This window comes from Micromonospora sp. NPDC005979 (assembly GCF_040614415.1).
GTDB lineage: Bacteria > Actinomycetota > Actinomycetes > Mycobacteriales > Micromonosporaceae > Micromonospora.
Window position 1 is genome coordinate 1 of sequence record NZ_JBEXUR010000012.1, and the last position, 56,072, is coordinate 56,072.

Sequence of the window (56,072 nt, forward strand, 5' to 3'; positions counted from 1 at the left end):
CGTTCGCCGAGATCGTGGTGATGTGGCTGGCGATCGGCCTCACCGTTGTGCTCTTCGCCCGGGTGTCCCGGGTCGGGGGCGCGCCTTGCCGGATCGCCGCCCGGGCTCCGCCTCGGCTCGACCGCCCTTATGAAACAGGCCCTGGGGCCCTCAGCGCCGGTGGGCGAAGAGCGCCCGATACTCGGAGCCACCCCGGAACCAGGCCAGGCCGGTGGGGCCAGCGGCGTAGAGCGCGGTGGCGTACGCGTCGGCGACCGTCAGGTCCGGGCCGACGACGGTCGCGGCGACGAGGTGGTTGGCCGGCTCGCCGGTGTGCGGGTCGACGACGTGTCCCCGCCGTCCGGACACCCCGGAGGTGCCGACCGCGCCAGAGGTCATCTCCAGCATCAGTGGCGCGCGGTCCGGCGCCGTCGGGTGGTGTACCGCGACGCGCCACGGTCCGCCGTGCGGCGCGCGGCCCCGGACCACGAGGTCGGCGCCGGTGAGTACGGCGTAGTCGTGCACGCCCGCCGCGCGCAGCCGGGCGGCGACGCGTTCCACGGCCCAGCCGCCCAGCAGGCCGCCCGGGTCGAAGCCGCCGGGCACCGCCCAGGCGTCGAACCAGCCGTCGGTGGCGGCGCGCATGGCCGTGCAGCGGTCCACCAGGTCGGCCAGCGGGGCGTACGACCCGGGGCTGATCTCGCCCCGACGCAGCCTGGAGACCAGGCTCTCCGGGCGGTTCGGGCTGTAGGTCAGGTCGATTGCGCGCAGTTCGGCGACGCTGTCCCGCAGCGCCTCGCCGACGCCCCGGCGGCCGAGCCACTCGGGGGCGTTGAGCAGCAGGGTGTACTCCGCCGTGGCGGTGCGGACGGTGTGCTGCACGGCGATGCGGCCCTGGGTGGCGGCGGCCGGGTCGAACCGGCGACGGCGGCTGCCGAGGCGGAGGTCGGGCCGCCGGTGCCGGAACGCCGACAGGTCCGGCCAACGGGTTCGCGGCTGCTCGTCGATGCGCATGGCGTCTGCCCCCTCGCAGTTGACGTCGCGTCGTCACGACCACCGTTCGCGGGCCCCGTGACCCGCTGCCCCTCACCGTAGGCAGCGCACATGATCGCTACATGAATCCCAGCTGAGAGCCTGCTGTGCATCCTCCCGTCTCAGATGCTGGAAGCTTCGTACCGGGAGGCGGGACAGCGACGTACCGTTGCCGGACAGGGCAGTCGAGCGTGGGGAGAGCGGGCGTGGCGCGGATCGCGGTGGTGGCCGGGGACGGCATCGGGCCCGAGGTGGTCGCGCAGGCCCGCAAGGTCCTCGACGCGGTGCTTCCCGGCGTGCAGGCCACCGAGTACGACCTCGGCGCCGCCCGCTGGCACCGTACTGGAGAGGTCCTGCCCGACTCGGTGCTGACCGAGCTGGCCGGGCACGACGCGATCCTGCTCGGCGCGGTGGGTGACCCCACGGTGCCGCCGGGTGTCCTGGAGCGCGGACTGCTGCTCAAGCTCCGGTTCGCCTTCGACCAGTACGTCAACCTGCGCCCCTCGCGGCTCTGGCCCGGCGTCGCCGGTCCGCTGGGCAACGTGAAGCCGGGCGAGGTCGACCTGGTGGTGGTCCGCGAAGGCACCGAGGGGCTGTACGCCGGCGCGGGCGGGACGTTGCACCGCGACACGCCCGCCGAGGTCGCCACGGAGGAGAGCCTCAACACCCGGCACGGCGTGGAGCGGGTGATCCGTGACGCGTTCGCCCGGGCCGGTCGTCGGGAGCGGCGCAAGGTCACGCTGGTGCACAAGACCAACGTGCTGACCCACGCCGGGTCGCTGTGGTCGCGCGCCTTCGCGGCGGTCGCCGCCGAGCACCCGGACGTCGACACGGAGTACCAGCACGTCGACGCGGCCGCGATGTTCCTGGTGACCCAGCCGCAGCGCTACGACGTGGTGGTCACCGACAACCTCTTCGGCGACATCCTCACCGACATCGCCGCCGCCGTCACCGGCGGAATCGGGCTGGCCGCCAGTGGCTGCATCAACCCCGAGGGCGCGTACCCCTCGATGTTCGAGCCGGTGCACGGCTCGGCGCCGGACATCGCCGGGCAGGGCGTCGCGGACCCGGTGGCCGCGGTGCTCTCCGTGGCGCTGCTGCTGGAGCAGCTCGGGCACGCCGAGGCGGCGGCCCGGGTCGACGCGGCGGTCGCCGCCGAGTTGGCCGGCCGTACCCCGGGCGTGACGCTGCGCACCGCCGAGGTCGGCGACCGGCTCGCCGCCCACGCCGTAGCCTGACCGCCCGGGGCCGCATCGCGGCCGGGGCGGTCTTCGCCTGTCCGGGCAGTCCACCCGGTCCCGAGCGGCGCTACCTTCTGAACGGTCGTTCGGGGTAAGTTTCTGGCACAGCCATGTCGGTGTGCGATCCCGCATGCCGTTGTCCCGCAGGGAGGTCAGCGCGATGAGCGGTGGTGACAAGCTCGACTTCGAGATCCGTCCGAATCCCGCGCCGGTATCCGCCGCCGACCGGGCTGCCCTGCTGGCCAACCCGGGGTTCGGCCGAGTCTTCACCGACCACATGGTCACCGTCCGGTATGCCGACGGTAAGGGCTGGTACGACGCCCGGGTGGAGGCGCGGGCACCGATCCCGATGGACCCGGCCAGCGCGGTGCTGCACTACGCGCAGGAGATCTTCGAAGGACTGAAGGCGTACCGGACGGCCGACGGTGGCGTGACGATGTTCCGCCCGGACGCCAACGCCGCCCGCTTCGTCGACTCGGCCAAGCGCATGGCGATGCCGGCGTTGCCGCCCGAGGTGTTCGTCGACTCGCTGCACAAGATCATCGAGATCGACCGGGAGTGGATCCCGACCGGCGAGGACGGCAGTCTCTACCTGCGGCCGTTCATGTTCGCCAGCGAGGTCTTCCTCGGCGTCCGCCCGGCCAACGAATACCTGTACATGGTGATCGCCTCGCCGGTCGGCGCGTACTTCACCGGTGGCGTCAAGCCGGTCACGGTCTGGGTCTCGCCGGACTACACCCGGGCGGCGCCCGGCGGCACCGGCGCGGCCAAGTGCGGCGGCAACTACGCCACCTCGCTGGCGGCTCAGGCGGAGGCCATCGACGCCGGCTGCGACCAGGTCGTCTTCCTCGACGCGGTGGAGCGCCGTTTCGTTGACGAGCTGGGCGGCATGAACGTCTTCTTCGTCTACGACGACGACACGGTGGTCACCCCGCCGCTGACCGGCACGATCCTGCCGGGCATCACCCGCGACGCGATCATCACGCTGGCCGGCAAGGCGGGGCACCAGGTGCAGGAGCGGCCGGTCTCGTTCGCCGACTGGCAGGCCGACGCGGCCAGCGGCCGGCTGCGCGAGGTCTTCGCCTGCGGCACCGCCGCGGTGATCACCCCGATCGGCGGGGTGCGCTTCCCCGACGGCGAGTTCCTGGTCGGTGGCGGCGAGCCCGGCCGGGTCACCATGTCGCTGCGTCAGCAGTTGGTCGACATCCAGCGTGGCAAGGCCGCCGACCCGCACGGCTGGGTGCGCCGGGTCCTCTGACGTCCGTCGGCCGACCGGCCCGTCGAACGGGCCGGTCGGCCGCGTCCTACCTCTCGTCGAGCAGGTGGTCGCGCAGGGCGGCGAGCTGCTTGTCGGTCACCCCGGCATGGCACAGGTACGCCTCGATCGAGCCGTGCCCCTCGCGCAGCTCGTCCAGGAACATCTGCATGGCCTCGGCGGGCGACGCCAGGAACGGCGCCGGCACCTCCGCGCCGTCCGGCATGGTGGCGGCCAGCCAGGCGCTGAACCGGGCCGACGCCTCGCTGCTCAGCGCGTAGTCGGCGGTGATGTCCGCGTCGTCGACGCCCAGCACGGCAAGGGTCAGGGCGCACACGATGCCGGTACGGTCCTTGCCGGCCACACAGTGCACGACGACCGGGGCGTTCGCCGAGTCGGCGATCAGCCCGATCGCCTCGCCCAGGCCCGCGGTGCCGGTCTGGGCCAGGTCGGCGTAGCGGTCGGCGAGGTAGCGCGCCAGGTCGGTGCCCTCTTCGTGCGGCGTCAGCGACCAGTCCTCGTGCTCCGGGTGGATGTGCCGGTACGTCAGCCCCTGGTAGGCCGGCACCCGACCGTCGCGCTCCACCTCGGTGGGGCGGCGCAGGTCGACGACGGTGCGGATGCCGATCGCGGCGAACGCGTCGCGGTCCTGCTCGTCGAGCCGGTGCAGCGAGTCGGAGCGGTAGAGGCGACCACGGCGTACGGTGTGGCCGTCGTGGCCGAGGTAGCCGCCGACGTCGCGGAAGTTGAAGGTCGCGGGCAGCGTGATGTGACGTTCGTCGTCGATGGCGTCCACGTGCACACGGTAACGGCCGGTGGGCTCATGTCCCACCGGCCGTCGGGTCGGATCGGTCAGCGCGCGGTGCCCGGGGGGAGCGCGCCGTACGTCTCGTCGTAGTAACCGCCGAGCTGGTCCCGGTACGCCGGGTCGCTGTGGCTGGCCTCGTCGTACTCCGGGGCGGCCTTGATCTGGTCGCGGGTGCGGTCGACGGAGACGGTGCGCTGGTCGTGGTCGACCAGGTTGACCGTGCCGGCGGGCAGCATCACCTTCTTGCCGAAGACCCACGGCCCGGTGTCCACGACCAGGTAGCTGCCGCCGACCTCGTGGCTGGCGCTGTCGATCTTGCCGACACCGCCGTCGCTGGCCTCGACCTTGTAGCCGACCAGGTCGGCGTCGGCCACGCCGGCGGTGTCGCGGTAGCGCCACGGGTCGAACGTGCCGGCCGGCGCCCCGCCGGCCACGGCGCCCTGGTCGCCGCCGCGCAGCGGATCCGGTCCGGCGTGGGCGGTGTGCGGGTCGATCCTGTCCATGCCGTTCGCTCCTGACTGTCGCCGACGTGGGCTGTCGTGCTGCCCCCTGGGGAGCTACCCGGCGGCGGGGGCCCGGAAACGGCGACCGGACCGGAGTGCCGGCCGGTCCGGGCCGCACGAGGGGCCTCAGGCCAGGGCGGCCTCGGCGTCCAGCGTGACCGCCGCCGCGTGGACGACGGCGGAGATCCGCAACGCCTCGTGCACCTGCTCCCGGGGTACGCCACGACGGCGCAGCGCCGTCTCCTGCGTCTGGAGGCAGATCTCGCAGCCGATGATCGCGGACACGCCGAGGCACCACAGCTTGAAGTCGCTCTTGTCCACGCCGGGTCGGGCGACGAGCCGCATGCGGAGGCGGGCCGGTATCGAGGCGTACTCCTCGTCGCCCAGGAGATGCGTGCCGCGGTAGTAGATGTTGGTCATCGCCATGACGGCCGCCGCGCCCTTGGCCGCCTCGACGCCGTCCGGCCCGAGGTGGTCGAGCGCCTCGGCGGCGATCTCGCGAAGTACCAGCGGGTTGCGCGCGGCTACCGCGCAGGCCAGCGCCGTACCCCACGTCCGCGCCGGGGTCAGCGTCGACGCGCCGATCGTCGAGTCGAGGTTGTGGGCGATGTCCGTGGCGTACCCGGGCAGGGCGGCCCGGATCGTGTCCAGTCCCACGGGTCAGCCCTCGGCGGGCGGGGCGTCGGTGTCGAGCGACACGGTGAGCACGGGGCCTCCTTGTGGACGGAATGTCCCACCATATGGATTGTCTCTCCCAAAAGCGGGGGAGGGTGGCAGAGTAGCGATCGTGACCTGCACCGCCCTGATTATTGCGACCTAGCGCGCCGGCTCTCCCCTCCGCCGAGCGCGCAGACCTCCCGCATCCCGCGGGGGGTCTTTTTGTTGCTCCGAGAAAGGATCCTGATGACGTTCCAGGTCTTCGACACGACGTTGCGAGACGGCGCCCAGCGCGAGGGGCTCACCTACTCGGTGGTCGACAAGCTGGCGGTGGCCCGGCTGCTCGACGAGTTCGGCGTCGGGTTCATCGAGGGCGGCTGGCCGGGCGCGGTGCCCAAGGACACCGAGTTCTTCCGCCGCGCCCGCACCGAGCTGACCCTGCGTCACGCCGTGCTGGTGGCGTTCGGGGCCACCCGCAAGGCCGGTGTCGCGGTGGCCGACGACCCTCAGGTGCGCGGCCTGCTGGACGCGCAGACCCCGGCGGTCGCCCTCGTCGCCAAGGCCGACATCCGCCATGTCGAGCGCGCGTTGCGCACCACCGGCGCGGAGAACCTGGCGATGATCCACGACACCGTCACCCACCTGGTCGCCGAGGGACGCCGGGTGTTCGTCGACGGTGAGCACTTCTTCGACGGCTACCGCCACGACCCCGCGTACGGCGCCGCCGTGGTGCAGACCGCGCTCGCCGCGGGCGCCGAGCGGATGGTCCTCTGCGACACCAACGGCGGGATGCTGCCGTCCCAGGTGACCGCCGTGATCAACGACCTGACCGGCCGGCTCGGGGTCGACGCCGCGCTGTTCGGCATGCACGCCCAGAACGACACGGCCTGCGCGGTCGCCAACACGATCGCCGCCGTGGAGGCGGGCGTCCGCCACGTGCAGGGCACCGCCAACGGGTACGGCGAACGCCCCGGCAACGCCGACATCTTCGCGGTCGTCGCCAACCTCCAGCTCAAGCTCGGCATGCCCGTCCTACCGGAGGGCTGCCTGGCGCAGATGGTGCGGGTCTCGCACGCCATCGCCGAGATCGCCAACATCGCCCCCGACACCCACCAGGCGTACGCCGGGGCCGCCGCCTTCGCCCACAAGGCCGGGCTGCACGCGAGCGCGATCAAGGTCGACCCGTTGCTCTACAACCACGTGGACCCGTCGGTGGTGGGCAACGACATGCGGATCCTGGTGACCGAGATGGCCGGCCGGGCCAGCGTCGAGCTCAAGAGCCGTGAGCTCGGCCTGGACCTGGCCGACCGTCCGGAGGCGCTGACCCGGGTCACCAAGCGGGTCAAGGAGTTGGAGGCCGGAGGTTGGTCCTTCGAGGCCGCCGACGCCTCGTTCGAGCTGCTCGTCCGCTCCGAACTCCCGGAGGGCGGCCCGGCGCGGCCGTTCACCCTCGAGTCGTACCGGGTGCTGGTCGAGCACCGTGAGGACGGCGCGGTCGTCTCCGAGGCGACCGTGAAGATCCGGGTACGCGGCGAGCGGGTGATCGCCACGGCGGAGGGCAACGGCCCCGTCAACGCGCTGGACGAGGCGCTGCGGGTCGGGTTGGCCCGGCACTATCCGCAGTTGCGCGACTTCGAGCTGGCCGACTACAAGGTGCGCATCCTGGAGGGCAGCCACGGCACGGGCGCGGTCACGCGGGTGTTGCTGGAGACCGCCAACGGCACCGGTCGGGACTTCACGACGGTGGGCGTACACCCCAACGTCGTCGAGGCAAGCTGGCACGCCCTGGTTGACGCCCTCACCTACGGCCTGGCCCCCACCCCGGTCTGAACCCGCCCGCCCTCGCCCCCCGCCCCCCGCCCCGCCCTCGCGATCTTGCACTTTGTGTCGCCGAGGTGTGGCTTTTGTCGCTGATGCGGCGACAGAAAGTGCAAGATCGGCGGGGTTGCGGGGCGGGGTTGGGGTTAGGGGGCGGGGAGACGGAGGGTGGCCAGGACGGGGCGGTGGTCGCTCTTGGGGAGGGGGAGCACCGTCACCTCGTCGACGGCGATGCGACGGTCGACGAGCACGTGGTCGATCGTGACCGGGGGGATGAGGTCGCCGTCGTACGGGCCCCACGTGCCGGTCAGCCCCTTGCCGGTGGCGTCGGCGGCGTCGACGTAGCCGGTGCGCAGCAGCGCCCGCAGCGGCCCGTGATCGAGGGTGGCGTTGAAGTCCCCGGCGAGGATTTGCAGCTCACCGTCGGGCGTGGCGGGGGGCTGGGCGGTCAGGTCGGTACGCCACGCGTCGACCTGGTCCAGCGCGGACGGCGCCGACGGGTGGGCCGACTCGACCCGGACCGGTGACGCGCCGGGGACGGCGACCGTGCCGTACGCCTGGGTGAATCCCCAGCCGCCCTGGCCCCGGTTGTTCCGGATGCCGACGTCGCTGAGCGGCCAGCGCGAGTAGAGCCCGGAACCGGGCGTGCCGTCCTGCGCGTTGAGCTGCCGGTGGGGGAGCAGTTGGTCGAGGCCGAGCCGGTCCAGCGCGGCCTGCGCGTCGGGGGTGAACTCCTGCACGGTGAGCACGTCGACCCGGTGCCGCCGGACCAGTTCCACGAGCGCCGACGCGTCGGCGGACCCGGCGAGCAGGTTCGCGGTGAGCAGCCGGATCGTCGGGCCGGTAGCCGTCGGCTGCGGCGCGGCCAGGGCCCGGGGCGCGACCACGCCGAGTAGCGCCACCACGGCCAGGGCCGCGACCGCCGCCGGCCACCAGCGCCGCAGGGCGACGCTGAGCCCGAGTGCCAGCACGCTCACTCCGGCGGCGTACGGGGTGAAGGCGAGCGCCTGCACCAGCGGCCCCCGGTCCAGCCCGGCCAGACGTACGGCGGCCCAGGCGGCCGTGGGCCCGACGACCACCCAGCAGAGTGCGGTGCGGATCAGACCTCGGCGGCGGGTCGGCGCGGGCGGGTCGTCGGTGACGATCATGGCGTCAGCCTAGCGGCGCCGTCCCCACAATTTTGTGAATGGTTCTCCGTTCACCTTTCACAATTATCTGACAGTTGGATGACAGGGCCGATAATGCGAGATCAACTATTGACCTGCGGCTTTTCCCGGTGCTACGTTCCACCTGGTTGAAACGACGCAACTCTGAGTAGTAATCGCAGCTCAGAGGCGGTGAATCTCACCGAGTAATCAACCGTCTGATTCATTTGTCGGCAGTTATCCGTCCCGCCCCGCGGGTCGGCCGAATTCGCACGGTCACACAAGGGGGACCTGTCATGAGTACATCCTTCCGACGTAAGGCGGCAGCGATCGGGTTCGCGGTCGCGGCACTCACCCTGGCGGGTGGGGGCATCGCCGTCGCCCAGCCGTCGGCGAAGGCGCCGCAGGCGGCCGTCCAGCCGGCGGCGAAGCGGGTAGCCGACCAGCCGCCGGTCACGGCCGAGTCGGCACGGTCGGCCAAGGCCGCGCTGAAGGCCAACGGCGCCAGCACCCTGGCCACGGCCACCTACTACACCGTCGTCAACGCCAACGGCACCAAGGTCCGCGGCACCGGCACGCTCATCAAGTACGGTGCCGGCCAGTACGAGGTGCAGTTCGGCGTGAACGTCTCGACCGGCGCCTACCTGGCGACCATCTCGAGCGCCAACTCCTGCTGCGTCCCACCCCCCGGCGAGGTCTCGGTCGCCCCGCGGCTGGGCACACCGAACGCGGTCTTCGTCCAGACCTTCAACTCGTCCGGCGTGCCGGCCGACCTGGGCTTCACGCTGCTCACGCACACTCCCTGATCGAGAAGACCCGGCCCCCGCGCGGACATGCGCGGGGGCCGGATCGTGCTCGGGACGAGGTTGCCCGGATGCGCTTCCGGTCGGCTCGGGTTGATTGGGTGCCGAGCAGGCGACTCGCGTGGCTCGTCACTCTTTCGCGCGGCTCGTGCCCGTTGCGGGCGCTCCCGGCCGGTCCGGCCCGCACAATCCCACGTTTGGCGGGGGTCCCGGCCGGGAAGCAAGCACCGTGACGGACATCTCGGACACCCTGGCCAGCATGCCCACCTCGGTCGATCCCGAGCCGACCGGCGCCGAGCTGGAACAGACCCTCTTCGAGGTCAAACGCGTGATCGTCGGGCAGGATCGGCTCGTCGAGCGTCTGCTCACCGCACTGCTCGCCAACGGGCACTGCCTCCTGGAGGGCGTGCCCGGCGTCGCCAAGACCCTCGCCGCGCAAACCCTCGCGACCGTCGTCGGCGGCACCTTCTCCCGGATCCAGTTCACCCCGGACCTGGTCCCCTCCGACATCGTCGGCACGCGGATCTACCGGGCCTCGAAGGAGACCTTCGACATCGAGCTGGGCCCGATCATGGCCAACCTGGTGCTGGCCGACGAGATCAACCGGGCGCCGGCCAAGGTCCAGTCGGCGTTGCTGGAGGCGATGGCCGAACGGCAGGTCTCCATCGGCGGGCGCAGTTGGCCCGTACCGGCGCCGTTCCTGGTGCTGGCCACCCAGAACCCGATCGAGTCCGAAGGGGTCTACCAGCTCCCCGAGGCGCAGCGCGACCGGTTCCTCATGAAGGTGGTCGTCGACTACCCGAGCGACGCCGACGAGCTGGCGATCCTCTACCGGATGAGCAGCGACCGGCCCAGCGCGCGCCAGGTGCTCGACCCGCAACGACTGCGACACCTCCAGGGGCTCGCCGAGCGGATCTTCGTCCACCACGCACTGGCCGAGTACGTGGTCCGGCTGATCCTCGCCACCCGCGACCCGGGCCGGTTCGGCCTGGCGGAGATCGCGCCGCTACTCGCGTACGGTGCCAGCCCCCGGGCCACGCTGGGCCTGGTCGCCGCAGCCCGGGCGCAGGCGCTGTTGCGCGGGCGGGAGTACGTGCTGCCCGAGGACGTCCGGGAGTTGGCGGTGGACGTCCTGTCCCACCGACTGGTGCTCTCCTTCGACGCCGTGGCGGACGGGGTCTCGGCGGAGAGCATCGTCCGGCGGCTCGTGGAGGCGGTGCCCCCGCCCCGGGTGGGCACCGGGCACCACCAGCAGACCCCCGACCTGGCGGCGGCATGAGACGCGCGACCCGTGCGTCGGTGAGCACGGCACCCGATCCCGGCCTGGCCGAGCTGACCCCCGATGCGCGTCTGCGCCGACTCGAACTGACCGTTACCCGGCGACTCGACGGGCTGCTGCACGGTCAGTACCGGGGCCTGCTGCCCGGGCCGGGTAGCGAACCCGCCGGCAGCCGGGAGTACCGGCCGGGGGAGGACGAGGTCCGCCGGATGGACTGGGCGGTGACGGCCAGGACCGCGGTGCCGCACGTCCGCCAGGTCGACGCCGACCGGGAACTGACCACCTGGCTGCTCGTCGACTCCAGCGCCAGCATGGAGTTCGGCACCGCCGAGCTGGACAAACGGGAGCTGGCGGTGACCGCGGTGGCGGCCGTCGGCTTCCTGACCGCCGGCGTCGGCAACCGGTTGGGCGCCCAGGTGTTGGGCGCCGACGGGATGCGACGCTTCCCGGCCCGCTGCGGGCGTACCCATCTGCTCGGTCTGCTGCGGGCGTTGCTCGCGGCCCCGCGTGCCAGCGCGCCCACCGGTGGGCCGGGGCAACGGTCGACCGCGCCGGTACCGGAGCTGGCCGACGGGCTCGACGCGTTGCAACGGGTGGCCAACCAGCGTGGACTCGTGGTGGTGGTCTCCGACTTCCTCGACGGCCTCCCGGACGACCCCGCCGACCCGCCGCCCTGGGAGCGGACCCTGCGCCGGCTGTCCGCGCGCCACCAGGTGCTGGCGATCGAGGTGACCGACCCCCGCGAGCTGGAACTGCCCGACGTCGGCCTGATCACGCTCGTCGACCCGGAGACCGGCCGTCGCCGCGAGGTGTGCACATCGGACCGCCGCCTACGGGAACGCTACGCCGCGGCAGCCGCCGCCCAGCGGGATCAGGTCCGAGCGGCGTTGCGCCGCAGTGGTGCGACACACCTGGCGCTGCGTACCGACCGCGACGTCAGCGCGGACATCGTCCGCCACGTGCACGCCCAGCGACGGATGGCCGCCGCGCCGGCCGGGGCCGCGCGGGGAGGTGCCGCGTGAGCTGGGAGTCCCCGCTGCGGCTCTGGCTGCTGGTGGGCGTGCTCGCGCTTGTCGTCGCGTACCTGGTGGTGCAGCGTGGACGCGCCCGCTACGCCGTCCGCTTCACGAACCTGCGGCTGCTGGACCGGGTGGCGCCCGAACGGCCGGCCTGGCGTCGGCACGTACCCGCCGGGCTGTTCCTGGCCATGCTGGCATTGCTGGTGGTCGGCTTCGCCCGGCCCACCGCCGAGGTCCGGGTGCCCCGCGAGCGGGCCACCGTGATGGTGGCCGTAGACGTGTCCACCTCGATGCTCGCCACCGACGTCGAGCCGGACCGGCTGGCGGCGGCCAAGCAGGCGGCCCGACGGTTCGTCGAGGGCCTCCCCGACGAGTTCAACGTGGGGCTCGTCGCGTTCGCCGGCAGCGCCGCCGTCCTGGTGCCACCGGGCACCGACCGGGACGCCCTCGACGAGGGCATCGGCCGGCTGGCCGAGGGGGTGACCGGGGTCCAGGGCACCGCGATCGGTGAGGCCATCAACACCTCGCTCGGAGCGGTCAAGAGCCTGGACAGCGAGGCCGCGAAGGAACCACCGCCGGCCCGGATCATCCTGCTGTCCGACGGGGCCAACACCTCGGGGATGGACCCGATGGAGGCGGCGGCGGAGGCGGTCGCGGCGAAGGTCCCGGTGCACGCGATCTCCTTCGGCACCCCGTCGGGGTTCGTGGACCGGGGCGGACGGCCGATCCAGGTGCCGGTCGACGGGCAGACGCTCCGGGCCGTCGCCGACGAGACCGGCGGGATGTTCCACGAGGCCAGCACCGTCGACGAACTGCGCGCCGTCTACGACGACATCGGCAGCTCGGTCGGCTTCCGCACCGAACGCCAGGACGTCTCGGCACGGTTCATCGGCCTCGGACTGGTGTTCGCGATGGGGGCCGCCGCCGGATCGATGCGCTGGTTCTCCCGGCTGCCCTGACCCGCAGCGCCGACGTCGACCGTGAGGAGTACGCATGGCAGTGCAGACCGGACTGGGCGAACCGCGCGGTCCCTGGTTCATCTCGCCGGACCTCGATCCGGACGGGCGAGGATGGTGGGACGCTCCCGGCTCGGGCCGTGACCCGGGCGGGGGACGGGGCAGTCGATTGCTCGCCGCACTGGCGATCGTGGCGGTCTCGGCCGTGTCGGGCGCGCTCGCCGGGGGCGTGGTGGCCAGCCGGGACGGTGCCGGCGGGCCGGCCGCCGCGTCCGCCGCGCCGGTGCCGGCGGAGCTGGTCACCGCCGCCGAGCGAACCGTGCCCGGTGTGGTGTCGGTGCTCGCCGGAGGCGCGAACGGCGCTTCCGCGACGGGCTCGGGATTCGCTATCGACGACCAGCAGCACCTGGTCACCAACGACCACATCCTGGCCAAGGGCGGTGGCGGGCCGGTGACGGTGGAGCTGCCCGACGGTCGCCGGTACGAAGCCGAGGTGGTCGGCCGGGAGGCCGGCAGCGATCTGGCGGTGCTGAAGGTGCCACCGTCGGCCGGACTCGCCCCGTTGCCGCTGGCGAAGCCGGGCGCGACCCGGGTCGGTGAGCCCGTGCTGGCGGTGGGCTCACCGCTGGGCCTGTCCGGGACGGTCACCGCCGGCATCGTCAGCGCGTTGGACCGTCAGGTGCGGTTGGGCAAGAACCGGCACCGCGCGGTGCAGACCGACGCGTCCATCAACCCCGGCAACTCGGGCGGACCGTTGGTCAACGCCCGGGGCGAGGTGGTCGGGGTGAACACCGCCATCGCCACCATCGACGGCAACGGCTCGATCGGAATCGGCTTCGCCATCCCCATCGAGCAGGTCCAGCAGACCGCCGACACGATCATCGGCAAGGGCGGCTGACCTGCCTGAACGGCCCTGCCGGCCGCCTCCAGTGTCGGATATCCGGCCCCACGTCAGCGCAGGATGGAAATATGACGCTCGATATGGATACTGGCTGAGGTGGAGCGTCCTCTTCTCACGGTCCTCCTGCTGGTGGGCCTGATCATCGGATGGGCGGTGGGGTCGGCGTACACCCGGGCACGGCGCGGGTGGACCGACTACCAGACCGCGAAGAAATCGGTGCCCGGCGCTCGCCGCGGCGCGTGGTTGCTGGTCCGCGGGGTCGCCGTGAAGGCCGCGGTCGTGGGGTTGCTGCTGTTCGGCGCGGTGGCGTACGCCGCGGTGGGTTCGGACGACGAGACCGCGGGCCCGGCGCCCACCTCGTCTACGACGCGGGATGAGCCTTCGCACCGGTGACCCGGTGCGACTCCCGGCGGGCTAGCCTCGGGGCGTGGACGACGGACTGCGGGTGACCGACCGGTGGGTCGTCCCCGCCGGGGAGCTGCGGGAGCGTTTCTCCCGTTCGTCGGGCCCCGGTGGGCAGGGCGTGAACACCGCCGACTCCCGGGTCGAGCTGAGCTACGACCTGGCGAACTCGCCGTCGGTGCCCGACTGGATCCGGTCGCGGGCGCTGGAACGGCTCGCCAACCGCCTGGTGGACGGCGTGTTGACGATCGCGGCCAGCGAGCACCGGGCGCAGCTTGCCAACCGGGAGGCGGCCCGCGATCGAATGGTCGCGTTGTTGCGCGAGGCCGCCGCGCCGCCTCCGCCACCGCGTCGGGCGACCAGGCCGTCCCGGGGTGCCAAGGAGCGCCGGTTAACCGAGAAGAAGCGCCAGTCGCAGCGCAAGCGCGACCGCCGCGTCGACGGCGAGTAGCGGAACCGAGATCACTTCCACGGGCCCTGCTGCCTTCGAATAACAGAATCTGGAATCTGTCAGCCGATCGGTGTACTGTCATTCGGGTATCCCACGTGAGAGGAAGACCGATGGACACCCGCACCCTCGGCAGCAACGGCCCCACCGTCTCCGCCCTCGGGCTCGGCCTGATGGGCATGTCCGACCTCTACGGCCCCGCCGACGAGGCCGAGAGCATCGCCACCATCCACGCCGCCCTGGACGCCGGCGTCACCCTGCTCGACACCGGCGACTTCTACGGCATGGGCCACAACGAGATGCTGCTTCGCGACGCCCTGCGCGGCCGCAACCGCGACAACGCGGTGATCAGCGTCAAGTTCGGCTCCCTGCGCGACGTCGACGGCAACTGGATCGGCCACGACCTCCGACCCGTCGCGATCAAGAACTTCCTGGCGTACACGCTGCGTCGACTCGGCACCGACCACGTCGACATCTACCGCCCCGCCCGGCTCCCGTCGGACGTGCCGGTCGAGGACGTGATGGGCACCCTGGCCGACCTGGTCAAGGCCGGCCACATCCGGCACATAGGCCTGTCCGAGGTGAACGCGGAGACGCTGCGACGGGCGCACGCCGTACACCCCGTCGCCGATCTCCAGATCGAGTACTCGTTGATCTCCCGCGACCCCGAGGCCACGATCCTGCCCACGGCCCGCGAGTTGGGTGTCGGCATCACCGCGTACGGGGTGCTGTCCCGCGGCCTGATCAGCGGTCACTGGACGCCGCAGCGCCAGACGACCGCCCGCGACTTCCGCGCCGACCTGCCCCGGTTCACGGGCGCGAACCTGGACCGCAACCTCGCCCTGGTGGACGCCCTGCGCGCCGTCGCCGAGGCGCGGGGCGTCACCGTGGCGCAGATCGCCATCGCCTGGGTGATGTCCCGGGGCGAGACCATCGTGCCCCTGATCGGCGCCCGCCGCCGGGAGCGGCTGACCGAGGCGCTCGGCGCGGCCGTGGTCACCCTGACCGAGGCGGACCTGGCCGCGATCGAAGCCGCCGTACCGTCCGACGCGGTGGCCGGCAGCCGCTACGGCGAGGCGCAGATGGCCATGCTGGACAGCGAGCGGGCATGACCGTCCCGTCGTGGCGCGACGCCTCGGCGGGGGTCGCGCCACGACCGGCGACGTCGTCAGGGAGGCTGGGACGATGAGCGACGCCACCGCCCTGACGGCCGACCGCATCCTCGACACCGCCGAGGAGGTGCTGCGCCGGTACGGGCCGGCGAAGGCCACCGTGCTCGACGTGGCCCGCGCGCTGGGCGTCAGCCACGGCAGCGTCTACCGGCACTTCGCCAGCAAGGCCGCACTGCGCGAGGCGGTCGCCGAACGCTGGCTGGCCCGGGTGTCGACCCCGCTGATCGACGTCGCCACCGCAACCGATCCGGCCGCCGAGCGGCTGCGCCGGTGGCTGGCCGAACTGAGCGGCACCAAGCGGCGGATGGCCCGCGAGGACCCGGAGCTGTTCGACAACTTCCATCAGCTCGCCACGCTCTCCGAGGGAGCGGTCGCCAACCACCTGGAAGTCCTCGCCGGTCAGCTCAGTCTGATCGTCGCCGACGGGGTAGCCGCCGCCGAGTTCACCGTGCCCGACCCGGCGGTGGCCGGCCGTGCGCTGCTCCAGGCCACCGCACGCTTCCACCACCCGTCGCACCGCACGGAGTGGGACGAGCCGGGCCTCGACGACGATTTCGACGCTGTCGTCGCGCTGCTCCTCGACGGCCTGCGGGCCCGCCCACGCTGACCTCGCCCGTGGCTGCACGCCCTAGGGGACGGCGGCGAGCAGCCGGTCGCGGAGCACTGCCGCACGGTCGGCGAACCCGCGCTGCGCCGTCGCGTACTCGGCCCGACCCTCCGGCGTCTCCACCCGGACCGGCGGATGACCGAGCGCCGCCAGGTCGTACGGGCTGGCCCGCATGTCCAGCGTGCGGATCTCGCGGGCCAGCTCGAAACAGTCCGCCACCAGCTCGGACGGGACCAGGGGCGACAGCTTGTACGCCCACTTGTAGAGGTCCATGTTGGCGTGCAGGCAGCCCGGCTGCTCGTTCGTGTGCTGCGTCTCGCGCGTCGGGTTGAGCACGTTCAACGGCCGGGCGGGCGGGGTGAAGAACCGGTACGCGTCGAAGTGGCTGCACCGCACACCGCGCTCCTCGACGACCTCGGCGGTGCGCTCCGGGGCCAGCCGCAGCGGCCAGGCGTTGTGCCGCAGCTCCTCGCGGGTCTGCCGGTACACCATCGCCCACTCGTGCATCCCGAAGCAGCCGAAGTGCGGCGTCCGGCCCGCCGTGGCCGCCAGCAGCGAGCGGATCCACGCGATCGAATCGCCCCGTCTGAGGCGTACCCCCTCGGTGTCGAGGGTGACCCCGGCGGACGTGGCACGGTAGTCCCGGCCGAACTCGGCCGGGTCGGCGTCGCGCAGCTCGACGCCGGCGCCGGGATGCCAGCGGCGGAGCTGCGCCGGCCGGTGCGAGTAGTAGGTGAAGAGAAAGTCCTCCACCGGATGCCGCTCGCCACGATGACGCCGCGCCAGGTGCGGCGTCAGCCAGGCGTCCGCCCGCTCCTCGTGGGCCCGGCGACGGGCCTGCCAGGTCGCCACGTCGAGCACGGCGGGGGCGAGGGCGGCGGTCACGGAACCCAGGGTACGACCGCCGCCCGCACGCCGGTCAGGGCATCTGCACCCGGACGCCGGCCGAGAACACCCCGCTGCGCAGCTCCAGCTGCCGGGGCGGGTCCCGCCCGTCGACGGTGAAGACCAGCGGAAGCACCACCCGACTGCCCGCGGCCACCGGGTTGGCGAAGACGTCCCGCCCCAGGTTGGCCGCCCGGGTGGCCGACTCGTCCGTGCTCACCCAGCGGTTGCCGGGCAGATACGCGCGTTGCAACTGGCCGTGCCAGGGCTGCTGGGACCCGGTGAGGTTGCGCACACCCACGGTGGCCTGACAGCTCCGCGCGCCCGGCGGTGGCGCGCTGGCCCCCGGGGCGGTGGCCGCGCTGCCCGCCGCGCCGCACGTCATCCGGTAGACGGTGAACTCGAACGCGGACTCCCGCAGCGGCACGCCCATCGGGCCGGCGACCCCGGTACCCCGCCATGCGCCACTGGTCGGTTGCTTCTGAGTGTCGATCGACGAGACCTGCCGGGTCGCCGTCCAGCCGGCGGTGCCGATCACCCCGGCCAGGACCACCACCGCGGCGCCGACCAGCAGCCAGACCGGCGGGGTGCGCCGGCGTCGGCTCGGGCTCGGCGTCGCCGGGCGGGGGTAGATCGTTCCGTGCCCACCGTCCGCCAGGGCAGCCGCGGTTATCCGTCGTCCGCGGCGGCCCCGCCGTCGACGCCACACCCACGCCACGGCGGCGCTGATCAGCAACAGGATCCCCAACCCGGCCAGCAGCACCGGATACCGCCGCCACGGCGGCGCCTCGGTGGCCTCCGCCGCCGGGGCTGCGGCGGCCGCCTGCCAGGTGGCGGTGGCGCAGTCGTACGGCCGGCTGCCGTCACTGGTGAACGCGCACGCCGGTGCCGTCAGCGGCTGGCCCGGCGCGGTCGCGGTCAGGGCCGTGCCCAGCGTCGTGCTGCTGTGGGCCGGCAACCGCAACCGCCACGTCACCTCGGCCGTCGACCCGCCGGACCGGCTGGACCGGCCGCCCGCACTGATCGCGGTCGCCGACGATCCGGACGGCAGCTCCTGACGCACCGTGGTGTCCACCGGCGAGTTGCCCACGTTGCGGACGTGGATCCGGTAACGCGGCGCCGGACTGCTCTCGGGCGCTACCGCCACCGTGACCGGAGGCGGGGGCGCCGGAACGACGGCCCGGGTGGGCGTCGCCACCGCCGGGGGCGCCGAGGGCGGCGTGGGCTCCGCGCTGGTCGCCCGCGCGGCCACCGGCACCGCCGGTCCGACCGTCGGCCCGGTCATGGGCGGCGGCGCGGCCGGTCGTGGCGTGCCGGCTGGTCGTGGCGCGGCTGACGGTGGCGTGCCGGCCGCCGGTGGTGGCACGGCTGACGGTGGCGTGACGGCCGCCGGTCGTGGCGCGGCCGCCGCCTCCGGGGCCGCCGCGGGCAGGGCCGGCACGGCGGCGAGGATGCCAAGGCAGTGTACGAACACTGCGAGGGCTCTGTGGTGTCGTGTCGATGCAGGCATACGAACGAACCTCCGGAGCCGACGCTAGGGCTGCCCGGCCTCCGTGCGGGTACGAAGTGCGGAATCCCGCCTCGGCCGCCCCGACCTGCGCTAAGGTGCCGCGACAGTGACGGGTTGCGCACACCCGCCGGGCGTTCTGGCCGGTGGACGCGTCGGCGGGGCTAGATTGGCCGGGTGCGTATCGCTCGTTTCGCTCATGCCAAGGGAATGTCGTTCGGAGCCGTCGAGGGCGAGCCGGAGGCCGGGCCGCAGGGCCTGACCATCGCCGAGATCGAGGGCCACCCGTTCGGCCAGCTCTCCTTCAGTGGGGCCCGCTGGGCCCTCTCCGACGTCCGGCTGCTCTCGCCGATCCTGCCCAGCAAGGTGGTCTGCGTGGGCCGCAACTACGCCGACCACGCCGCCGAACTCGGCAACGACGTGCCCAAGGAACCGTTGCTCTTCCTCAAGCCGTCCACCTCGGTGATCGGGCCGCGCGACGCGATCCGGCTGCCGATCTTCTCCAAGCAGGTCGAGCACGAGGCCGAGCTGGCCGTCGTGATCGGTGCTCCGGGCGCCCGCCGGGCCGACCGCGCCGCCGCCGAACGCGCCATCTTCGGCTACACCTGCGCCAACGACGTGACTGCCCGGGACCTTCAGCGCTCCGACGGGCAGTGGACCCGGGCCAAGGGCTTCGACTCGTTCTGCCCCATCGGCCCGTGGATCACCACCGGTCTGGACGTCACCGACCTGGAGATCCGGTGTGAGGTCGGTCGCAACCCCGACGAGATGGAGGTACGCCAGCTCGGCCGGACGAAGGACATGGTCTTCGATGTGCCCGGCCTGGTGTCGTACATCTCGCACGTGATGACGCTGCTGCCCGGCGACGTGGTGCTCACCGGCACTCCGGCGGGGGTTAGTCCGCTCGTCGAGGGGGATACGGTCTCCGTGCGGATCGAGGGCATCGGCGAGCTCAGCAACCCGGTGGTCCCCGTCGCCTGATCGGTCTGATGCCCCCGTTTCCGCAGCTCAAGGGCGTTTCGGGGGGATCGGATTTGGCCTGCCGGCACCGGGAGGGTAATGTTCACTCCCGGCGCCGCAAGGGGCCGATGGGGTATGGGGTAATTGGCAGCCCGACTGATTCTGGTTCAGTTAGTCTAGGTTCGAGTCCTGGTACCCCAGCGCAGCTGGGATTCGCGAGAATCCCGGACGCTGGATTCTGACGGAGTTCGACTCCGTCCCTGCGGGGGCGGAGGGTGGTCTCCGGTGGAGTACAGCTCCTCCGTCCGACAAGGGTGGGGGAGCGAAAAGTTGTTCTGGCCCCGTCGTCTAGCGGCCCAGGACGCCGCCCTCTCAAGGCGGTAGCGCCGGTTCGAATCCGGTCGGGGCTACATCGTGCACAGCCCGTCTCACTACGGTGAGGCGGGCTGTTTCGTGTCCGCCGCCAGCCGGCCTGCCGGTCGTGGCCTGGTTTGTCGCGGCCTGGCTTGATCGACTCGGTTTGCATGAAACCGTGGTGTCCTGAGCCGGCAGACAGCCCGGGTTCACGAAACCCGAGTCGATCTGGGCCGCCCGACGTGCGGCCGTTGCCCGTACCCGGTTCTCGCCCTAGCGGGCGGTGCCGCTAGACTACAAGCCGCGCCGCCCGCGAGGGCGGTGAACAGGAAAGTTCTGGCCCCGTCGTCTAGCGGCCCAGGACGCCGCCCTCTCAAGGCGGTAGCGCCGGTTCGAATCCGGTCGGGGCTACAACCAAAGGCTCACCTCGCCCAGCGAGGTGAGCCTTCCCCATATCCCCACCCGGCCCAACCCCACCCGGCCCCCACTCGGCCCCGGGTCGGCCCGCCGGCCCACCCCGGTGATCAAGAGGTTCGCGTCATCGGTTTCGGCGTGTCGTGACGCAAACCTCTTGATCACCGGGAGCGAGCGGGCGGGGGCAAGCGGGCGGGGGCAAGCGGGCGGGGGCAAGCGGGCGGGGGGCGGGGCGGCACGGGGACGGGGACGGGGTGCGGGGTTAGAGGCCGGAGAGGCGTTGGCCGGCTCGCACTACGGCCATGGCGTGGCGTTCGCCGGGGCGGCGGCCGAGGCGTTCGATCGGGCCGGAGATGCTGATCGAGGCGATCACGCGGCCGGTGCGGTCGCGGATCGGTGCGGAGACGCTCGCCACACCGGCCTCCCGCTCGGCGACGCTCTGCGCCCAGCCGCGGCGGCGTACCTCGGCCAGGGTGCGGCCGGTGAACTTGCTGCGTGGCAGCAGCGGCATCACCGCCTCCGGCGGCTCCCAGGCGAGCAGGATCTGCGCCGCCGAACCGGCCGTCATGGGCAGCACCGAACCTACCGGGACCGTGTCCCGCAGGCCGCTGGCGCGCTCCGCGGCGGCCACGCAGATGCGCTCGTCGGCGCGGCGCAGGTAGAGCTGAGCGCTCTCACCGGTGGCGTCGCGCAGCGCGGCGAGCAGGGGCTCGGCGGCGGTCAGCAGGACGTCCGGTGCGGCGTTGGCCAGCTCGCCAAGGCGAGGCCCGGGGCGCCAACGGCCCTGTGTGTCCCGGACCAGCATCCGGTGGATCTCCAGGGCCTGTGCCAGCCGGTGTGCGGTGGCTCGGGGCAGCTTGGTGCGTTCAACGAGTTCGGCAAGGCTGGCGCCGTCGACACAGGCGGCCAGGATGACCACCGCCTTGTCGAGAACGCCGACACCGCTCATACTGTGTCCCACAAGCCGAAACTTACCTCCCAGAATTTAGGATGTCCAGATGGTGGGAGTCACTCCTGAGCCGAGGACCCTGGCCGAGAAGGTCTGGGACGCGCACGTCGTACGGTCCGCCGCTGGTGAGCCGGACCTGCTCTTCATCGACCTGCACCTGCTGCACGAGGTGACCAGCCCGCAGGCGTTCGACGGGCTCCGGCTCGCCGGGCGCCGGGTGCGTCGTACCGACCTGACCCTCGCGACCGAGGACCACAACACCCCGACCGGGTACGCCGATCCGGCGTTCCGGTCCCGCCGCGGTGACCTGCTCACCATCGCGGACCCGACGTCGCGTACGCAGATCGAGACGCTGCGCCGCAACTGCGCCGAGTTCGGGGTGCGCCTGCACCCGCTCGGCGACGACAACCAGGGCATCGTGCACGTCATCGGCCCGCAGCTCGGGCTCACCCAGCCGGGTCTGACGATCGTCTGCGGCGACTCGCACACCGCCACCCACGGCGCGTTCGGGGCGCTCGCCTTCGGCATCGGCACCAGCGAGGTGGAGCACGTGCTGGCCACCCAGACGCTGCCGCAGAGCCGGCCGAAGACGATGGCCGTGAACGTCACCGGCCAGCTCGCGCCGGGCGTCACCGCCAAGGACCTGGTGCTCGCGCTGATCACCCAGGTCGGCACCGGCGGTGGCCGTGGGCACATCGTGGAGTACCGCGGCGAGGCGATCCGCAACCTCTCCATGGAGGGGCGGATGACCATCGCCAACATGTCCATCGAATGGGGCGCCAAGGCCGGCATGATCGCGCCGGACGAGACGACCTTCGCGTACCTCAAGGGTCGGCCAAACGCGCCCCAGGGCGCCGACTGGGACGCGGCGCTCGCCTGGTGGCGGACGCTGCCCACCGACGAGGGCGCGCGCTTCGACGCCGAGGTGACGCTGGACGCCAGCCGGATCACGCCGTTCGTCACCTGGGGCACCAACCCCGGCCAGGGCGCGCCGCTGAGCGCGCCGGTGCCCGACCCGGAGGAGTTCACCACCGACGCGGAGCGTGCCGCCGCACGCCGGGCCCTGGAGTACATGGATCTGCGCCCCGGCACCCCGCTGCGGGAACTGCCCATCGACGTGGTCTTCGTGGGCTCCTGCACCAACGGCCGTCTGGAGGACCTGCGGGCCGCCGCCGACGTGCTGCGCGGGCACCGGGTCGCCGACGGGGTGCGGATGCTCGTGGTGCCCGGCTCCGCCGCCGTACGCGAGGCCGCCGAGGCCGAGGGGCTGGACAAGGTCTTCGCCGACGCGGGTGCCGAATGGCGGTTCGCCGGCTGCTCGATGTGCCTGGGCATGAACCCGGACACGCTCAAGCCGGGCGAGCGCTCCGCCTCCACCTCCAACCGCAACTTCGAGGGCCGGCAGGGCCGGGGCGGACGTACCCATCTGGTGTCCCCGCCGGTCGCCGCCGCCACCGCCGTGGTCGGCCGGCTGGCCGCCCCCGCCGACCTGTAGAAGGGACCGACGAGATGGACAAGTTCACCACCCACACCGGTACGGCCGTGCCGCTGCGGCGGTCCAACGTGGACACGGATCAGATCATCCCGGCCGTGTACCTCAAGAGGGTGACCCGGACCGGCTTCGCCGACGGGCTGTTCAACGCCTGGCGGGAAGACCCGGCATTCGTGCTCAACGATGAAACCTATTCCGGGGCGTCGATCCTCGTCGCCGGGCCGGAGTTCGGCACCGGATCCTCCCGTGAGCACGCTGTCTGGGCCCTGCGGGACTGGGGCTTCCGGGCGGTCGTGTCCCCGCGCTTCGGTGACATCTTCCGCGGCAACGCACTCAAGGAGGGCCTGCTGCCGGTCGAGTTGGAATTGAAAGCCGTCGAGGAGTTGTGGGATCTCGTCGAGGCCGATCCGACCATGCCGGTGACCGTCGACCTGACCGCCCGACAGCTCCGGGCCGGGGATGCGACCTGGTCGTTCCCGCTGGACGACTTCAGCCGCTGGCGGCTCATCGAGGGCCTGGACGACATTGGACTCACCCTCCGACACGCCGCCGACATCGACTCCTACGAGGCCGGCCGAGCGCCGTTCCTGCCCTCCGTGGCATAGCCGTACGCGCACCCCACATCGGATTTCGCCCTCACCGGTCCAACCGGTGGGGGCGAATCCGTTACGACACAAGGGCTTTTTTCCGCCGAATGTTTGTGTCCAGGCACTACAGGGCATACGGTGCGCGCAGAATGGCTCGCGTCGAGTCAGTTGCACAATCGGGAGGAAGTCGTGAACAAGGCCGAGCTCATCGAGGCGCTCGCCGTTCGCCTGGGGGACCGGAAAACGGCGACGGCCGCGCTCGACGCGGTCCTCACTGAGGTCCAGGCGGCGGTCACCAAGGGCGAGAAGGTGGCGATCACCGGATTCGGAGCATTCGAAAAGCGTGTCCGTGGCGCACGAACAGCGCGCAACCCGCGTACCGGCGAGGCGGTGAAGGTCAAGAAGACGTCCGTCCCGACCTTCCGTCCCGGCGCCGGGTTCAAGGAGATGGTGGCCAGCGGCAAGGTGCCGAAGGCCACGGTGGCGGCGAAGAAGACGGCGACCACCACCGCGAAGGCGGCCGGCACCAAGGCCACCGCCACCAAGGCCAGCGCCACCAAGGCCACCGCCACGAAGGCGGCCAGCAAGAAGACGGCCCCGGCCAAGGCGAGCAAGACCACCACGGCCACCAAGGCGGCCAGCAAGAAGACCGCCCCGGCCAAGGCGAGCAAGGCCACCGCGACCAAGACGGTCGCCAGCAAGAAGACCGCCCCGGCGAAGAAGAGCGCCGCGGCGACCAAGTCCGCCACGGCGAAGAAGACCACCGCGGCGGCGAGCAAGAGCACGGCAGCCAAGAAGGCTCCCGCGAAGAAGGCTCCGGCCAAGAAGGCGGCCAGCAAGCGCTGACCGACCGAGCTGCGAGGGGCGTCCACCGAGTTGTGGACGCCCCTCGTGCGTGTCGGAACCGTTGACCCGACCGGGCGGTACGCGCAGAATCGCCGTGCCGGCTCCCCCTTCGAGTCGGTCCGTCGACGGGAAGTGGGGCGCCGGTGCGCTACCGCCAGCTCACCACCTCATCGCTCGCGCTCGGCGTCATCCTGCTCATCGACGTGCTGCGCGTCTGGCTACCCGGCATCATCACCATCTTCGGGCAGGCCGCCTCCACTCCGGCCGAGCTGATGGGCGCGTTCGCGCTCGGCTGGTTCGTCCTGGCGTTGGGCGCGCCGGCACTGGTCCGTCGGCTCGGTGCCCGCCCGGTGACCGTCGCCGCGGCCGTCGTGCTGGCCGTGGCCCGGCTCGCGCTCACCGCGACCCCCGGCGGCCGCCCGCAGCTCTGGTTGGCCACCGCGGGCCTGATGGCCGGGCTGGTGTGGCTGGTCGGCGTCGCCGCCGGCACCGACCGCCCGGTGCCGGGGCTGGCGCTCGGGCTGGCGGTCAACGCCGTTGGTCACGCGCTGCTGGACACCTACGACCTCGTCTGGCGCGGCGGCTGGGCGGCCTGGCTGCTCAGCGTCGTCGCGGTGGCGCTGTTCCTGCTCGACGCCGCCCTGCCCGCCGCGCCGCCCGGTCCCGGCGGGGCCCGATCGTGGCTGCTGTTCGGGCCGACCCTGCTGCTGTCCGGCATGGTGGCCCTCGCGCCGGCCCTGGCACAGGCCGGGATGTCATACCTGCAAGCGGATGGGGCCGTCGCCCGTTCGCCGCTGTTCGGCCTGGCGGCGGTGCCGGTCGCGGTCGCCGGATTCCTGCTGGCCGCGCTGGCGGGCTCGACCCGGCCGTGGACCCGCCCACTCGGGCCGGTGGCCCTGCTGGCGGGCGCGGTGCTCTTCGCCCTCGACCGTGGCGATCTGCTGGTCGCGGCCATGCTGCTCAGCGCCGTCGGCCTCGGCGCCTGCCTGGCCCTCACCGACAGCGCCGGCCGGACCGACAGCGCCGGCCGGACCGACAGCGCCGGCCGGACCGACAGCGCCGGCCGGACCGACAGCGCCGGCCGGACCGACAGCGCCGGCCAGACCGACAACGTGGGCCGGACCGAGAGCGCCGGCCCCGACCGGGTCCGGGCGGACGAGGCGGGCGATGGACGGCGGGCGGCGGCCCGCCGGGGGTACGCGGTGGCCGCCGGCATGCTCGTCTTCGTGGTCGGTTCGATCGGCTACTACTCCGCCTACGACCTCGGCTACCCCAACGCCGCCGTGCCGGTGGTGGTGGCCGGGGTGGTCGCCGTGGTGGCGGTGACGGCCCGTCCCATCGGCCGCCGGCTCCCCGGACCGTTGTCGCCCCTGCCGACCACGGCCGTGGTGACCGCGCTGGCCCTGCTCGCACCGCTGGTCAACGAGGAACTTCCGGTGGCCAGCAACCGGGATGGCCCGCCGGAACGGTTGCGGGTGGTGGCGTACAACATCCGGATGGGCTTCGGCCTGGACGGCCGGTTCGACCTGGCCGGACTGGCCACCGCGATCGACCGGCAGCGCCCGGACGTCGTGCTGCTCAGCGAGGTGGACCGGGGGTGGCTGCTCAACGGCGGCCACGACACGCTGGACCTGCTGTCCGACCGGCTCGGCATGCCGTACGTCTTCGGGCCGGCCGCCGACCCGGTGTGGGGTGACGCGGTGCTCAGCCGCTGGCCGGTCACCGCGCCGGAGTCCCTGCCGTTGCCGGCCGTCGGGGCGCCGACCGGCGCGCAGGCGCTCGCCGTGACCCTCGACCTCGGCGACGAGGTGCGTACCGCCGTGGTGAGCACCCACCTCCAGCCGCCGCCCGGCCGGGGACCGGTGGTCCAGGCCCGTGCGGTCGCCGACTTCGCCATCCGGTACGCGGCGGGCCGCCCGCTCGTCGTGGCCGGCGACCTGAACACCGAGCCGGGTGACGAGGCGTTCGGCCAGTTCACGGGGGCGGGTCTGGTGGACGCGTTGGCGGCCGCCCGGCCGCTGGCGACCAGCCCCGCCGACGACCCCCGGCAGCAGATCGACCACGTCTTCGTCTCACCCGGTCTGACGGCGGCGGAACCGGTCGCGCCGCGTGGCGAGGCCAGCGACCACCTGCCGGTGGCGGTGACCGTCACCCTGCCGCCCCGCTAGGGCCTGTGTCACAGGCGATCGGTGGCGAGCAGTCGGTCGCCGACGAAGGCGAGCAGCCAACCGCCGCCCTTCGGGGTGATGAAGTCCCCGTCGGCGCGGCCGGTCAGCCGCTCCAACGCGCCGGGCAGCACCTTGCCCTGGCTGCACACCGCCACCTGCCCGCCGGCGCAGGCCAACTCCAGCACCCGCGCGGCGGTCGCCAGCACCCGCTCGTCTAGCTGCTGGCCCGGCTGCGGCTCGTCCAGGTCGCCGCAGACCTCGATGGGCAGGTCGAGCAGCGCGGCGGCCGGGTCCAGGGTCTGCACGCAGCGGCGTGCCGACGCCGACAGCAACCGGGCCGGCCGGACCACGGCGATCAGCGGCGCCAGCGCGTACGCCTGGGCCCACCCCTCGTCGTCGAGCGGCCGGGCGGTGTCCGGACCGGTCCACGTGGCCCGCTTGCCGGCGTGCCCGTGCCGGACCAGCGCGACGGTCGCGGTCACCGACGGCAGCGTGGCGAACGCGGCCAGCACCTCGGTGTCGTGCGGGTAGCTGACCAGCCGGATCGCGTCGTCGACGGTCAGCCACCGGATGTCGTCGACCTCGGTGCCCGGCTGGAAACCCCCCTCGGCGACGGCGAGCATCGACCAGTAGTCGACCAGTTTGTCCTGTCCTTCGCTGCGGTAGCGCACCGACGGCAGTCGCACCTGCGGTACGCCCCGCACGTCGGCCTCCTCGGCCACCTCGCGGACCGCCGCGACGAGCGGGTGTTCGCCCGGTTCCAGCTTGCCCTTGGGCAGCGTCCAGTCCCCGTAGCGCGGGCGGTGCACCACGCAGACCCGTACGCCGTCGTCGGTCGGTCGCCAGCAGACCCCGCCGGCGGCCCGGATGCCCGTCACGGCAGCCATCTGGTCCGCCGTCGCCGGGTCGCCCGGTGCCACGCGTCGGGGAACCGGGCCCGCATCCGACGGACCGTGTCGCGTTCCCGCTCGGCCAGCCGCCCGGCGGTGACCGCGATCCCGTGGTCGCCGGGATGCTGGGCGGCGAGGGCGAGCCAGGTTTCGGCGGCCACCGCGGCGTCCTGGTGTTCGCCGAGGACGTCCTGGACGCGCGCCAACGCGCGGGCCAGCCGCCGCGCGTCCCTGCCGACGGCCGGGACCGCAGCGGTGACCGCGTACCGGGCCTGTTTGCCCTGCTTGCGGACGGCGTGCCAGCGGTCGTCGGGGGCGAGCGGGCCGAGCCCGTCGACGCCCTCCGGGCCGGTGAGCTGCCGCCACGGGCGGGCCACCAGCTTCGGTAGCGTCCGGGCCGCCGGGGTGGCCGCCCGCCGGGTGAGCCGGGGCGCGCGGGCGGCCAGCACGAGGGCGTCCACGAGGGCCAGGTAGCGCGGGGAGCGCAGCGCCTCGTCGATGGCGGCGAGCGCCTGCCGCTGCCGCTGCGCGAGCGCGTCGTCGAGCCGGTCCACCGCGTCCGCGTCGAGTGGGCTGAGCGGGTCGGCGGTCGCGGTGCGCCGCAGCCGCTCGCGCAGCACCTCGGCGTCGCGCGCCCCGCCGAGCACCCCGGCCAGCCAGCGCAGCTCGTCGCGCAGGGGACGGGCCCAGCTCCGACGTACGAGTGGACGGAAGGTCCGCAGGTCGCTGCGCAGCCGTCGGCAGGCCACCCGCATCTGGTGTACGGCGCTGTCACCGTCGCCGGTGGAGTTGTGCAGCCGGACGAGGGGATCGTGCGCCAGTAGCCGGCGTACCTCCTTGCGGACCGCCTCGGTGACCACCTCCCCGGCGCTCGGGTCGTCGGCCAGCTCGCCCGGTGCGACCAGGTCCGGTTCGGCCTGTGCCGCCGCCCCCAGCGCCCGCACGTGCTTCGGGGTGAACGAGCCGGCCCGCGCCCCGGCGTCGCGCAGCACCGCGCCGATGCGGCCCAGCAGGTCGCGGTCGCCGGCCTTGCGCTCGACCTCCACCTCGCGGAACTCACCCGTGGTGGCGCCGGCGTCGTCGAGGACGCGCACCCGGTCGTCCACCACCTCGGCGAGCACCGTGCCGTCCTCGGCGCACACCTCGTGGGCGTGCCGGACGGTACGCACCACCGTGACCGGTGCCAGGGGCGTACCCCGGTGCAGGGCGATGACCAGCTCGACCAGCTCCGGCGGCGGCTGACCGGCCGGGCCGGGACGGGAGATCTCGTGTCGGACGCCGGGCGGGCCGGTGGGCAGCTTCACCGTCCACGGCGGCTCGTCCCCGTCGCGGTGGCGCAGGGACGCCCCGGCGCGGGCCAGCCGCAGGTCGACCGTGTCGAGGTAGCGGGCGACGAGCGTCACCGGCGGCAGCGCCCGGACCCGGCCGCCGACCGGTGCGGTGGCGGACAGGTCGGGTAGCACGAAGGTGTCGTCCACCCCGTACTTCTGCTCCTCTTCGACCATCAGCTCAGCCTAGGCGGTGATCGCTCAGCCGGCCGTGCCACCGACGCGGCGCAGCAACAGTTCCTGGAGATGTACGCGGGACGTCTCGTCGCCGCCGGTACGCCGGGTCCAGGTGCCGTCGCCGGCCAGCTCGAACGCGTCGACGTCCGGGCTCATGGCGGCGGTCAGCACGTGGTCCAGCTCGGCTCGCGCGATCGGGTCGCTCACCTGCACCAGCGCCTCCACCCGCCGGTCCAGGTTGCGGTGCATCAGGTCCGCCGAGCCCATCCAGAACTCGGCCTCGCCGTTGTTGCCGAAGCGGAAAATGCGGGAGTGCTCCAGGAACCGGCCCAGGATCGAGCGCACCCGGATGTTCTCCGACAGCCCCGGCACCCCCGGACGCAGCGTGCACATACCCCGGATGAGCAGGTCGACGTGGACGCCGGCCTGGGAGGCCCGGTACAGCGCGTCGGTCACCCCCTCGTCGACCAGGGAGTTGACCTTGAACTGGACCAGGCCGGGCATGCCGAGGCGGACGTGCGCGATCTCCCGTTCGATCCGTTCGATCAGTCCGCTGCGGATGCCCTGGGGGGCGACCAGCAGCCGCCGGTACGCGGTCTGCCGGCTGTAACCGGTCAGCACGTTGAACAGGTCGGTGAGGTCCGCCCCGATCTCCGGGTCGGCGGTGAGCATGCCGAAGTCCTCGTACAGCCGCGCGGTCTTCGGGTGGTAGTTGCCGGTGCCGATGTGGCAGTACCGGCGGATCTGGTTGCCCTCCTGCCGGACCACCAACGCGGTCTTGCAGTGCGTCTTGAGCCCCACCAGCCCGTACACCACGTGACAGCCGGCGCGTTCCAAAGTCCGGGCCCAGCCGATGTTGGCCACCTCGTCGAAGCGGGCCTTCACCTCCACCAGCACCACCACCTGCTTGCCGGCGGCGGCCGCGTCGACGAGCGCGTCCACGATCGGCGAGTCACCGCTGGTCCGGTAGAGCGTCTGCTTGATGGCGAGCACGTTCGGGTCGGCGGCGGCCTGCTCGATGAAGCGCTGCACGCTCGTCGCGAACGAGTGGTAGGGGTGGTGCACCAGGATGTCCCCGTCGCGCAGGGTGGAGAAGACGCTGCGCGGCACCTCACCCTCGGTGAGCCGGGGGTGCGTGGCCGGTACGAACGGCGGGTCCTTCAGGTCCGGGCGATCGGCCTCGCCGTACACCTGCCAGAGCGCGGACAGGTCCAGCAGGCCGGGCACCCGCAGCACGTCCTGGTCGTCCATGTCCAATTCGCGGACGAGCAGTTCCAGCATGTGGTCGGAGATGGACGCGGCGACCTCCAGCCGCACCGGCGGACCGAAGCGGCGGCGGGCCAGCTCCCGTTCCAGCGCCTGGAGCAGGTCCTCGTCGCGGTCCTCGTCGACCTCCACCTCGGCGTTGCGGGTCACCCGGAACAGGTGGCACTCGACCACCTGCATGCCGCTGAAGAGCTGACCCAGGTGCACCGAGATCAGGTCCTCGACCGGCAGCATCCGTACGCCCGGCTGGTCCCGGTCGACGCGGACGAACCGCGGGACATTGTTGGGCACCTTCACCCGCGCGAACAGCTCGGAGCCGCCGTCCGGGTCGCGGACGGCCACCGCCAGGTTCAGCGACCGTCCCGAGATGTACGGGAACGGGTGCGCCGGGTCCACCGCGAGCGGGGTGAGCACCGGAAAGATGTGCTCCCGGAAGTAGGTGCGCAGCCGCTCCCGTTCGCCGTCGCCCAGATCGCCCCAGCGCAGGATGCGGATGCCCTCGTCGGCCAGCTTCGGCAGCACGTCGTCGACGAAGCAGGCGGCGTGCCGGGCGCCCAGCTCGGCGGTCCGTTCGGCGATCAGTTCGAGCTGCGTGCGCAGCGGGAGGCGGTCGCCGCCGCGTACCGGCAGGCCGGCGGAGAGCCGCCGCTTCAGACCGGCGATCCGCACCATGTAGAACTCGTCCAGGTTGCTCGCGAAGATCGCCAGGAACTTGGCCCGCTCCAGCAGGGGAGTGCGCTGGTCCTCGGCGAGGGCGAGCACCCGCGCGTTGAAGTCGAGCCAGGACAGCTCCCGGTTGAGGAAGCGGTCCTCCGGCAGCGGGGGAGGGGTCGGTGCCTGCTCGTCGTCCCCGGCGGAGGGCGAACCCGGCTGGACCCCACCGGCCGCCGGGCCGTCCGTCTCGGTGGTCGTGACGGCGGGGTCGAGGACCTCGTCCAGCCCGGAGGAGGCGCCCCCCGGGTCGTCGGCGAGCGTGTCGGCGCGGGCGGCGCCGGCCCGTTCGGCCCGGGACGGGCGGAAACGACCGTCGGTGCCGCGGATGCGGGCGCCGTTGCGGGGATCGGTGGCGGGCGGGGTGACCGGGTGCTCGCGAGGGGTGCTCACCCGCTCATAATCACCCGATTCGAGTTAACGCAAAATGAACTTGGCCCCGCCAACTCAGTTCATCGTCGGCAATGTCACCCGGACGACCTCACCGTCGGGATCGGTGTCGATCCGCACCCGCTGGCCGAGCCGGAGCAGCCGCAGGCCGGAGGCGTCGAACGCCCGGGCGGGAAAGCGCAGCTCGGTGCCGTCGTCGAGCAGCAGGACACCGCTGCGCGTCGCCGCGTCGTAGCTGGCCACCGTGCCCTGCATGCTGGCACCGTACACCGGCGGGGTAACCCCCGGGCTGCGCGGCCGGCGCCCTCAGCTCGTGGCGCGCGCCGGGCGGACCGTGGCGAGCAGCGCGGCCGTGCGCGGTCCCAGACCCAGGCGGGCGGCGTCGGCCAGGTCCCCGGCGGTGTCCACGTCGCGTCGCAGGCTGGGCCAGTCGCCGGTCAGCGGCAGCGCTCCGCTCGCCTCGTGCGCCGCCGCCGAGTCGATCCCGAACCGGGGGTCGAGGTCGACGCCCGGCGGGGCGGCGAGCAGCACGGTCCCCGTGCCGGGCGCGTCCGCGACGAACCGGCGTACCCCCTCGGGGTCGCGCTGCGCCGCGAGCAACGCGGCGGCCAGCTCGTCCGGGCGCAGCGCCGGCAGGTCGGCGGTGAGCCCGACCACCCACCGCGTCGGGGTTTGTGCCGCGCCGTGCCGGAACGCGACGTTCAGGCCGGCGTCCGGCAGATCGGCGAGCGTCCGCGCCCCGACGGCCCGCGCCGCCCGCGCCACCCGGTGGTCGTCGGTCACCACCAGGGCCTCGGCGACCGCCGGGCAGGCCAGCACCGCGCGGAGGGTGTCGGCCGCCAGCGCCAGCGCCAGCTCCTCATGGGGTACGCCGGGCAGAGCGCCCCGTAGCCGGCTCTTGGCGACGGTCAGACGCTTCACCGGCACCACCACGGCCCACCTCGGCTGACTCACGTCCGCAATCCTGCCAGCCGGACGACGGGACCCTCGCTGGCCGTACCGGGGGCGAGCAGGCATGATTTCCGCTGCGGGTGTCGCGGGTGGGGCGCGCGCGTGTGGTCGGGGCGCGACGAGGAGGCACAGTGGCACGGCGGAGGCTGGGGTTCTGGCAACGGTTCGCCGTGGGGCTGGTCAAGCCGGTGATGACCGTCTGGACCCGGCGGACCTGGCGCGGCCAGGAACACCTCGCCGGTGACGCCGGTGTGATCATCGTGCCGAACCACATCTCGCACGCCGACCCGCTGGTCTCCGCGCACTTCGTCTACGACTCCGGCCGGTGGCCGCAGTTCCTGGGCAAGGCCAGCGTGTTCCGGGTGCCGGTGGTCGGCTGGATCCTGCACCGCTGCCGGCAGATCCCGGTCGAGCGGGGCAGCGTCGAGGCGGTCCGCTCGCTGGACGCGTTGGTCGCCGCGCTCGACGAGGGCGGTGCGGTCGTGATCTACCCGGAGGGCACCACCACCCGGCAGCCGGAGCTGTGGCCGATGAAGGCCAAGACCGGCGCCGCCCGGCTGGCGCTGGCCACCGGCGCACCCGTGGTGCCGGTGGTGATGTGGGGGCCGGAGCGGATCTTCGACCCGCGCACCAGCCGGCTCAACCCACGCCCCCGGATCCCGGTGACCGTGGTCGCCGGCGCGCCGGTCGACCTCAGCCGCTGGGCGGACGCGCCACCGACCCGGGAAACCCTCGAAGAGATGACGGACGCCATCATGCTGCGGCTGCGGGACATGCTCGCCGAGATCCGGGGCGGGACCCCGCCACCCCTGTGGGAACGGCCGGCCCGACCGTCCGCCGGGCGGCCTGAGGGCGAAGCGGCATGAGCGGCCACGTCGCGGTGCTCGGTGCCGGCTCCTGGGGCACCGCCTTCGCCAAGATCCTGGCCGACGCGGGCCGGGACGTGACGGTGTGGGCCCGCCGGGCCCCCGTGGCCGAGAGCATCCGTACCGAGCGTCGCAACCCCGAGTACCTGCCGGACCTGCTGCTGCCGTCCCGGGTCACCGCCACCACCGACGCCGCCGAGGCGATCACCGGCGCCGAGGTGGTGGTGCTCTCCGTGCCGTCGCAGACCCTGCGCGGCAACCTCGCCGAGTGGGCCCGGCACCTGCACCCGGACTCGACGCTCGTGTCGCTGATGAAGGGCATCGAGCTCGGCACCACCAGGCGGATGAGCGAGGTCATCGTGGAGACCGCCGGGGTGGCCGCGGACCGGGTGGTGGTGGTCTCCGGCCCGAACCTGGCCCCGGAGATCGCCGCCGAGCAGCCGGCCGCCACGGTGGTGGCCGGTACGAACGCCGACCGGGCCACGCTCGTGCAGTCGTCGATCCGGACGCCGTACCTGCGCCCGTACACCAACGACGACGTGATCGGCTGCGAGCTGGGCGGCGCGGTCAAGAACGTGATCGCGCTGTCGTACGGCATCGCCACGGCGATGGGCTTCGGCGACAACACCCGGGCCATGCTGATGACCCGAGGGCTGGCCGAGACGGCCCGACTGGGCGTGGCGCTCGGCGCGGACCCGATCACCTTCGCCGGCCTGGCGGGCATGGGTGACCTCGTCGCCTCCTGCTCGTCGCCGCTGGCCCGGAACCGCACCTTCGGCGAGCACCTGGGCCGGGGCGAGACCCTGGAACAGGCCCAGGCCGCCACGCGACAGACCGCTGAGGGAGTCAAGAGCTGCCTCGCGATCCGCGACCTGGCCCGGGCGCACGGCGTGGAGATGCCGATCACCGAGCACGTCGAACGGATCTGCCACGAGGGGATGGACCCGCGTCTCGCCGTCCAGGCGCTGATGAGCCGCACCGCCAAGCCCGAGTCGTACGAGTGAGGACCTGATGAGCGAGTGGGGAGACGGCACCCGCTGTGTACGCGCCGGCCTGCCGGAGCCGGCACCGGGTGACCCGTTCCTGCCGGGGCCGGTGTTCGCCGCGCCGTACCACCTCGACCCCCGGGAGGGTCAGGGCTCGTCGCCGAACGGCTACGGCCGCCCGGACAACCCGACCCGGCGGCTGCTGGAGGCCGCGGTGGGCGAGTTGGAGGGCGGGGACTGCCGCGTCTTCGCCAGCGGTCAGGCCGCCATCACGGCGGCGCTGTTCACCCTGCTGCGCCCGGGGGACACCGTGGTGCTGCCCTCCGACGGGTACTTCCCGGTGCGGGCGTTCGCCACCGCCGTACTGGAGACGATCGGCGTACGGGTGCTCTTCGTGCCGACCGTCGGCCCGTACCCGTCGTTCGAGGGTGTCCGGCTGGTGTTGGTGGAGACCCCGGCCAACCCGGGCCTGGACGTGGTCGACGTGGCCGCCCTGGCGGAGCGGGCGCACGCCGCCGGCGCCCTGCTCGCGGTCGACAACACCACGGCCACCCCGCTCGGGCAGCGTCCACTGGACCTCGGCGCGGACCTGGTGGTGGCGTCCGGCACGAAGGCGCTCACCGGCCACTCCGACGTGCTGCTCGGCTACCTGGCCAGCCGGTCCGCCGAGGTGATGGAGGCGGCGACGCTCTGGCGTACCAGCACCGGTTCGGTGCCGGGCGCGTTCGACTCCTGGCTGGCCCACCGGTCGCTGGCGACCCTCGACCTGCGGCTGGCCCGGCAGAGCGCGAACGCTGCCGCCGTCGCCGACCTGCTGGCGGCCCGTCCGGACGTGACCGGGCTGCGCTGGCCGGGGCTTCCGGGTGATCCCGCGTACGCGGTGGCCTCCGCGCAGATGCGCCGGATGCCCGGGGTGCTGTCGTTCGACCTGGGCGACGCCGATCGGGTCGCCCGCTTCGTCGAGGCCGCCCGGCTGGTGGCGGCCGCCACCTCCTTCGGTGGTCTGCACACCACCGCTGACCGGCGCGCCCAGTGGGGCGACGACACCGCTCCCGGTTTCGTCCGGCTCTCCTGCGGCGCCGAGGACACGGCCGACCTGGTGGCCGACATCGCCGCCGCGCTGGACGCCAGCGCGGGGGCCTGAGTGCAGTCACCGCCGATCGACCGGTCGGCCCTGGTGGGCCAGCTACGCGCCGCCGGCTGCGTGTACGCCGAGGACGAGGCCGAGCTGTTGCTCGCCACCACCGACGATCCGGTAGCGCTGGCCGAGCTGACCGACCGCCGGGTGGCCGGTGAGCCGCTGGAGTACGTGCTCGGCTGGGCGGAGTTCTGCGGCCGGCGGATCGCCGTCGACCCGGGCGTCTTCGTGCCGCGCGGCCGGACGGCCCTGCTGGTCGACGTCGCGGTCGAGCTGACCGGCCCCGCCCCGGCCGTGCTCGACCTCTGCTGCGGCTCCGGGGCTGCCGCCGTCGCGCTGGCGCATCGGCTCGCGCCGCGCTGGCTGGCCGCCGCCGACATCGACCCGGTGGCGGTGGCGTGCGCCCGGCGCAACCTCGCCGGGCTGGCCGCCGAGGTGTACGAGGGTGACCTGTTCGCCCCGCTGCCCCGGCGCTGGCGGGGGCGACTCGATCTGGTGATCGCCAACGCACCGTACGTGCCGACCGACGCGGTGGCCCTGATGCCGCCGGAGGCACGGCTGCACGAGGCCCCGGTGGCGCTCGACGGGGGGCCGGACGGGCTGGCCGTGCTGCGCCGGGTGGGCGTCGAGGCGGCGACCTGGCTGGCCCCGGGCGGTCACCTGGTGGTCGAGGCCGGCGAGACGCAGGTGGACGATCTCTGCCGGTCGTTCGAGGCCGCGGGCCTGCTGCCGACCGTGCGGACGGACGAGGACCTCGACGCCACCGCGGTGACGGCTCGCCGCCCGAGCTGAGCCGCCCCCTGCTGCCATCACCGTGGCGGACGCGGAACCCGGTAGCGCCCGTGCGGTGGCGGCGTCGCTGAGCCGCTCGTGCGCCTCGGTGTCTGCGGCGTCTCGTGCGTCTCGTGCCTTCTCGTGCCTTCTCGTGCCTTCTCGTGCCTTCTCGTGTTTCCCGGGTGTCTCGGGTGTCTCGGCGTCTCGGCGCCACTTGCTGTGTCGCGTCCTTTGCTCTGCTTCAACCCAGGCAACACCCGCTGTCCGATTATCGGACGTCAGGTGTTTCCTGGGTTGAAGCAGAGCAAAGGACGATCCGAGCACCCCCGCTCCTCGCCGAGGGCTCGGTGCGGGCTGGTGCCGGGCGTGGCGCGGTGGCGCGGTGGCGGTGGTGTGGGGTGGGCGTGGCGGGGGAGCGGGGTTGGCACTAGCCTCGGCTCACACTCATGAGGGCGGGAGGCGGTTGCGGTGGGCAGCGCAGGGGTGCCGGTGGTCGTCGGCCTGGACAACGGTGGCACCAGCAACAACGCCACCGTGCTGACGGTGGACGGCCGCTTCCTGGTCGACGGCCTGCTGGAGATCCCCAGTGAGGTGCAGGCCGGCCCGGAGGCGGCGATCGAGGCGCTGGCGCGGGCGCTGGACGGGGCGCTGGCGCAGACCGGCGTCCCCCGCGAGCTGGTTCGGGCGGTCGGGCTCGACACCCCCGGTCCCGCGAGCGCGACCGGCGTCATCTCGTCGCGCGGCTCGACCAACTTCTCGCAGCCGGCCTGGCGTGGCTTCGACGTCCGGGGCGCGTTGGAGCGTCGACTGGGGCTGCCGGTGGTCTACCACAACGACGGCAACGCGGCGGCGCTCTACGCCCACCACGTGTACTTCGGTGACGAGGCGATGACCCGGTCGTCGGTCTCCGCGATCGTCGGCACGGGCCTCGGCGGCGGGGTGGTCGAGAGCGGCAGGGTGATCGCCGGCGCCGCCGGCATGGCCGGCGAGCTGGGTCACGTGCACATCCCGCTGGGCGGCCTGCTCGGCCCGGAGCAGTCGGAGCCGACCTGCGCCTGCGGCTTCACCGGTGATGTCGAGAGCATCGCCTCGCTGACCGGCATCGAGCGCAACCTGCTGCCGTACTGGCTGGCCCGGTATCCCGATCACCCCCTCGCGGCCGAGCCGGTGGCACGGGCGGCGAAGCTCGTGCGGGGCTACGGCGAGCGGGGTGACGCGTTGGCCCGGGACCTCTTCACCCAGCAGGCGATGGCTTTGGGCCGTCTGTTCACCCTGGCGGCCAACTTCACCGACCCGCACGCGTACTTCGTCGGTGGGGGTGTGGTGGAGGCCGCGCCGGCATTCCGGGACTGGTTCCTGGCGACGGTCCGCGAGCACACCGTGCTCCGCGCGGAGCAGGCCGCCGTCGCCACCTTCGCGCTCGTGCCGGACCGCGACATGGCCGGCGCCCGTGGCGTGGCGATCGCCGCCCTGGAGGCCGTACGTGCCGCGCCGGAGCCCCGCCCGCTGGTCGCCTGACTTCCCACCTGGCCGCGCCCCGCGTCCCGGGCCGTGTTCAGCCCGGTCGGCGGGGCGCGGGTCCTACTGGTTGGTCAGCGGCGCGGTGGGGCCTGGGCGAAGGTGGCCCAGGCCGCCGGGGGGAACAGCAGGGCCGGGCCGGCCGGGTCCTTGGAGTCGCGGACGGCCACCAGTCGGGGGATCGCGGCCACCTCCACGCAGGCTCCCTCGTCGCCGCTACGGCTGCTCTTGCGCCACGCCGCCGCGGCCAACGCCGCTGAGATCGTCGGTGTCATCGGTCTCCTACCGTCCCTTCAGGACTGACAGGAGCATCGCCCGGCTGTCCGCCGGACTGAGCGCCACGCTGCGCAGATGCTCCATGATCTTGGTGCAGGTACGCGTCTCGCCCGCCCGGTCGAGGATCATCTGACCGGCGACGGTCTCCACCGACGCGATGATCGGGTCCTCCGGATCGGCGAACTCCAGGATGTGCAGCGAGCCACGGGTGCCCCGGTGGTAGCCGGCGGCGAGCGGAATCACCTGGACGGTGATGTTCGGCAGCTCGGCCATCTTGACGAGGTGCCGCAGTTGGCCCTCCATCACCGACTCGTCGCCGACCGGGCGCAGCAGCGCGCCCTCGTCGATGATCGCGTCGAGGATGGGTGGGGTGTCGGCGGTGAGCCGCTGCTGGCGGTCGAGCCGGACCTTCACCCGTTGCTCCACCAGCTCGTCGCCGAGGGTGTGCGGGCCGCCGCGCATCACTCCACGGATGTAGTCGGCGGTCTGCAACAGACCGGGCACCACCGACGGCTCGAAGTTGGAGATGGCGGTGGCCTCCGCCTCCAGCGCGATGAAGTCGATGGTGCGCGGGTCGAGCAGGTACGAGTACGACACCCACCAGCCCGGCTTGCGCGCGTCCTTGGCGAGTTGCACCGCGGCGGCCACCTCCTCGGCGTTCACCCCGTACGAGGTGAGCAGGGCGCGCACGGTGGCCGGGCTGACCAGCGTCTGGGCGTTCTCGTAGCGCGAGAGGGTGCTGCGAGTGCTGTTGATCTCGTCCGCGGCGGACTCCAGCGTCAACCCGGCGGCTTCCCGGAACTGGCGTAGGGCGATGCCGAGTCGGCGGGCACGGGCGGTCTTGGGGGCCATGCATCGATGGTCGCACACATTTACGGGAACGGGTACATGAGAGATGGCCGATGAGAGTTGCATTCATGGCTGTAGACGTGTCAATCTGTTATCGCGTCCTCACCGCCGGTTGTCGTGGCGACGGTGGTGGTGAGCGACCGGAGGGGATAGGGCGCGCGGCGATCGGGTTTCTCCCCCGTACCCGATCGCCGCGTGCCGCCCGTGCCCGACCGCCGGAAGGGGACGACGTGCGTACCGGTCCGAAGTCTCCGCCCCCGCGCCGCGGGGTTCGGGGATGACCCGCTTCCTGGTCGTGCTCACCGACGTGCGTCCCGTCGAGGGCATCGACCGCAACGAGCGGGTCGCCCCCGAGCGTCGCCGCCAGGTGGTGGGCGCGAGCAGCAGGGAGGCCGCCGACCGGATCGCCGGCGCCTTCATGGCCCTGGGCATGGTCCGGGCCGGCCGGCAGCGGGTCAAGGTGATCGCGGTCGGTCGCCGGCACTCCCGGGACTGATTCGACCCCGCCATTCCGTCACACACCGTATATGCTCTGTTGACCGAATGCCGTGTCGCGTCGTGGCTCGCCGGGTATCGCCGCGCCTGATCGCCACGCACAGTAAGGTCAACCGGGTGAGCGCCACCGGCGAGCACGATCAGCCGCAGTCGCGTACGAAGAGGTGACCGGAGTGACCACCCCAGGCAAGACCCGCGTGGCGATCGTCTTCGGCGGACGCAGCCCGGAACACGGCATCTCCTGCGTCAGCGCCGGCAGCGTGTTCGGCGCCCTCGACCCCGACGAGTACGAGGTGGTGCCGGTCGGCATCACCCGCGCCGGCCAGTGGGTGCTGACCAGCGGCGATCCCGCCCAGCTCGCCATCGACGCCCGCCAGCTCCCGGAGATCACCGCAGAGTCCGGCGCGGACATCGTGCTGCGCGCCGACCCCACCGGCAACGGGCTGATGGTGCTCGACCCGACCGAGGGCCCCCGGGCGCTGGCCGACGTGGACGTGGTCTTCCCCGTGCTGCACGGCACGTACGGCGAGGACGGCACCATCCAGGGCATGCTCGAGATGGCCGGCATCCCCTACGTGGGGGCGAACGTCTTCGCCTCCGCCGCCGCGATGGACAAGGAGTTCACCAAGAAGCTCTGCGCCATCGAGGGCATCCCGGTCGGCGCGTACGCGGTGCTGCGCAACGGGATGACGCTGAGCGAGCAGGACAAGAAGCGGCTCGGCCTGCCGGTCTTCGTCAAGCCGTCCCGCGCCGGCTCCTCGTTCGGCATCACCCGGGTCACCGACTGGGCAAAGCTCGACGAGGCGGTCGCCACCGCCCGGCAGTTCGACCCCAAGGTCATCATCGAGGCCGCGATCGTGGGCCGCGAGATCGAGTGCGGTGTGCTGGAGGGCGAGGCCGGCGGCACCCCCGAGGCGTCCGTGCTGGCCGAGGTGCGTGTCGTCGCCGACCACGACTTCTACGACTTCGAGGCCAAGTACCTCGACGACTCCTGCGAGTACGACATTCCGGCCGGCCTGCCCGACAAGGTGACCCGCCAGGTGCAGGAGTACGCGATCCGCGCGTTCACCGCGCTGGACTGCGCCGGCCTGGCCCGGGCCGACTTCTTCGTCACCCCGGACCTGGACGTCTACCTCAACGAGATCAACACGATGCCCGGGTTCACTCCGACGTCGATGTTCCCCCGGATGTGGGCGGCCTCCGGCCTGGAGTACCCCAAGCTGGTCAGCCGGCTGATCCGTACCGCCCAGCGGCGCGGCGTCGGCCTGCACTGAGCCGAGGACGTCCTCGACGCGTGGCCCGTCGTACGGGCCACGCGTCGGCGCGTCAGCCCTGGCAGCCGGCGGGGACGGCGCCGCCCGAGGGGACCGACGCCACGATGGCGCTGGAGATCGGGGCGGCCCACTGCAACGGCTGCGGGTAGGAGCGCGGGATCCGGACCGTAACCGGCGTCTCCCGGTCGACGGTGGTGAGGACCGTCATGTCGGTCTCCTCGACGGGGTGCCAGCAGACCCGGTTGACCACCCAGACCTCGTCGGTGGCCGGAATGGTCGGCTCGGCGCCTCCGCAGGCGACGGTGAGCGCGGGGTCGCCGTACGCGGCGTTCTGCTCGGGGCCCGCCGTGACCGGACGCTGGGTCAGGTCGCGGATGGTCTGCGGGAGCTGGGAGAGCAGCGCCCGGCAGACCGTGGCCGGGCGCTCGGCCAGCGCCGGCGCGGCCATCTCGACCGGCGCGCTGGACTGTGCCCGGGTGGCGCTCGCGGACGGGCTCGGCGCGGCCGCCGGCGTCTCCGGGGCGAGTTTGGCAAAGGCCAGCACGGCCACCAGCAGCGTGACCGGTAGTGCGATCACCGTCGCGAGCAGGGCCGCTCCCCGGACGGTCCGGTCCCGGCCGGCCGGCGCGTCGGCGTCCGGGTCGGCGTCCGCGCGGGTACCTTCAGCCGGCTCGGGCGAGGTCTCCGCCGGCTCCCGCTCGCCGTCGTCCCGAACCGCCGAGGGGGTCGTCATCTCGTCCACTTACAGCCGCACCACCGAACACGTGAGGGTGCGGGTGATGCCGGGCACCATCTGCACCTTGCTGACGATGAGTTTGCCGAGCTCGTCGACGGTGTTCGCCTCGGTGAGGACGACCACGTCGTACGGCCCGGTGACGGCGTCGACGCGTACCACGCCGGCGATGTCCGCGATGAGACCCGCCACGTCCCGTGCGCGGCCGACCTCGGTCTGGATGAGGATGTACGCCTGTACCACGACTCGACCTCCGTCCGTCGCCGCCCGAAGGCGGCCCGAAGGGTGAAACTACCTTACGGACCAGGTCTGATCCCTATCGGTGGTCAAGGAGCAGCGGTGAGCGAGCGCGGCGGTGCCGGGCAGAACGGGTCGAACGCCGGCAGTGCCGCCAGCGTGGCCGGAATCGGCGAGTTCGGGCTGATCGGGCGGGTCACCGCCCGCCTGTCGATGGGCCCGACGACGGTGCTCGGGCCGGGTGACGACGCGGCGGTGGTGGCCGCGCCGGACGGCCGGGTGGTCGCCTGCACGGACGTGCTCGTCGACGGGCGGCACTTCCGGCGGGACTGGGGGTCGGCGCGCGACGTCGGTCACCGGGCCGCCGCCGCCAACCTGGCTGACGTCGCGGCGATGGGCGCCGTCCCGACCGCTCTGCTGGTCGCCCTCTGCATGCCCGCCGACCTCCAGGCGAGCTGGGCGGAGGACCTGGCCGACGGGTTGGCCGCGGAGGCCGCCACGGTCGGGGCGAGCGTGGTGGGCGGGGACATGTCGTCGAGCCCCACCCTGACGATCGCGGTCACCGCGCTGGGCGACCTCGGTGGCCGGGCGCCCGTGGTGCGCTCCGGCGCCCGTCCCGGCGACGTGCTGGCCCTGGCGGGTCGCATCGGATACGCGGCGGCCGGGCTGACCGTGCTCAGTCGCGGCTTCCGCACTCCCCGGCTGCTGGTCGAGGCGTACCGGCGGCCGAACGTCCCCTACCCGGCCGGGCCGCAGGCCGCCCAGCTCGGCGCGACCTCGATGATCGACGTCTCGGACGGGCTCCTCGCCGACCTGGGGCACGTGGCGCGGGCCAGCGGTGTGGCGATCGACGTGCGCCGCGACGCCTTCGAGGTGCCCCGGCAGATGGCGGATGCCGCGCAGGCGCTCGGCGTCGACGCGTACACCTGGATCCTGGCGGGTGGTGAGGACCACGCGCTGGCCGCGACCTTCCCCCCGACGGTGGCGTTGCCGCCGCAGTGGCGGCCCATCGGCACCGTGACGGACGGTGTCGGGGTGACGGTCGACGGCGGCGCCTACGACGGGCCCCGGGGCTGGGACCACTTCCGATGAGGCCACGACGGCGGCCGTACGCTGGATACCGTGAGTGAGATCGAGATTAGGCTGGTGCGGTTCGACGCGCCGGTGGCGCAGCAGTTGATCAAGGCCGCGTTGGCCGACCTGGCCACCCGGTACGGGGGCACCGGCGACGACACGCCGGTGGCGGCGAGCGAGTTCGAGCCGCCGGACGGCGCGTTCCTCGTCGCCTACCTGGCCGGTGAGCCGGTCGGCTGCGGCGGCTGGCGCAGCCACGGCGTGGACACCGCCGAGCTGAAGCGGATGTACACCGCGCCGACCGCGCGTGGACGCGGAGTGGCGCGCACGGTCCTCGCGGCCGTCGAGCGCTCAGCCCGGGAGCACGGCCGCAAGCGGGTGGTCCTGGAGTGCGGGGACAAGCAGCCCGAGGCGATCGCCATGTACGCGTCCGCCGGCTATGACCGGATTCCCAACTTCGGGTTCTACAAGGACGCGGAGGGCTGCGTCTCCTTCGGCCGCACCCTCTGAGCGGCCGGCGTCAAGCCGGGCAGGGACACGACAGAGCCGGCGGGCCGCAGGGCCCGCCGGCTGAGCCGAACGAGAAGAGTTGGTGCTGCCGCGTCAGGCGCGGGTGACCTTGCCGGCCTTGATGCACGAGGTGCAGACCTGCAGCTTCTTGGTGTTGCCACCACCGGCCGGGGTGCGCACCGACTGGATGTTCGGGTTCCAGCGGCGGTTGGTCTTCTTCTTGGACCAGGGCACGTTGTGGCCGAAGCCCGGTCCCTTGCCACAGACGTCGCACACGCTAGCCACGGGATACTCCTGGGATTGAAACGTTCATGAGGTCGCCGGCAGGTGCTGCCCGGGCAACCGCGTCAGCCTACCCGATGCCCCGCCGAGGTGACCAACCGCCCTGACCCGCGGAGCAGCCGCCCCACCGCTCAGTGGCTGGTGGCCGGCCCGCCGGGTGACGGGGGTGGTTCCGGCGGCAACTGTACCTGGCGGGCGGATCCCGCTCGTGCGGGCCGGGAGGGTGGGCCCCGTCGGGCGTCGGCGCAACCGGACACGCCGGACGAGTCCGACGTGTGTCGGCGCGCGCCAGTAGGCTTCTGCCCGTGCTGGACACCCTCGACGCCGCCACGGTCCGCCGTTGGTGCGCGAGCGGGCTGGTCGCGCTCAAGCGTCACCAGGGCGAGATCGACCAGCTCAACGTCTACCCGGTGCCCGACGGCGACACCGGCACCAATCTGGTGCTCACCCTCACCTCGGCGCAGCAGGCCCTGTCGATGGACCTGGACACCCTCCCCGACAGCGGCCCGACCGCCCACGGGCACGCGCTGCGGCTGATGGCGCAGGGCGCGCTGCTGGGCGCGCGGGGCAACTCGGGGGTCATCCTCTCGCAGATCCTGCGCGGGTTCGCCGACGCGGTCGTCGGCGTGCCGGCGGTGCGTGGGCGGGCCCTGGCCGGCGCGCTGCGGGCGGCGACCACCGCCGCGTACACGGCAGTCGGCCGTCCCGTCGAAGGCACCCTGCTCACCGTCGTCGCCGCCGCGGCCACGGGGGCCGAGCAGGCGGGCAGCGACGACCTGGCGGTGGTGGCCCGGGACGCGGCGCGGGCGGCGGCCGAGGCCCTGGCCCGTACCCCCGAGCAACTGCCGGCCCTGGCCCGCGCGGGCGTCGTCGACGCCGGCGGACGCGGGCTCTGTGTCCTGCTCGACGCCCTGGTCGAGGTCCTCACCGGGGAGAGCGCCACCCCACCCGCGCCGCCGCCGCGCACCGCCCGTCCGGCGGCCACCGTCGCGCGCGAGACCGGTTCCGAGGAGTACGCCTACGAGGTGCAGTACCTGCTCGACGCCCGCGCCGACGCGGTGGCCGCGCTGCGCCGCACCCTGGACGCGCTGGGCGACTCACTGGTCGTCGTCGGTGACGGACGCGAGCCGGACGGCACCTGGACCGTGCACGTGCACGTCAACGACGTGGGCGCGGCGGTCGAGGCGGGGATCGCCGCCGGCCGTCCGTACCGGATCTCGGTGACCCGCTTCGCCGATCAGCCGGAGCCGGCCGGCGGTCCGCCCGAGGACGGCCGGGCCGCCGTTGTCGTGGCCACCGGCGCCGGGATCGCCGAGCTGTTCGCCGCCGAGGGTGCGACGGTGGTGCGCGGCAACCCGTCCATCGGTGACCTGCTGGCCGCGGTGCGCGGCACCGGGGCGGCCCGGGTGGTCGTCCTGCCGAACGATCCCAACACGGAGGCGGTCGCCAGCGCGGCGGCCGGCGAGGCGCGCCGGCACGGCGTCAAGGTGAGCGTGGTGCCGACCCGTTCGCCGGTGCAGGCCCTCGCTGCCCTCGCGGTCCGCGACGGCGCCCGCCGGTTCGAGGACGACGTGATCGCGATGGCCGAGGCGGCCGGGGCCTGCCGCTACGCCGAGGTCTGCCACGCCAGCCGCGAGGCGCTCACGGTCGCCGGCCCCTGCCGTCCCGGTGACGTGCTGGCGCTGGTCGAGGGCGAGGTGCACCTGATCGGCACCGACCTCACCGACACCTGTGCCGCCGTCGTCGACCGGATGCTCGGCGGTGGCGGGGAACTGGTCACCCTGCTCGCCGGGGTGGACGCCCCCGTCGGGCTCACCGATGCCGTCCGCGCGCACGTCGCGCGACGCTGGCCGTTCGTCGAGGTGCAGGCGTACCCGGGCGGTCAGCCGTTCTATCCGCTCCTGGTGGGGGTCGAATGAGTGAGCCGGCCACGGTGGACACGCCGCTGAAGAAGCTCGTCGGCGACAAGACGGCGAAGGCGCTGGCCTCCCAGCTCGACCTGCACACGGCGGGCGACCTGATCTACCACTTCCCGCGCCGCTACGACGAGCGTGGCGAGCACACCGACATCCGGTCGCTGGACGTCGGGGAGCAGGTCACCGTGCTGGCCCAGGTGCAACGCACCGCCGTGCGGCCGATGCGCCAGCGCCGGGGCAACCTGCTCGAGGTGACCGTCGGCGACGGCTCCGGCGGTGTGCTGACGCTGACGTTCTTCGGCAACCAGGCGTGGCGCGAACGGGAGCTGCGGCCCGGCCGGTGGGGGCTGTTCGCCGGTAAGGTCACCGAGTTCCGGGGCAAACGGCAGCTCAACGGCCCGGAGTACGTCCTGCTCGGCGAGGGCGGCGAGGGCGAGGCGGCGGTCAACGACGAGATCGAGGAGTTCGCGGGCGCGCTGATCCCCGTGTACCCGGCCGCCGCTGCCGTACCGACCTGGGTCATCGCCCGTTGTGTACGGGTCGTCCTGGACACGTTCACCCCGCCGGACGACCCGCTGCCGGCCGCCGTCCGGGCCAGCCGCAACCTCGTCGACCTGGGCGCGGCGCTGCGGGAGATCCACCGACCGTCCACGAAGGAGGCCCTGCACCGGGCGCGACGGCGGCTCAAGTGGGACGAGGCGTTCGCCGTCCAGTTGACGCTGGTGCAGCGCAAGCACCGGGCCGCCGACTGGCCGGCCCGGCCCCGGCCGCCGCGCGCCGACGGGCTGCTGGACGCGTTCGACGCCCGTCTGCCGTACGAGCTGACCGCCGGCCAGCGCGAGGTGGGCGCGGAGATCGCCGAGGACCTGGCCGCCGCGCACCCGATGCACCGCCTGTTGCAGGGCGAGGTGGGATCGGGCAAGACGGTGGTGGCCCTGCGGGCCATGCTCCAGGTGGTCGACGCGGGCGGGCAGGCCGCGCTGCTGGCCCCCACCGAGGTCCTGGCCGCGCAGCACTACCGCGGCATGCTCGACCTGCTCGGGCCGCTGGGCCGGGCCGGTGAGCTGGACTCCGCCGACCACGCCACCCGGGTCGAGCTGGTCACCGGCTCGCTGGGCGCGGCGGCCCGCCGCCGGGCGCTCGGCGAGGTGGCCAGCGGCGCCGCCGGCATCGTGCTGGGCACCCACGCGCTGCTCTACGAGGGCGTCGACTTCGCCGACCTGGGTCTCGTGGTGGTCGACGAGCAGCACCGCTTCGGCGTGGAGCAGCGCGACGCGCTGCGTGCCAAGGCCGACCAGCCGCCGCACACGCTGGTGATGACGGCGACGCCGATCCCGCGCACCGTGGCGATGACCGTCTACGGCGACCTGGAGGTGTCCACCCTCTCGCAGCTGCCCCGGGGCCGGTCGCCGATCGCCTCGCACGTGGTCCCGGCCGCCGAGAAGCCGGCCTTCCTGGACCGGGCGTGGCGTCGGCTGCGCGAGGAGGTGGCCGCCGGCCATCAGGCGTACGTGGTGTGCCCGCGGATCGGGGACGGTCCGGTGTCCGACGAGGAGCCGCCCCCGGAGGACGACAACGGTCGGCGGCCTCCGCTGGCGGTGACCGAGGTGGCGCCGCTGCTGGCCGAGGGACCGCTGCACGGGCTGCGGATCGGGGTGCTGCACGGTCGGTTGCCGGCCGACGAGAAGGACGCGGTGATGCGTACCTTCGCCGCCGGTGACCTGGACGTGCTGGTGGCGACCACGGTGATCGAGGTGGGTGTGGACGTGCCCAACGCCACCGTGATGATCGTGCTGGACGCCGACCGCTTCGGCGTCTCGCAACTGCACCAGCTCCGGGGCCGGGTCGGCCGGGGCGCGGCCGCCGGACTCTGCCTGCTGGTCAGCGAGGCGGCCGAAGGCTCGTCGGCGCGGGAGCGGCTGGACGCGGTGGCCTCCACCAGCGACGGGTTCAAGCTCGCCGAACTGGACCTGGAGCAGCGCCGCGAGGGCGACGTGCTCGGTGCCACCCAGTCCGGGCACCGCTCGCACCTGCGGTTGCTGTCGCTGCGCCGCGACGCCGACCTGATCCGCGACGCCCGCGCCGAGGCGATCACCCTGATCGAGGACGATCCGGAGCTGGCCCGGAACCCGGCGCTGGCCGCGTCGGTGGCGGCGCTCGTCGACGAGGACCGCGCGGAGTACCTGGAGAAGGGCTGACCCGACCGTCTCGGAACGTAGGTTGTGGAGTCGAAACTCTGCTCGCCGGGGGAGAAGTATGTCGGAGATTCCGCTGAATAGATTCGGCCGGATCCGTGCGGGCGAGAGTGAGGGTTACTTCCTGCACGTCCACTTCGACAGGGACGTCACCGGCGGGTTCTACGTGTATCTCGTGGATGACCTCGAGAATCCCTCTGATGGCGGCGATTCCTGGGCGAGAGATGAGGACGAGCTCGCCACGTTGTTCCGAACTTCCGAATGGAAGATCGAGTGGCTGGAGGGTGTATGCGTCAGCTGCGCGAGCCCTGGGACATGAATGGAGGGTGACTCGTGGCTCCTCGACGACTGAGATACTTCGGCTTCTACGAAGACCTCGGATATGTCATCGGCGAGGGCGTGAAGCTCAGAAACGTCCGACGCTCCACGAGCGGTGACAAGTCGCTTGTCGTGGCGTACCTTCGCGCTGGGCTGCCACTAGTGGTCGTGCCCGGCGACATTCGTGATCCGCTGACTCCGGCCGGCCCGATGGTCCCGGGCGGGGAGAGCGTCTTGACCGACGGCGTCTGGGTCTGGCCGCGGATCGCGGCGGAACTGGTGGACATATATGACGTTGCGCTGCCTGACGACTTCCATGCTCATCTCAGTGCCTTGAACTTCGTCATGCCTGAACTGAGTGCGGACGAGGTACGCGGCACCTTCGAGATTGCCAAACCGGCGCTCGCGGTCCAACCGGTTCTCGGAGGAGAGAGTCGAGAGAGCTTGCGGATACTCGACGTACGGGACCTTCGTGAAAATTCTGTGGTCTGCACCGTACGAGCCGAGGGCGGTGTCGTGCGTGCGGGGCAAAGGCTCAGTAGCCCTGCTAACGCCTCGGCCTTGACGGTCGGAATGATAACTGGCCCCGCTGGTCGACTGACTCGTCTTCTCGACGGCCAGACCGCCAGAGTTGGTCTGGTTGGCCCCGGCTGTGACCGCTTGGTGGCGGGTGTGACGTTGATCAGATCAGAGGATGACCCGCAGGGCCCTGCCTAGGCAATCTCCAGCTGCCAGCACACTGGACCGATCAGGCGCTGCCCCCGGAAGCGACCGAGGGCGCGTCGACCGGGTGGTCGACGCGCCCTCGGGCTTCAGCTCAGGTCAGGTCAGGCGGTGAAGGTCACCCGACGCCGACGGGCGATGACGAAGAGCACCGCGCCCGCGATCAGCAGGGCGACCGCGCCGGCGGCGATGCCGCCCGCCGCCGCACCGGTGACCGGGAGGCCCGGCTCGTCCTCGCCGCCGCCACCGCTACCGCCGCAGTTGCCCTCTGGCGTGTAGACGGCTTCCAGCTCCAGGTCCAGGTCCGGCAGGGCGACGAGCGCCGACTCGGCCTTGCCGGCCTTGAAGGTGACCGTCTCCGAGGCGCCGGCCGCGACCGTACGGGTCTCGGTCTTGTCGCCGTAGGTGAAGGTCGTCTTCACCGGCTGGCCACCCTCGGGGTTGGTGACGGTGAGGGCGAACTCCTTGCAGTCGGCCTTGGTGGTGACGGCCGGCAGCGGGCAGTCCTCGGGGCGCGCCCACGAGTAGGTGCCGTTCTCGATGACCTTGCCGTCGACCAGGACCTCGATCTTGCCGGCGTCGGCGGCGGGCACCACGATGCTGGTGTCGGCCTTGCCCGGGGCGACGGAGACCTTCTTGGTGAAGCCGTTCTCGCCCTTGACCTCGAACTCGACGGCGTACTTGCTGATCTTGCCGTCGTTGCTCAGCGACACGGCGACCGAACCGTCGCAGTTGGACGCGAAGGTCGAGGCCGGGGTGGCGCAGCTCTTGCTGCCGCCGTTGTACCAGCCCTGCGGGCCCTTGGACCGGTTGCCCGGGGCACCCGGCGAGCCGAGCTTCTTGTTGTCGTAGCGCTTGCCGCCGTCGACGATCTCGTCGATGACCTGGTCCTTGTCGCCCCAGATGAGGTCGACCTGGGTGTGGCAGTCCGGGATCTCGACGTTCAGCGTGATCTCGGTCTGGGTGGCGCTGACGAAGTCGCTGTCCGGCGTGCCGTAGACGTACTGCGGGGTGGCGAACTGCGGCCGCGGCGCGAAGTACGACACCAGCGTGAAGTACTGCTTGCCCTCGCCGCAGAGCGGCAGGTCACCGTCGAGCTTGACGGTGGCGGTGCCCTTCGGGCCGTCGAACGTGTGGCTGTACTTGGCCTTGTCGAGCTCGACGCACTTCGGGGCCGGCGCGCAGGACTGGTCAGCGGGGATGGTGATGCTGCCGTCGTTGGTGGCTTCCTGGCCGTTCTTCTTCCACTTGCCGAACACCACGAGCTTGGCGCTGGCGGTGTTGCCCGGCACCCGCTGGACGGCCTGCACGGAGCCGGCCTTCTTGATGACGTAGCCCTGCAGCGGCACCGCCTTGGCGCCCTCGACGGGCACGTTCACCGGCGTGGCCGGCTCCGCGGTCACCCGCTGGAGCGTCACGGCCTTGTCGCGCTCGCTGTTCTCCACGTTCCACGTGATCACGCGCTCGCCGGTCTGCCGGTCGCAGTCGACGGTGGCCTTGATCGTGGTGTGGTGCGCGCTGGCTGGGGCGGCCACCGCGACGACCCCGGTGAGGCCGACGATGGCGGCTCCCAGGATGGCCAGCGGTCGCCGGAGCGACAGCTTGGGACGGATCACGGGTACTCCTGGAGTGCTGAAGCGTCAGGGGTGTGGCACGGGAGAGACGGTGGACGGTCACCGCACGTCCGATTCGGAGAGGCGCCCTCCCGAGCCGTGGGCCGGCGGGTTGTCGCCGGCACCCGGCAGACCCTAGCGATATCGCCTCGCGTGAGACAGTGCTCAGGATTTGCTAAGACTGATGTTATGAACTTGAGATCATTGATATACGAGAAGTGATCACATGGTCTGCGTGGCGGTACCGACCGTGTCCGTCGTCGAGCCCTGCTGATCGCGTAGCGTCGTGGCCATGAGCAGGAGGAGACGGTGACCCGGATCGTGGCCGGAACGCTCGGAGGTCGGCGGATCGCCGCGCCGCCCGGCGCCGGCACCCGGCCTACGTCCGATCGGGTCCGGGAGGCGCTCTTCAGCGCCGTCGAGTCCGAGGTCGACCTCGACGGCGCGCGCTTCGCCGACCTGTACGCCGGCTCCGGCGCGGTCGGGCTGGAGGCCCTGTCCCGGGGCGCCGGGCACGTCCTGCTGGTGGAGTCCGACCCGCGCGCCGCCCGGGTGATCCGGGAGAACGTGGCGACCCTGCGAGCCGGCGCCGCCGTACGCCTGGTGGCCGGCAAGGTGGCGACGGTGCTGGCCGCCGGTCCGGACGGCGGCGGGTACGACGTGGTCTTCGCCGACCCGCCCTACGCCGTGCCGGACGCGGAGATCACCGCGCTGTTGACGACGTTGGTCGACGGCGGCTGGCTGGCGCCCGACGCCCTCGTGGTGGTGGAGCGGTCGCGCCGGACCAGGGACTTCGAGTGGGTGCAGGGGATCACCCCGCAGCGCAGTCGCCGGTACGGCGAGACCACCCTTTGGTACGGTCGCCGATCATGAGACGTGCGGTCTGTCCCGGCTCGTTCGACCCGGTCACCAACGGACACCTCGACATCATCGGCCGCGCCAGCCGGCTGTTCGACGAGGTGATCGTCGGCGTTCTCGTGAACCAGTCCAAGAGTGGCCTGTTCACCGTCGACGAGCGGATCGAGATGCTCCGCGAGGTGACCGCGTCGTACGGCAACGTACGGGTCGAGTCTTTCCGTGGGCTCCTCGTCGACTTCTGCCGGGCCCAGCAGGCGAGCGTTCTGATCAAGGGGCTGCGGGCGGTCAGCGACTTCGACTACGAGCTGCAGATGGCCCAGATGAACATCGGGCTGGCCGGCGTCGAGACGCTGTTCATGCCGACCAACCCGCTCTACTCGTTCCTCTCGTCCAGCCTCGTCAAGGACGTGGCCAAGTGGGGCGGCGACATCTCCGCGCACGTCCCCGACCCGGTCCGCGAGGCCCTCCAGGCCCGCCTGCGCCCCTGACCCCGCGCCGCCGCCTCCCTCGCCGATCTTGCACTTTCGGTCGCCGTTCTGCCCTCTTCGTAACGGTTTGCCGCGACAGAAACCGCAAGATCGGCGAGGTGCAGGCGGGGAGTGACCGGGCCGCGACGCGCCGGGTTGGGGTGGTGGGGGATCGGGTGGGGCGGGCACGCCATGATGAGCACAGCGGGAAACCGGCCGTAGCCCGCATCATGGAGGTCGGCCGACGAACGACAGGAGTGAGGTACCGGTGGACCCGCTCGATCGCATCGACGAACTGATCGCCATGGTGGAGCAGGCGCGCTCCGTCCCGATGTCGCGGAACAACTGCATGGTCGACCGGGGCGAGGTGATCGCCGCTCTGGACGAGATGCGTGCGGACCTCCCCGCCGACCTGCGTCGCGCCGCCGCGCTCCTGGAGGAACGCGACAAGATCATGGACGCGGGCAAGCGTGAGGCGGACCGGATCATCAGCGAGGGTGAGGCAGAACACGCCCGCCTCGTGTCGGTGAACGAGATCACCGTGTCGGCCGAGCACGAGGGCGCCCGGATCATCGCCGAGGCCCGTGCCGAGGCGCAGCGCCTGCGTGAGGAGGTCGACGACTACGTCGACACGGCGCTGGCCAACTTCGAGCAGTTCCTCACCCGGGCCCTCGCCTCGATAGAGCGTGGCCGCGACAAGATGCACGCGTTGCGGGAGATCGGCACCTTCGGTGGGGATGAGGCGGAACGCCCGCTACCCTTCTGAGCGGCACCTCACCAGCCGACATTCGCGCCTCAGGCGTCGCCCCCGGTTCGACGGCCGGGCGGTCGCCCAGGTAACCTTTTTTGTCGGCCTCTCACCGGCCGGAGTCTTACTATGCCCAAGCACTCGCCATCGACACTCGACCCCAGGTCGCCGCTGGTCCTCGACACGAGAGACCTGCCGCGCCGCCCTGGTGCGTTGCGTGAGGTCCAGCGGGTCGTGCCGGCACCGGTGGACCTCGGTGTGGAGTTGATCGCCGTACCGGAGGGCGCGGACCTCGACCTCGATCTGAGGTTGCAGTCGGTGTCCGAGGGTGTGCTCGTCTCGGGGACCATCACCGGTCCCGTCCGGGGCGAGTGCGGGCGCTGCCTGCGCGAGATCAACGAATCGATGGCCGTGACGATCCAGGAGCTGTACGCGTACGAGAACAGCACCACGGACGCCACGACCGACGAGGACGAGGTGGGCCGGATGCAGGGCGATCTGATCGACCTGGAGCCGGCGCTGCGGGACGCGTTGGTGCTCACGCTGCCGACCAACCCGCTCTGCCGGGAGGACTGCCCAGGACTGTGCCCCGACTGTGGGGCGCACTGGGACGATCTGCCGGCCGACCACAGTCACCAGCAGATCGACCCGCGTTGGGCGGGCCTGTCGCAAATGACCGTTACAGAGGAGTAAGAACCGTGGCCGTCCCGAAGCGCAAGATGTCGCGCAGCAACACCCGGTCCCGCCGGGCGAACTGGAAGGCGACCGTGGTCGCGACCGTCGCGTGCCCGCAGTGCAAGTCCCCGAAGCTGCCGCACGCCGCCTGCTCCGTCTGCGGCACCTACAACGGCCGCCAGGTTCTCGAGGTCTGACCTGGACGCCGAGTGACGCCCCCGACCCCAGGTCGGGCGGCGCGCGCATCCTGGCATTCGCCCGGTGCCCCGGCTCCCTCCGACGCCCGGCCCACTCCGGCCGGCGTCCCGGTGGAGCCGGGCACCGCGCGGATCGCCGTTGACCTCCTCGGCGGGGACGACGCTCCCGCCGTCGTGGTTGACGGCGCTCTGCGGGCCATGCGCGCCGACCCCGATCTGCACCTGCTGCTCGTCGGCCCGACCGAGGTCGCCGACGCGCTGATCGCTGCGCTCACCCCGGCCGAACGGGCCCGGATCACGGTCCGGCCGGTCCGTGTCGCCGTCGGCATGGCCGACCATCCCAGTGCCGCCCGCTCGGAGAGCACCGTCCGGGCCGCCGTCACCGCCGTCCGCGACGGAACCGCCGACGCCCTCGTCTCCGCCGGCGCCACCGGTGCCACCGTCACCGCCGCCGTACTCGGGCTCGGGCGCTGGTCGGAGATCCGCCAACCCGCCCTGGTCGCCACCCTGCCCGCGGTCGCCGGGCCGGTGGTCCTGCTCGACGTGGGCGGCTCACTGGAACCCCGCCCCGCCACCCTCGCCCGGCACGCCGTGCTCGGCGCCGCGTACGCCGCGGTGGCCCACTCGATCGCCGCGCCGCGGGTCGGCCTGCTCTCGGTGGGCACCGAGGCCGGCAAGGGCGACCGGGTACGCCGGGCCACCGACCCCCTGCTCGCCGTCGAACCGCTGCCCGGCGGGGCGCGCTACGTCGGCCTCGTCGAGGGATACGACGTGGCCGTCGGCGCGCGCGCCGACGTGGTGGTCACCGACGGCTTCACCGGTAACGTGCTGCTCAAGGCGATCGAGGGCGCGTACGCCATGGCCGGCGGCCCACCCGCCGAGGGTGGCGCTCCCCGCGCGGCGGCCCTGCTGGGCGTCGCGGGGACCGTCGTCGTCTGTCACGGCTCCGCCCGGGCCGCCGACGTCGCCTCCGGCATCGCCCTCGCCGCCCACCTGTGGCGGCGGCGTGCCACCGATCTGGTCTCCGCGTTGCTCGACGGCGACGCCGCGACGGACCGCACCGACCGCCCCACCGACACCGAGGTACGCACATCATGAGCAACGACAAGCGGCGGCGGGCGTCCGTCGGTCACCTGGAAGCCGCGTTCGGCGTCAGCCTGGAACCGGACCTGCTGCAACGCGCGCTGACCCACCGTTCGTACGCGTACGAGAACGGCGGCCTGCCGACGAACGAGCGACTGGAGTTCCTCGGCGACTCGGTGCTCGGCGTCGTGATCACCACCGCCCTGTTCCACAACCATCCGGACCTGCCCGAGGGACAGTTGGCGAAGCTCCGGGCGAGCGTGGTCAACATGCGGGCGCTCGCCGACGTGGCCCGTGGGCTCGGCCCGGACGGCCTCGGCGCGTACCTGCTGCTGGGCAAGGGCGAGGAGACCACCGGTGGCCGGGACAAGGCGAGCATCCTCGCCGACACGCTGGAGGCGCTGCTCGGCGCGATCTACCTGCAGTACGGGCTGGACACCGCCGGGATCGTGATCCACCGCCTCTTCGACCCGCTGATGGCCGAGTCGGCCGGCCGGGGCGCCGCCCTGGACTGGAAGACCAGCCTGCAGGAGCTGACCGCCGCGCTCGGCCTCGGCGTGCCCGAGTACCGGATCGAGGGCACCGGACCGGATCACCTCAAGACGTTCACGGCCTGGGTCGTGGTGGCCGGCAACCGGTACGGCGGCGCGGAGGGGCGCAGCAAGAAGGAGGCCGAGCAGCGCGCCGCCGAGGCGGCCTGGCGGATGCTCTCGGACCAGCACGAGCAGGCCGACCAGGACAGCGCGGCCGACCGGGACACCGCAGCCGACGAGCGCGGTGCGGCCGACCGGGGCGACGCGGCCGGGCCGCTGGAGCGCGCCGAGCAGGCGGCCCAGACCGAGGTGGCCGACCACCTGGCGCAGGTCATGCCGGCCGACGTGGCGCAGGAGCAGGGGTCCCGTCGTGCCTGAGTTGCCCGAGGTGGAGACCGTCCGGCAGGGGCTGGCCCAGTGGGTCACCGGCCGACGGATCGACTCGGTCGAGGTCCGGCACCCGCGTGCCGTCCGGCGGCACGTACCCGGTAGCGCGCACTTCGCCGACGTGCTCGCCGGCCGGACGATCCTGGACGTCCGGCGGCGCGGCAAGTACCTGTGGCTCCCGCTGGACAGCGGCGACGCGGTGGTCGGGCACCTCGGCATGTCGGGTCAGTTACTGCTCCAGCCGCCCGGCACTCCCGACGAGACCCACCTGCGGGTCCGGTTCCGGTTCGCCGACGACGGGCCCGAGTTGCGCTTCGTCGACCAGCGCACGTTCGGCGGGCTCGCGGTGAGCGAGGGCGGCGCCGACCTGCCGGCCGAGATCGCGCACATCGCGCGTGACCCGATGGACCCGGAGTTCTCCGACGCGGCGTTCGTCACCGCGCTGCGACGCCGGCGGACCGAGGTGAAGCGGGCCCTGCTCGACCAGACGCTGATCTCCGGGGTGGGCAACATCTACGCCGACGAGGCGCTCTGGCGTGCGCGGTTGCACGGCGCCCGCCCCACCGACGCGCTCACCGGCCCGGCCGCCCAGCGACTGCTCGGCCACGTCCGGGACGTGCTCGCCGAGGCCATCAAGGAGGGCGGCACCAGCTTCGACGCCCTCTACGTCAACGTCAACGGCGAGAGCGGCTACTTCGACCGCGCGCTCAACGCGTACGGCCGCGAGGGCGAGCCGTGCCGGCGCTGCGGTACGCCGATCCGGCGGGAGTCGTTCATGAACCGCTCCTCGTACAGCTGCCCGCGCTGCCAACCCCGCCCTCGGGGTGCCCTTCGGGGATGACCCGGAGTCGGCTCCGGGTCGGTGCCGGCGGGTCGCGGCCGGACGCTCCGGGTAGTTCCCCGGCGTACGCCCGAATCGCGGGTTGATGCCCGCCCGGCGGACCCGCCACCCCCGGTCGGAGGACTCCGGGGCGGACGGGGGCCGTTCCCCGATGTGACCGCCTCGTCACGCCCCTAACGTCAGCACCGTTGACAGGGGGTCGACGTGACAGGGGGGCACTGATGGGCAGCAGACCGGTGACGGTGCGGATGGCGCGCTGGAGCGCCGAGCATCCGTGGCGGGCGATCGCGATGTGGATCGTGTTCGTGGCGGTGTGCTTCGTCGGGGGCAACGCCGCCGGCCTCAGCGAAGCCACCAGCGGTGACCAGGCGATCGGCGAGTCCGGGCGGGCGAGCCTCATCATCGACGGCGGTGCCTTCGACGACCCGGCCGTGGAGAACGTCCTCATCACCGCCCGGGGCGGCACCCTGGACCCGGCCGCGGCGAAGGCGGCGGCCGACGATGCCGCCGCCCGGCTGCGTACGGTCACCGGGGTTGCCGAAGTCGGCCCACCGGTCACCGCGCGGGACGGGTCGGCGCTGTTGCTGCCGATCACGATGTCCGGTG

Annotated in this window: 58 protein-coding genes and 3 tRNA genes (1 of these 61 running past the window's edge); 42 read left to right on the forward strand and 19 right to left on the reverse strand. The window is 72.8% G+C overall.

Annotated elements, in window-relative coordinates; all coding sequences use genetic code 11:
* Window positions 1–150: 150 nt before the first annotated feature.
* Window positions 151–993: an FAD:protein FMN transferase gene (locus ABZ272_RS20290; RefSeq protein WP_355051502.1), complete on the reverse strand. Its 843-nt coding sequence runs from the start codon at window positions 991–993 to the stop codon at window positions 151–153.
* A 224-nt stretch (window positions 994–1,217) separates the two neighbouring features.
* Between ABZ272_RS20290 and ABZ272_RS20295 the strand changes: the two genes are divergently transcribed.
* Together ABZ272_RS20295 and ABZ272_RS20300 are read left to right on the forward strand one after the other, a co-directional pair.
* On the forward strand, window positions 1,218–2,249 hold the full coding sequence (locus tag ABZ272_RS20295; protein ID WP_355051503.1) for a 3-isopropylmalate dehydrogenase: 1,032 nt from the start codon (window positions 1,218–1,220) through the stop codon (window positions 2,247–2,249).
* Window positions 2,250–2,412: 163 nt separating this feature from the next.
* Window positions 2,413–3,510: a branched-chain amino acid aminotransferase gene (locus ABZ272_RS20300; RefSeq protein ID WP_355051504.1), complete on the forward strand. Its 1,098-nt coding sequence runs from the start codon at window positions 2,413–2,415 to the stop codon at window positions 3,508–3,510.
* A 46-nt stretch (window positions 3,511–3,556) separates the two neighbouring features.
* On the opposite strand, the gene ABZ272_RS20305 is transcribed toward ABZ272_RS20300, so the two are convergent.
* From ABZ272_RS20305 to ABZ272_RS20315, 3 genes are all read right to left on the reverse strand, one after another.
* Window positions 3,557–4,303: a tyrosine-protein phosphatase gene (locus ABZ272_RS20305; protein WP_355051505.1), complete on the reverse strand. Its 747-nt coding sequence runs from the start codon at window positions 4,301–4,303 to the stop codon at window positions 3,557–3,559.
* A 56-nt stretch (window positions 4,304–4,359) separates the two neighbouring features.
* Window positions 4,360–4,818: a PRC-barrel domain containing protein gene (locus ABZ272_RS20310; protein WP_355051506.1), complete on the reverse strand. Its 459-nt coding sequence runs from the start codon at window positions 4,816–4,818 to the stop codon at window positions 4,360–4,362.
* A 126-nt stretch (window positions 4,819–4,944) separates the two neighbouring features.
* Window positions 4,945–5,475 carry a carboxymuconolactone decarboxylase family protein gene (locus ABZ272_RS20315; protein WP_355051507.1) on the reverse strand — a complete coding sequence of 177 codons (531 nt, stop codon included), beginning with the start codon at window positions 5,473–5,475 and terminating at the stop codon, window positions 4,945–4,947.
* Between the two features lie 246 nt (window positions 5,476–5,721).
* Between ABZ272_RS20315 and cimA the strand changes: the two genes are divergently transcribed.
* The gene (gene cimA / locus ABZ272_RS20320; protein ID WP_355051508.1) at window positions 5,722–7,305 is read left to right on the forward strand and encodes a citramalate synthase; all 1,584 of its coding nucleotides are present in this window, start codon (window positions 5,722–5,724) and stop codon (window positions 7,303–7,305) included.
* 134 nt (window positions 7,306–7,439) lie between these two features.
* Here cimA and ABZ272_RS20325 read toward each other — a convergent pair whose 3' ends face one another.
* Window positions 7,440–8,441 (reverse strand): endonuclease/exonuclease/phosphatase family protein, encoded by a 1,002-nt coding sequence (locus ABZ272_RS20325; protein ID WP_355051509.1) that lies wholly within the window; start codon window positions 8,439–8,441, stop codon window positions 7,440–7,442.
* A gap of 293 nt (window positions 8,442–8,734) precedes the next feature.
* On the opposite strand from ABZ272_RS20325, the gene ABZ272_RS20330 reads away from it, so the two are divergent.
* From ABZ272_RS20330 to ABZ272_RS20370, 9 genes are all read left to right on the forward strand, one after another.
* Window positions 8,735–9,244: a hypothetical protein gene (locus ABZ272_RS20330; RefSeq protein ID WP_355051510.1), complete on the forward strand. Its 510-nt coding sequence runs from the start codon at window positions 8,735–8,737 to the stop codon at window positions 9,242–9,244.
* A 226-nt stretch (window positions 9,245–9,470) separates the two neighbouring features.
* Window positions 9,471–10,520 (forward strand): MoxR family ATPase, encoded by a 1,050-nt coding sequence (locus tag ABZ272_RS20335; RefSeq protein WP_355051511.1) that lies wholly within the window; start codon window positions 9,471–9,473, stop codon window positions 10,518–10,520.
* Window positions 10,517–11,542, forward strand: coding sequence for a DUF58 domain-containing protein (locus ABZ272_RS20340; protein ID WP_355051512.1), 1,026 nt, complete (start codon window positions 10,517–10,519; stop codon window positions 11,540–11,542). The genes ABZ272_RS20335 and ABZ272_RS20340 overlap by 4 nt, the downstream gene beginning before the upstream one ends.
* On the forward strand, window positions 11,539–12,498 hold the full coding sequence (locus tag ABZ272_RS20345; protein ID WP_355051513.1) for a VWA domain-containing protein: 960 nt from the start codon (window positions 11,539–11,541) through the stop codon (window positions 12,496–12,498). The genes ABZ272_RS20340 and ABZ272_RS20345 overlap by 4 nt, the downstream gene beginning before the upstream one ends.
* 34 nt (window positions 12,499–12,532) lie before the next feature.
* A complete protein-coding gene (locus ABZ272_RS20350; protein ID WP_355051514.1) occupies window positions 12,533–13,393 on the forward strand; it encodes a trypsin-like peptidase domain-containing protein in 861 nt (286 codons plus the stop codon).
* 99 nt (window positions 13,394–13,492) lie between these two features.
* A complete protein-coding gene (locus ABZ272_RS20355; protein ID WP_355051515.1) occupies window positions 13,493–13,789 on the forward strand; it encodes a hypothetical protein in 297 nt (98 codons plus the stop codon).
* A gap of 34 nt (window positions 13,790–13,823) precedes the next feature.
* On the forward strand, window positions 13,824–14,249 hold the full coding sequence (gene arfB, locus ABZ272_RS20360; RefSeq protein WP_355051516.1) for an alternative ribosome rescue aminoacyl-tRNA hydrolase ArfB: 426 nt from the start codon (window positions 13,824–13,826) through the stop codon (window positions 14,247–14,249).
* 110 nt (window positions 14,250–14,359) lie between these two features.
* Entirely contained in the window at window positions 14,360–15,358 is a 999-nt protein-coding gene (locus ABZ272_RS20365) for an aldo/keto reductase (RefSeq protein WP_355051517.1), read from the forward strand.
* A gap of 73 nt (window positions 15,359–15,431) precedes the next feature.
* Complete coding sequence (locus tag ABZ272_RS20370) at window positions 15,432–16,025, forward strand: TetR family transcriptional regulator (protein WP_355051518.1); 594 nt, start codon at window positions 15,432–15,434, stop codon at window positions 16,023–16,025.
* A gap of 21 nt (window positions 16,026–16,046) precedes the next feature.
* On the opposite strand, the gene ABZ272_RS20375 is transcribed toward ABZ272_RS20370, so the two are convergent.
* Entirely contained in the window at window positions 16,047–16,910 is an 864-nt protein-coding gene (locus tag ABZ272_RS20375; RefSeq protein ID WP_355051519.1) for a 3-methyladenine DNA glycosylase, read from the reverse strand.
* 34 nt (window positions 16,911–16,944) lie between these two features.
* Complete coding sequence (locus ABZ272_RS20380; RefSeq protein ID WP_355051520.1) at window positions 16,945–18,420, reverse strand: hypothetical protein; 1,476 nt, start codon at window positions 18,418–18,420, stop codon at window positions 16,945–16,947.
* 174 nt (window positions 18,421–18,594) lie between these two features.
* On the opposite strand from ABZ272_RS20380, the gene ABZ272_RS20385 reads away from it, so the two are divergent.
* From ABZ272_RS20385 to ABZ272_RS20400, 4 genes are all read left to right on the forward strand, one after another.
* On the forward strand, window positions 18,595–19,398 hold the full coding sequence (locus tag ABZ272_RS20385) for a fumarylacetoacetate hydrolase family protein (RefSeq protein ID WP_355051521.1): 804 nt from the start codon (window positions 18,595–18,597) through the stop codon (window positions 19,396–19,398).
* 108 nt (window positions 19,399–19,506) lie between these two features.
* Window positions 19,507–19,578, forward strand: a tRNA-Gln gene (locus ABZ272_RS20390).
* Between the two features lie 136 nt (window positions 19,579–19,714).
* Window positions 19,715–19,787: transfer RNA gene (locus tag ABZ272_RS20395), tRNA-Glu, on the forward strand.
* A 282-nt stretch (window positions 19,788–20,069) separates the two neighbouring features.
* Window positions 20,070–20,142 (forward strand) — tRNA-Glu (locus tag ABZ272_RS20400).
* 265 nt (window positions 20,143–20,407) lie between these two features.
* Here the strand turns inward: ABZ272_RS20400 and ABZ272_RS20405 are convergent.
* Window positions 20,408–21,094, reverse strand: coding sequence for an IclR family transcriptional regulator (locus ABZ272_RS20405; RefSeq protein ID WP_091671614.1), 687 nt, complete (start codon window positions 21,092–21,094; stop codon window positions 20,408–20,410).
* A 49-nt stretch (window positions 21,095–21,143) separates the two neighbouring features.
* On the opposite strand from ABZ272_RS20405, the gene leuC reads away from it, so the two are divergent.
* The 4 genes from leuC to ABZ272_RS20425 all read left to right on the forward strand — a co-directional run bounded on the left by leuC (window position 21,144) and on the right by ABZ272_RS20425 (window position 26,187).
* Complete coding sequence (gene leuC / locus ABZ272_RS20410) at window positions 21,144–22,589, forward strand: 3-isopropylmalate dehydratase large subunit (RefSeq protein ID WP_355051522.1); 1,446 nt, start codon at window positions 21,144–21,146, stop codon at window positions 22,587–22,589.
* 14 nt (window positions 22,590–22,603) lie between these two features.
* Window positions 22,604–23,191, forward strand: a complete 588-nt coding sequence (leuD, locus tag ABZ272_RS20415; protein WP_355051523.1) for a 3-isopropylmalate dehydratase small subunit — start codon at window positions 22,604–22,606, stop codon at window positions 23,189–23,191.
* Window positions 23,192–23,362: 171 nt separating this feature from the next.
* Window positions 23,363–24,019 (forward strand): HU family DNA-binding protein, encoded by a 657-nt coding sequence (locus ABZ272_RS20420; protein ID WP_355051524.1) that lies wholly within the window; start codon window positions 23,363–23,365, stop codon window positions 24,017–24,019.
* Between the two features lie 143 nt (window positions 24,020–24,162).
* The gene (locus ABZ272_RS20425) at window positions 24,163–26,187 is read left to right on the forward strand and encodes an endonuclease/exonuclease/phosphatase family protein (RefSeq protein WP_355051525.1); all 2,025 of its coding nucleotides are present in this window, start codon (window positions 24,163–24,165) and stop codon (window positions 26,185–26,187) included.
* 8 nt (window positions 26,188–26,195) lie between these two features.
* Here the strand turns inward: ABZ272_RS20425 and ABZ272_RS20430 are convergent, their stop codons facing one another.
* Genes ABZ272_RS20430 through cofC form a run of 5 tightly spaced genes read right to left on the reverse strand, consistent with a single transcriptional unit; the run spans window position 26,196 to window position 31,903 of the window.
* A complete protein-coding gene (locus ABZ272_RS20430; RefSeq protein WP_355051526.1) occupies window positions 26,196–27,074 on the reverse strand; it encodes an NUDIX hydrolase in 879 nt (292 codons plus the stop codon).
* Window positions 27,062–28,582: a CYTH and CHAD domain-containing protein gene (locus ABZ272_RS20435; protein WP_355051527.1), complete on the reverse strand. Its 1,521-nt coding sequence runs from the start codon at window positions 28,580–28,582 to the stop codon at window positions 27,062–27,064. The genes ABZ272_RS20430 and ABZ272_RS20435 overlap by 13 nt, the downstream gene beginning before the upstream one ends.
* A 24-nt stretch (window positions 28,583–28,606) precedes the next feature.
* On the reverse strand, window positions 28,607–30,952 hold the full coding sequence (locus ABZ272_RS20440) for an RNA degradosome polyphosphate kinase (protein ID WP_355051528.1): 2,346 nt from the start codon (window positions 30,950–30,952) through the stop codon (window positions 28,607–28,609).
* Between the two features lie 54 nt (window positions 30,953–31,006).
* Window positions 31,007–31,204 carry a hypothetical protein gene (locus ABZ272_RS20445; protein ID WP_007456426.1) on the reverse strand — a complete coding sequence of 66 codons (198 nt, stop codon included), beginning with the start codon at window positions 31,202–31,204 and terminating at the stop codon, window positions 31,007–31,009.
* A 51-nt stretch (window positions 31,205–31,255) separates the two neighbouring features.
* A complete protein-coding gene (cofC, locus tag ABZ272_RS20450; RefSeq protein WP_355051529.1) occupies window positions 31,256–31,903 on the reverse strand; it encodes a 2-phospho-L-lactate guanylyltransferase in 648 nt (215 codons plus the stop codon).
* A 128-nt stretch (window positions 31,904–32,031) separates the two neighbouring features.
* Here cofC and ABZ272_RS20455 point away from each other — a divergent pair, with 128 nt between their 5' ends.
* The 5 genes from ABZ272_RS20455 (at window position 32,032) to ABZ272_RS20475 (ending at window position 37,182) form a co-directional block, all read left to right on the forward strand.
* Window positions 32,032–32,766, forward strand: coding sequence for a lysophospholipid acyltransferase family protein (locus ABZ272_RS20455; protein ID WP_355051530.1), 735 nt, complete (start codon window positions 32,032–32,034; stop codon window positions 32,764–32,766).
* Window positions 32,763–33,770 (forward strand): NAD(P)H-dependent glycerol-3-phosphate dehydrogenase, encoded by a 1,008-nt coding sequence (locus tag ABZ272_RS20460; protein ID WP_355051531.1) that lies wholly within the window; start codon window positions 32,763–32,765, stop codon window positions 33,768–33,770. Before ABZ272_RS20455 ends, ABZ272_RS20460 begins: the two co-directional genes overlap by 4 nt.
* 7 nt (window positions 33,771–33,777) lie before the next feature.
* The gene (locus tag ABZ272_RS20465) at window positions 33,778–34,896 is read left to right on the forward strand and encodes a cystathionine gamma-lyase (protein ID WP_355051532.1); all 1,119 of its coding nucleotides are present in this window, start codon (window positions 33,778–33,780) and stop codon (window positions 34,894–34,896) included.
* A complete protein-coding gene (locus ABZ272_RS20470) occupies window positions 34,897–35,682 on the forward strand; it encodes a putative protein N(5)-glutamine methyltransferase (protein WP_355051533.1) in 786 nt (261 codons plus the stop codon).
* A gap of 450 nt (window positions 35,683–36,132) precedes the next feature.
* Complete coding sequence (locus ABZ272_RS20475; protein ID WP_355051534.1) at window positions 36,133–37,182, forward strand: ROK family protein; 1,050 nt, start codon at window positions 36,133–36,135, stop codon at window positions 37,180–37,182.
* Window positions 37,183–37,256: 74 nt separating this feature from the next.
* Here ABZ272_RS20475 and ABZ272_RS20480 read toward each other — a convergent pair whose 3' ends face one another.
* Both ABZ272_RS20480 and ABZ272_RS20485 read right to left on the reverse strand, forming a co-directional pair.
* Window positions 37,257–37,457 (reverse strand): DUF397 domain-containing protein, encoded by a 201-nt coding sequence (locus ABZ272_RS20480; protein ID WP_355051535.1) that lies wholly within the window; start codon window positions 37,455–37,457, stop codon window positions 37,257–37,259.
* 7 nt (window positions 37,458–37,464) lie between these two features.
* Window positions 37,465–38,310: a helix-turn-helix transcriptional regulator gene (locus ABZ272_RS20485; protein ID WP_355051536.1), complete on the reverse strand. Its 846-nt coding sequence runs from the start codon at window positions 38,308–38,310 to the stop codon at window positions 37,465–37,467.
* A gap of 274 nt (window positions 38,311–38,584) precedes the next feature.
* On the opposite strand from ABZ272_RS20485, the gene ABZ272_RS20490 reads away from it, so the two are divergent.
* Both ABZ272_RS20490 and ABZ272_RS20495 read left to right on the forward strand, forming a co-directional pair.
* Window positions 38,585–38,803, forward strand: coding sequence for a hypothetical protein (locus ABZ272_RS20490; RefSeq protein ID WP_088946586.1), 219 nt, complete (start codon window positions 38,585–38,587; stop codon window positions 38,801–38,803).
* Between the two features lie 172 nt (window positions 38,804–38,975).
* Window positions 38,976–40,076 carry a D-alanine--D-alanine ligase family protein gene (locus ABZ272_RS20495; RefSeq protein WP_355051537.1) on the forward strand — a complete coding sequence of 367 codons (1,101 nt, stop codon included), beginning with the start codon at window positions 38,976–38,978 and terminating at the stop codon, window positions 40,074–40,076.
* 52 nt (window positions 40,077–40,128) lie between these two features.
* On the opposite strand, the gene ABZ272_RS20500 is transcribed toward ABZ272_RS20495, so the two are convergent.
* Both ABZ272_RS20500 and ABZ272_RS20505 read right to left on the reverse strand, forming a co-directional pair.
* A complete protein-coding gene (locus ABZ272_RS20500; protein WP_355051538.1) occupies window positions 40,129–40,809 on the reverse strand; it encodes a DUF3515 family protein in 681 nt (226 codons plus the stop codon).
* A gap of 9 nt (window positions 40,810–40,818) precedes the next feature.
* Window positions 40,819–41,052: an Lrp/AsnC ligand binding domain-containing protein gene (locus ABZ272_RS20505; protein ID WP_007456453.1), complete on the reverse strand. Its 234-nt coding sequence runs from the start codon at window positions 41,050–41,052 to the stop codon at window positions 40,819–40,821.
* Between the two features lie 153 nt (window positions 41,053–41,205).
* On the opposite strand from ABZ272_RS20505, the gene ABZ272_RS20510 reads away from it, so the two are divergent.
* Both ABZ272_RS20510 and ABZ272_RS20515 read left to right on the forward strand, forming a co-directional pair.
* On the forward strand, window positions 41,206–42,138 hold the full coding sequence (locus tag ABZ272_RS20510; protein WP_355051696.1) for a thiamine-phosphate kinase: 933 nt from the start codon (window positions 41,206–41,208) through the stop codon (window positions 42,136–42,138).
* A gap of 30 nt (window positions 42,139–42,168) precedes the next feature.
* Window positions 42,169–42,630, forward strand: a complete 462-nt coding sequence (locus ABZ272_RS20515; protein WP_355051539.1) for a GNAT family N-acetyltransferase — start codon at window positions 42,169–42,171, stop codon at window positions 42,628–42,630.
* Window positions 42,631–42,723: 93 nt separating this feature from the next.
* On the opposite strand, the gene rpmB is transcribed toward ABZ272_RS20515, so the two are convergent.
* Entirely contained in the window at window positions 42,724–42,915 is a 192-nt protein-coding gene (gene rpmB, locus ABZ272_RS20520) for a 50S ribosomal protein L28 (protein WP_091671657.1), read from the reverse strand.
* A gap of 302 nt (window positions 42,916–43,217) precedes the next feature.
* Between rpmB and ABZ272_RS20525 the strand changes: the two genes are divergently transcribed.
* From ABZ272_RS20525 to ABZ272_RS20540, 4 genes are read left to right on the forward strand one after another with little or no spacing between them, the layout of a single operon-like run.
* Window positions 43,218–44,831, forward strand: coding sequence for a DAK2 domain-containing protein (locus ABZ272_RS20525; protein WP_355051540.1), 1,614 nt, complete (start codon window positions 43,218–43,220; stop codon window positions 44,829–44,831).
* Window positions 44,828–47,026, forward strand: a complete 2,199-nt coding sequence (recG, locus tag ABZ272_RS20530) for an ATP-dependent DNA helicase RecG (RefSeq protein ID WP_355051541.1) — start codon at window positions 44,828–44,830, stop codon at window positions 47,024–47,026. Before ABZ272_RS20525 ends, recG begins: the two co-directional genes overlap by 4 nt.
* A 58-nt stretch (window positions 47,027–47,084) precedes the next feature.
* Window positions 47,085–47,342 (forward strand): hypothetical protein, encoded by a 258-nt coding sequence (locus ABZ272_RS20535; RefSeq protein WP_355051542.1) that lies wholly within the window; start codon window positions 47,085–47,087, stop codon window positions 47,340–47,342.
* 14 nt (window positions 47,343–47,356) lie between these two features.
* Entirely contained in the window at window positions 47,357–48,058 is a 702-nt protein-coding gene (locus tag ABZ272_RS20540) for a hypothetical protein (RefSeq protein ID WP_355051543.1), read from the forward strand.
* A gap of 110 nt (window positions 48,059–48,168) precedes the next feature.
* Here the strand turns inward: ABZ272_RS20540 and ABZ272_RS20545 are convergent, their stop codons facing one another.
* On the reverse strand, window positions 48,169–49,680 hold the full coding sequence (locus tag ABZ272_RS20545; protein ID WP_355051544.1) for a cell wall anchor protein: 1,512 nt from the start codon (window positions 49,678–49,680) through the stop codon (window positions 48,169–48,171).
* Window positions 49,681–49,986: 306 nt separating this feature from the next.
* Here ABZ272_RS20545 and rsmD point away from each other — a divergent pair, with 306 nt between their 5' ends.
* From rsmD to ABZ272_RS20590, 9 genes are all read left to right on the forward strand, one after another.
* A complete protein-coding gene (gene rsmD, locus ABZ272_RS20550; RefSeq protein WP_355051545.1) occupies window positions 49,987–50,550 on the forward strand; it encodes a 16S rRNA (guanine(966)-N(2))-methyltransferase RsmD in 564 nt (187 codons plus the stop codon).
* Window positions 50,547–51,023, forward strand: a complete 477-nt coding sequence (gene coaD / locus ABZ272_RS20555; protein ID WP_355051546.1) for a pantetheine-phosphate adenylyltransferase — start codon at window positions 50,547–50,549, stop codon at window positions 51,021–51,023. Before rsmD ends, coaD begins: the two co-directional genes overlap by 4 nt.
* Before the next feature lie 247 nt (window positions 51,024–51,270).
* Window positions 51,271–51,768 (forward strand): hypothetical protein, encoded by a 498-nt coding sequence (locus ABZ272_RS20560; RefSeq protein ID WP_355051547.1) that lies wholly within the window; start codon window positions 51,271–51,273, stop codon window positions 51,766–51,768.
* 111 nt (window positions 51,769–51,879) lie between these two features.
* A complete protein-coding gene (locus tag ABZ272_RS20565) occupies window positions 51,880–52,443 on the forward strand; it encodes a YceD family protein (RefSeq protein WP_355051548.1) in 564 nt (187 codons plus the stop codon).
* A gap of 5 nt (window positions 52,444–52,448) precedes the next feature.
* The gene (rpmF, locus tag ABZ272_RS20570; RefSeq protein WP_030335284.1) at window positions 52,449–52,622 is read left to right on the forward strand and encodes a 50S ribosomal protein L32; all 174 of its coding nucleotides are present in this window, start codon (window positions 52,449–52,451) and stop codon (window positions 52,620–52,622) included.
* 111 nt (window positions 52,623–52,733) lie between these two features.
* Window positions 52,734–53,720, forward strand: a complete 987-nt coding sequence (locus ABZ272_RS20575; RefSeq protein WP_355051549.1) for a phosphate acyltransferase PlsX — start codon at window positions 52,734–52,736, stop codon at window positions 53,718–53,720.
* Window positions 53,717–54,616: a ribonuclease III gene (rnc, locus tag ABZ272_RS20580; RefSeq protein WP_355051550.1), complete on the forward strand. Its 900-nt coding sequence runs from the start codon at window positions 53,717–53,719 to the stop codon at window positions 54,614–54,616. Before ABZ272_RS20575 ends, rnc begins: the two co-directional genes overlap by 4 nt.
* Entirely contained in the window at window positions 54,609–55,466 is an 858-nt protein-coding gene (gene mutM, locus ABZ272_RS20585; protein WP_355051551.1) for a bifunctional DNA-formamidopyrimidine glycosylase/DNA-(apurinic or apyrimidinic site) lyase, read from the forward strand. Before rnc ends, mutM begins: the two co-directional genes overlap by 8 nt.
* Window positions 55,467–55,687: 221 nt before the next feature.
* A protein-coding gene (locus ABZ272_RS20590) for an MMPL family transporter (RefSeq protein ID WP_355051552.1) crosses the window boundary here: on the forward strand, window positions 55,688–56,072 show its beginning. It continues 1,835 nt past the right edge of the window; 385 of the gene's 2,220 nt are visible here — the first part of the coding sequence; its start codon is at window positions 55,688–55,690; its stop codon lies off the right edge, out of view.

Coding starts and splice junctions, on each gene's coding strand:
- ABZ272_RS20290 (WP_355051502.1), bottom strand. CDS start 993: ATGCGCATCGACGAGCAGCCGCGAACCCGTTGGCCGGACCTGTCGGCG.
- ABZ272_RS20300 (WP_355051504.1), top strand. CDS start 2,413: ATGAGCGGTGGTGACAAGCTCGACTTCGAGATCCGTCCGAATCCCGCG.
- ABZ272_RS20310 (WP_355051506.1), bottom strand. CDS start 4,818: ATGGACAGGATCGACCCGCACACCGCCCACGCCGGACCGGATCCGCTG.
- cimA (WP_355051508.1), top strand. CDS start 5,722: ATGACGTTCCAGGTCTTCGACACGACGTTGCGAGACGGCGCCCAGCGC.
- ABZ272_RS20325 (WP_355051509.1), bottom strand. CDS start 8,441: ATGATCGTCACCGACGACCCGCCCGCGCCGACCCGCCGCCGAGGTCTG.
- ABZ272_RS20330 (WP_355051510.1), top strand. CDS start 8,735: ATGAGTACATCCTTCCGACGTAAGGCGGCAGCGATCGGGTTCGCGGTC.
- ABZ272_RS20340 (WP_355051512.1), top strand. CDS start 10,517: ATGAGACGCGCGACCCGTGCGTCGGTGAGCACGGCACCCGATCCCGGC.
- ABZ272_RS20350 (WP_355051514.1), top strand. CDS start 12,533: ATGGCAGTGCAGACCGGACTGGGCGAACCGCGCGGTCCCTGGTTCATC.
- ABZ272_RS20365 (WP_355051517.1), top strand. CDS start 14,360: ATGGACACCCGCACCCTCGGCAGCAACGGCCCCACCGTCTCCGCCCTC.
- ABZ272_RS20370 (WP_355051518.1), top strand. CDS start 15,432: ATGAGCGACGCCACCGCCCTGACGGCCGACCGCATCCTCGACACCGCC.
- ABZ272_RS20380 (WP_355051520.1), bottom strand. CDS start 18,420: ATGCCTGCATCGACACGACACCACAGAGCCCTCGCAGTGTTCGTACAC.
- ABZ272_RS20405 (WP_091671614.1), bottom strand. CDS start 21,094: ATGAGCGGTGTCGGCGTTCTCGACAAGGCGGTGGTCATCCTGGCCGCC.
- leuC (WP_355051522.1), top strand. CDS start 21,144: ATGGTGGGAGTCACTCCTGAGCCGAGGACCCTGGCCGAGAAGGTCTGG.
- leuD (WP_355051523.1), top strand. CDS start 22,604: ATGGACAAGTTCACCACCCACACCGGTACGGCCGTGCCGCTGCGGCGG.
- ABZ272_RS20430 (WP_355051526.1), bottom strand. CDS start 27,074: ATGGCTGCCGTGACGGGCATCCGGGCCGCCGGCGGGGTCTGCTGGCGA.
- ABZ272_RS20435 (WP_355051527.1), bottom strand. CDS start 28,582: ATGGTCGAAGAGGAGCAGAAGTACGGGGTGGACGACACCTTCGTGCTA.
- ABZ272_RS20445 (WP_007456426.1), bottom strand. CDS start 31,204: ATGCAGGGCACGGTGGCCAGCTACGACGCGGCGACGCGCAGCGGTGTC.
- ABZ272_RS20460 (WP_355051531.1), top strand. CDS start 32,763: ATGAGCGGCCACGTCGCGGTGCTCGGTGCCGGCTCCTGGGGCACCGCC.
- ABZ272_RS20465 (WP_355051532.1), top strand. CDS start 33,778: ATGAGCGAGTGGGGAGACGGCACCCGCTGTGTACGCGCCGGCCTGCCG.
- ABZ272_RS20480 (WP_355051535.1), bottom strand. CDS start 37,457: ATGACACCGACGATCTCAGCGGCGTTGGCCGCGGCGGCGTGGCGCAAG.
- ABZ272_RS20485 (WP_355051536.1), bottom strand. CDS start 38,310: ATGGCCCCCAAGACCGCCCGTGCCCGCCGACTCGGCATCGCCCTACGC.
- ABZ272_RS20490 (WP_088946586.1), top strand. CDS start 38,585: ATGACCCGCTTCCTGGTCGTGCTCACCGACGTGCGTCCCGTCGAGGGC.
- ABZ272_RS20500 (WP_355051538.1), bottom strand. CDS start 40,809: ATGACGACCCCCTCGGCGGTTCGGGACGACGGCGAGCGGGAGCCGGCG.
- recG (WP_355051541.1), top strand. CDS start 44,828: ATGAGTGAGCCGGCCACGGTGGACACGCCGCTGAAGAAGCTCGTCGGC.
- ABZ272_RS20535 (WP_355051542.1), top strand. CDS start 47,085: ATGTCGGAGATTCCGCTGAATAGATTCGGCCGGATCCGTGCGGGCGAG.
- coaD (WP_355051546.1), top strand. CDS start 50,547: ATGAGACGTGCGGTCTGTCCCGGCTCGTTCGACCCGGTCACCAACGGA.
- ABZ272_RS20565 (WP_355051548.1), top strand. CDS start 51,880: ATGCCCAAGCACTCGCCATCGACACTCGACCCCAGGTCGCCGCTGGTC.
- rnc (WP_355051550.1), top strand. CDS start 53,717: ATGAGCAACGACAAGCGGCGGCGGGCGTCCGTCGGTCACCTGGAAGCC.